Origin of the sequence: Streptomyces collinus Tu 365 (genome assembly GCF_000444875.1) — a bacterium.
Lineage (GTDB): Bacteria > Actinomycetota > Actinomycetes > Streptomycetales > Streptomycetaceae > Streptomyces > Streptomyces collinus_A.
Window position 1 is genome coordinate 3,084,025 of record NC_021985.1, and the last position, 56,523, is coordinate 3,140,547.

Sequence of the window (56,523 nt, forward strand, 5' to 3'; positions counted from 1 at the left end):
GCTCACGCTCGCGGGTGCCCGATGAGCGAGGCGGCGGACGTCGAGGAGATCGAGTCGGACGTCTGCGTCGTCGGCGCCGGGCCGGCCGGGCTCACCCTGGCGCTGCTGCTGCTCCGGTCGGGGCTGCGGGTCAGCGTGGTGGAGCGTTCGCGGTCGCACCAGCGGGAGTTCCGCGGGGAGATCCTGCAGCCCGGCGCGATGCGGATCCTGGACCAGCTGGGCGTGCTGGAGAACGCGCGGGCGCGCGGCTGCCACGAGCACTCCCGGTTCCGGCTCCTGGAGCGGGACCGGGTGCTGCTCGACATCGACTACCGGTCGCTGCCCGCCCCGTACGACCATCTGCTGTCCCTCCCCCAGGCCCATCTGCTGACCGAACTCCTGCTTCACTGCGCCCGGTTCACCGGCTTCCGGTACGTCGACGGCTGCCGGGTCGGCGGGCTGCTGCGCGACGACGGGGGGCGGGTGACCGGGGTGACCGGTGACGGGCACGTCTTCCGCGCGAAGGTGGTGGTCGGCGCCGACGGGCGGTTCTCCAAGGTGCGGCGGCTCGCCGGGATCGAGGCGGGCCGGACCGAGGCGTTCGACCAGGACGTGCTCTGGTTCAAGCTGCGCGGCGCGCGGCGCGAGGACGGGCACGACGTGCGGGTGTTCCGCGGCGCGGGCACCAGCCCGGTCCTGGTGTACGGGTCGTGGCCGGACAACGTGCAGGTCGGCTGGACGCTGCCGCACAAGGGGTACCAGGAGGTCGCCCGGGGCGGGCTCGGGCACATCAAGGCCCAGCTGGCGCGGGCGGTGCCGGCGTACGCGGAGCTGATCGACGACCAGATCACCTCGCTGCGCGACCTGAGCCTGCTCGACGTCTTCTCCGGGCGTGCCGAGCGCTGGGCCGTGGACGGTCTGGTGCTGATCGGCGACGCCGCGCACACCCACAGCCCGATCGGCGCGCAGGGCATCAACCTGGCCGTGCAGGACGCCGTGGTGCTCCATCCGGTGCTGGTCGATGCGGTGCGCCGGGAGGACACCGGTGCGGAGTCCCTGTCCCGGTTCGAGCGGCTGCGGGCCCCCGACATCGCGGCCACGATGCGGCTGCAGGGCGTCCAGAGCAAGGCGATGCTGTCGACGGGCACGTTCGCCACCCGGGTGCGGCCCCGCCTGGCCGCGGTGGTCCGGCACACCCCGCTGTACCGGAAGATCCTGCGCACCGTCGCGTACGGCAACCCGTCCGTCCGGGTCGCCGAGGAGCTGTTCGCGCTGTAGCCGGACACACGAAGAGGGGGCCGGGTCCATGGGACCCGGCCCCCTCTTCGTGCGCCTCACACGGCCGGCACCCGCTCCCGGGCCGTGTCCACGGCGACGGCGTAGAGGCCGCCCCGCACCTCGGCGTGCGCGGCCATGCGCTGCGCGTCGGCGGCCATCTCGGGGCTGTGCAGGACCGGCGCGTAGGCCTGCGGCCCGGTCCACCAGCCGATGTTGACGTAGGACCCGCTCTCGCGGTCGGAGTGGACCAGCTGGTGGGCGAGGAAGCCGTCGTTGGCCTTCACGAAGGAGACGTGGCCGAGGAAGGCCTCCTCGAAGGCCCGCTGGTCGGCGCCCTCGCGCAGGGTGAACGTGGTCAGCGCGACGGCGGCGTCGGCCGCCGGGGCCTCGGCCTCGCCCACGCCGTCCGCGGCCTTCTCGCCGGCCAGCACGGGACCGTGCACGCTGGTGATCGAGGCCAGGTAGACGAACCGGCTGCTGACGGCGGTGAAGAACTGCCAGTCGCCGACGACCGTGCGGTGCGCCTCGGCGTCCCGCCACCAGGTGAGGATGACGAAGGAGTCGGGCGCGGAGATGCCCCGCAGCAGGGCGGTGCGCAGCAGGCCGTCACGCTGCGAGACGGCCTCCTTGTAGCTCTGGTACGCCTTCTCGAACTCGGCGCCCTTCTGCTTGTGCTTGTCCTTGAGCACGAAGTGGGCGACGGCGACGACAGGGGCGTTGGCGGTCATGTCTCGGTGCCTTTCGGTGGATGAGTGGGGCGGGACGGGGTGGGGCGAGGAGGGGTGACGGTCGCTCAGGCGGGCTGCGGCACGTACGCGTGGACGTACTTGTCGAGCACGGACCGGTAGTAGTCGGGGCCGAAGCCGAGGCCGTACACGGTCGGCACGAGCCGGCAGAGCTTGTCGATGGAGACGGGCTGGGCGCCGGAGGCCTCCACATAGGTCTTCTCGGCGCCGGTGCCGAGCAGGCCCTCCATGTGGGCGATGACGTCCTCGATGCGGGGGGCCTGCCCGGAGGCGACGTTGACGACGTCGCGGGTGCGGCCGTCGACCAGCAGCGTGTGCACGATCTTGACGACGTCCTCGACGTCGATCAGGTCGCGCTGGGCGCCGCGGTGCACATGGATCCGGCCGCTCGACAGCTGCCGCACGAGGGCGGGCAGCAGCTGGTGCGCGGGCTGGTTGAAGCCCACCACGTGGGACAGGCGCAGGATCAGGTACTCGACGTCGGAGGACCTGACCACGGCCTCCAGGGAGAGCTTGTGGCGGCCGTACGGAGTGGCCGGGTAGACCGGCCCGTCCTCCCGGCCCGGCGAGGCGTCGGGCACCGAGTACATCCCGGCGGACGCCGTGGAGAAGAACACCAGCCGCTTGCCGTGCTTCTCGCAGTACCGAAGCGTCTCGTAGAGCCGGGCCGACTCCCTCGTGTACTGCTCGGGCGGGATGTCCCCGGCGGCCGAGACCCCGGCGGCGAGCGCCACCACGTCGGGGTGGTGGTCGCTGATGCCCGCCAGATGCCCGGCCAGGAATCCCCTGCCGACGATCTCCATGGGATGTGCCAACTCCTCGTGGTCGATGGGTGGTTCACCGGCGGGGCGAGGTGGCCCAGTCGGGGACGGCGGTGATCTCCAGGACGGCGGTGGTGATCGTGTATCCCGCGCCGCCGCCGTAGAGCATCACGTGGTCGCCCGGGCTCAACGCGCCCGTGCACAGCAGGTGTTCGAGCCCCGCGGCCCAGTCGCCGGCGCCGACGTGCCCGCTGCGGCGGGCGAACTCCCAGGTGGTCCGCTCCTCCTCGACCCCGAGCAGGTGGTGGATCTGGAAGGGCCCCTGGATCCGCCCGGTGGACGGGATCACGACGTACGCGAGGTCGGCGGTCTCCAGGCCCGCGTCGTCCAGGACGGCCTGCTTGGCCTCCTGCATGACCTTGCCGAAGCGGATGTTGGTGAACGTCTCGTCACTGACGGCCCGGTGGGCGTCGCCACGCGCGGTGAGGTCGATCTGCCGTTCGGCGGCGCGTGAGACGGGGGCGAACTCCTCGTCGCCGCGGGCCATCGGTTCGAGGGTGTTGTCGGCGACGGTGGCGGTCGCCACCAGCCGGGCGAAGCCGCCCCCGGTGGACAGCACGGTGGCCGTGGCGCCGTCGGCGTAGGCGTTGCCGTGCCTCAGGCGCCAGCGGTCGGCGCCGGGGCCGCCGAAGCGGTCGGCGGTGGTGAGCATGACCGCGCTGCCGAGACCGGCCGTCAGATGGGCGGCGGCCAGCTCCAGGCCGCTGATGCCGACGTTGCAGCGCTGCTGCACGTCGAGGCCCGGCACGGTGGAGCCGACGGTGCGCTTGGCCACGTAGGAGGCGGCCGGCCAGATGTCCAGCCCCTGGAACCAGGTGCTGCCGTGCAGCAGCAGGGAGTACGCCGACTTCGGCAGGCCGGAGCGCTCGTGGGCGCTGCGGCCCGCGGCGACGGCCATGTCCGGCGGGGCGGTCCATGCCTCGCCGGCCGCCTCGCGGGCGATCCGGACGGACTCGTACCCGAAGTCGTCGATCCACTCCTGGCCGCACTCCCCGGCCGCGACGCACTCCGCGACCGGCACCGGTTCGGGCAGCCAGCTGCCGAGTCCGGCGACATAGACATCTTTCCAGCGCATCCAGCTACTCCTCCGGCTCGGAACTCGGGCGGTTCGGCATGCGCCCACGGTCCGCGCACGCTCTCGAACGGCGCTGGAGTCCGGGAGGGGAACGGACGCGGGCGCGGACTCCAGCGCCGCTCGAGCGGGACCCGAGCGGCGGCCGAGCCGCTGCCGCCACGCTCTGCTGCACGACCGGAGGGTGGGCGTGCCGCGCCCGCCGCCCCGACACGACCCCCCACCGACTCCTCGGAGATCCGCCGTGCGCATCCTCTTCACCGCCCATGCGGGCAAGTCGCATCTGCGGCTGCTGATCCCCCTGGCCCAGGCGGCGGTCCGGGCCGGGCACACCGTGGCCGTCGCCGACGACGAGTCGATGCGGGGGGAGAGCGAGACCTACGGCCTCGCCTTCTTCCCGGCGGGCGTCGACTGGGCCCTCGACCCGGACTGCGTCGCCGCGATCGCGCCCGGTCTGTGGTCGGGGGACCAGGAGGCGTACGAGGACGGGCTCGTCGACTGCATCCTGGGCGCGCCCGCCCTGCGCGCGGCCCGCGACATCATCGCCGCCGCCCGGGAGTGGAAGCCCGACCTGATCGTCCGCGAGGGCGAGGAGATGGGCGGTTACCTCGCCGCGGAGGCCCTGGGCATCCCGCACGTCGCGGTGGCCGGCGGCTCCACGCATCTGCTGACGCCCGCCGTCACCCACGACCGGCTCAACGCGCTGCGCGCCGAACTCGGCCTGCCCGGCGACCCGGACGACAACACCGCCTACCGCCACCTCCTGGTGAGCTGGCTGCCGGCGAGCTGGACCGGGGACGGGCTCGACGGCCGCACCCTGCGCCACTACCGCCAGACCACGCCGTTCCGCGGTGACGACCCGGTGCTGCCCTGGCTCGCCGGACTGCCCGACGACAAGCCGGTGGTCTACGCGTCGATCGGCACCATCGCCCCGTCGCTGCCGGGGAAGTCGGACGGCGTGCTGGGCGCGGTGATCGAGGCCCTGTCCGGCATCGACTGCACCGCCGTCGTCTCGGTCGGCGTCGGCCGCGACCCCGAGGACTTCGGGCCGGTGCCCGGGCACGTCCGGCTGGTCACCGAGTGGGTGCCGCAGGACGTCCTGCTGGAGGCCGCCGACGTGTTCATCACCCACGGCGGCCACAGCGGCATCCGCGAGGGACTGCGCTCGGGCACGCCGATGCTCGTCACCCCCATGTACGACGACCAGCCGCACTCGGCGGAGCGCTGTGCCGCGCTCGGCTGCGCCATCGACCTGCCCGCCCCCTTCGCGGACGCGGAGGCGGTCACCGCGGCCGTCACCGCCCTGCTCACCGACCCGGCCTACCGGCGCCGCGCCGCCGCCGTCCGGCGGGAGATCCTCGCCTGCCCGCCGGTGGAGCGGCTGGTGGCGGACCTGGAGGAGCTGGTGGCGGCCACCCGTACATCCGCCGAGGAGGCGTCATGCGTGTCCTGATCACCGCGCTCGTCCCGAGCCATCTCGTCCCGATGGTGCCGCTGACCTGGGCGCTGCGCGCCGCCGGGCACGAGGTGCTGGTGACCGGGGACGCCGAACTGGTGCGGTTCGCGGCCGCCGCGGGCCTCGACACCCGCCCGGTCGGCGGCGGCGAACTGCGCCAGCGGCTGACCCGGCCCGGCGCGGTCCGCATGCCCGACCGGGCCGGGATGGACCGCCGCGCGGCGTCCGAGTGGGACGAGGCCGGCGAACGCTGGCGCACCCGGCTGGGCGGCTACATCGACGAGCTCGTCGGACTCGGCCGGGACTGGGCGGCGGACCTGGTGGTGACCGACCCCGTCGAGTTCGGCGGGCTGATCACCGCCGCCGCGCTCGGCGTGCCCGGGGTCGTCCACCGCTGGGGTCCCGACGACTTCACCAGCCCGCTGCTGCGCCAGGCCGAGGTCCAGCTCGACGGCCTGAGCCGGGAGTTCGGCGCCGACGGCTTCCCGGACCCGGCCCTGATCATCGACCCGAGCCCGGCCTCGCTGCTGCCCGGCGGTGACAACGTCCCCGGGCTGCTGACCCGCTACGTCCCCTACTGCGGCACCGCCGAACTGCCTGACTGGGCGGTGCGGCGGCCCGAGCGGCCGCGTGCCCTGCTCTGCCTCGGCATGTGGCACGGCCGGCTGCTCGCCGAGACCGGCGAGCTTCCGCCCGGCTTCCGGCACGCGCTGTCCGCCTGCGCCGAACTGGGCGTGGACGTGCTGTTCCCGATCGACGCCCAGTACCACCCGCTGCTCGGCGACGTGCCGGACACGCTGCGGGTGGTGGACCGGTTCCCGATCGGTCCGCTGATGCGGCACACCGCGCTGACGGTGCACCACGGCGGCAGCGGCACGAGCATGACGTCCTTCGCCTCCGGTGTGCCGCAGCTGGTCCTGCCCGGCGGCAAGCCGTTCCTGCAGACCACGGGACGGCTCGTGGAGGCGTCCGGCGCCGGGCGCAACCTCGCGGGCGAGCAGGAGCAGCGGGACGCCGGGCTGGTCCGGGCCGCGGTGGCCGCACTGCTCACCGAGGAGCACTACCGCAAGGCCGCACGCGCGGTCGGCGAGGAGATCGCGGGCCTCCCCGGCCCCGCCGAACTGGTCCGCACCCTGGAGGGGCTGATCTGACATGCGTCCGCTCACACAGCACGTACAGGAAAGGGAACAGGTGCCACCCCCCATGGCAGAACAGCACGGACCGCCCGCGGTCGTCTTCGAGGGCGTCGTCAAGGCGTACGGCGACGTCCGCGCCGTCGACGGGATCGACCTGACGATCCACCGCGGCGAGACGGTCGCCCTCCTCGGCCCGAACGGAGCGGGCAAGTCCACCACCATCGGCATGCTCCTCGGCCTCTTCCCGCCGGACGAGGGAACCGTCGAGGTGTTCGGCAAGAAGCCCGAACTCGCGATGCGCGCCGGCCACCTGGGCGCGATGCTGCAGGAGGGGAAGATGATTCCCCGGGTGTCGGTCCGTGAGCTGGTCGACTTCGTACGCGGGACGTACCGCGACCCGCTGCCGCTCCAGGAGGTCCTGGAACTGGCCGAACTCACCGCGATCGCCGACCGGAAGGTGGACCGGCTCTCCGGGGGCCAGGCCCAGCGGGTCCGCTTCGCGCTCGCCCTGGCCGGCGACCCCGACCTGGTGGTCCTGGACGAGCCGACGGCCGCCCTCGACGTGGAGTCGCGGCGCGAGCTGTGGGCCGCGATGCAGCGCTACGCCCGGCGCGGCAACACGGTGCTGTTCTCGACGCACTACCTCGAGGAGGCCGACGACAGCGCCGACCGGGTGATCGTGATCGCCGCCGGCCGGGTGGTCGCCGACGGCACGACCTCCCAGATCAAGAGCATGGTCGAGGGACGCACGGTCAGCTTCGCGCCGCGCGGCGGCCCGAGCGACGGCTACGACCTGCTGCCCGGCGTCACCGCGGTGGAGTTCCACGGCGGCCGGGTGCACCTGCGCACCACCGACTCCGACCGGACCGTCCACGCGCTGGCCCGGGCGGACGCCTTCACCGACCTCGAGGTGTCGGGCGTCGGCCTGGAGGAGGCCTTCATCGCACTGACCCACCGCGCTCGCCACCGCGAAGCCGCCCCGGAAGGACGGAGCCTGTGATGCTCGGCTACATCCGACTCGAGATCCTGCGGCTCGTCCGCAACGGCGGCTACCTGATGATGAGTCTCGTCATGCCGGTCGGCATGTACGTGACCTTCGCGGGCGGCGGCCCGGACCAGCGGTCCCTCGCCCAGGCCATGGTCGGCGCGGCGGCCTTCGGCGCCCTCGGCGTGGTGATCACCAACGGCACCGGGATCGCCGAGGACCGGGCGCTGGGCTGGCTGCGCCAGCTGCGGCTGACCCCGCTGTCCCCGGTGCAGGTGGTGGTGGCGCGGGGCGCGGTCGCGACCTGCCTGGCCATCCTGCCGATCACGGTGATCTCGCTGATCGGCGTCTTCTACCGGGGCGTCCACCTCGGCTTCGGCACCTGGCTCGCGGTGTTCTTCCTCCTGTGGTTCGGCATCGCCCCGCTCGCGATGCTCGGCATCGGCATCGGCTACCTGTTCAAGGCCCAGCTCGCGCAGATCGCCGGCACCGTCTCCTACCTGTCGCTGACGCTGCTCGGCGGCCTGCTGCTCCCGATCGACAACTTCCCGCACTGGGCGCAGCAGCTGTCCCGGGCCACCCCGGTCTTCCGGTACGCCCAGTTGTCCTGGAACGCCGCCGACAGCGCGGCTCCCACCCTCGCCGGAGTGGGCGTCCTCGCGGCCTGGACGGTTCTGCTGGCCGGTTTCGCGGCCTTCGCCTACCGCAGGGGCGGCCGCCGCGCCTGAGCGCGCCCGGCCCGCAGTGCCCGCAAGGGGGCCACCCCTTGCGGGCGCTTTCGCGTTCCTACGGCGCGCGAGCCGCATTCGAGTGACCCGCCGCACCCTTGCCCTGCCACTGACGGACGCGATGGAGTGAGGCAACTGGATGCGCGTGTTGTTCGTGGGTCACGGCCCGGCCCACATCCCCTGGATCATCCCGCTCGCCTGGGCCTCCCGGCTCGCCGGGCACGACGTACGGGTGGCGGTGCGGCCGCAGTGCGTGGCACCGGTCACCCGGGCCGGGCTGGTCGCCGTGCCCGTCGGGGACGAGGCCGCGGCCGGCGCCGTGGCCGCGCGCCGGCTGCCCCTGGGCCCGGGCCGGCTGCGGCCGGCCGACCGGGCGGCCGGTGCCCTGGACGCCGACGTCGCCGACACCCTCGTCGAGAAGATGATCGCGGTCGCCGACACGCTCACCGACGACCTGGTCGCCTTCGCCCGCTTCTGGCAGCCCGACATCGTCGTCCACGACACCGCCGCCGCCGCGGGCCTGGTGGCCGCCGCGGCCGTCAAGGTCCCGGCCGTCGGCCACACCTGGGGCGTCTCGCTCGGCGTGCACTGCGAGGACGACGCCGACCTGCGGCCCTCGTACGCGCGGCTCTTCGAGCGGTTCGGCGTCGACCCGGTGGTCGGCCCGTCCGTCTGGATCGACCCGTGCCCGCCGGGCCTGCGCCCGCCGCACCCCGTGCGCCGGGCCGACATGCGCTACGTGCCGTTCGCCGGGCCGGCCGCGCTCCCGCCGTGGCTGCGCACGGGGCGGGACTCCGACCGGCCGCTGGTGTGCGTCACCGGCGGGGTCACCACCACCGCTCTCGACGAGGTCCGCGACCATGTCGTCGCCGGGCTGCGCGAGCTGGGCGCGGACGTGGTCCTCGCCGTCACCGCGGCCCAGGCGGAGAGCCTGCCCGAACTCCCGGACGGCGTGCGGGCCGTCGAGTCCTTCCCGCTGGACGTGCTGCTCGCCCACTGCGACGCGCTGGTGCACCACGGCGGTGTCGGCAGCGGGCTGATCGCCGTCACGCACGGCCTGCCGCAGCTGCTGCTCCCGCGGAACGCCTTCCAGGAGCACTGGTCCCATCTCGTCAGCGCCGCGGGCGCCGGGACCGCGCTGCCCGCCGACGCGGGCGAGGGCGCGGTCGGCACGGCCCTGCGGGACCTGCTGGCCCGCCCCTCCTACCGGCAGCGGGCCCACGCGCTGCGGGCCGAGATCGACGCGATGCCCACCCCCGACCGGCTCGTGGGCTTCCTCGAGGAGTGCGCGAGAGCCGGTCACACCGACGTCCCCACTCCCGCGGAGGCAGGAAGACGATGACCGTGCAACTCCTCGCGCCCGCCGTGCAGGCCGAGGCGCCCAGGTTCACACGGGGCGCGACCATGCACGCCCTGTTCCAGGACGCGGCCCGTCGCTTCCCGGAGGCGACCGCGCTCGTCCACGGCCCGGCCCGGGTGTCGTACCGCGAACTGGACGCGGCCTCGGACACCCTGGCGGCGCTCCTGCAGGAACAAGGGGTGCGGCCCGGCGACCTGGTGCCGGTGCTGCTGGAGCGCGGCACCCGGCTGATCGCGGTCCTGGTCGCGCTGTTCAAGTGCGGGGCCGCCTACTCCGTCCTGGACCCGCGCTGGCCGGCCGAGCGCCTGCGCACGCAGATCGCCCAGCTCGACGCGCCGCTGCTCGTCACGGCCTCGACCGGTGCCTGGCCGGTGCCGGCGTGGGCGCCGCCCGCCGAGGACCTGACGGTCACCGCGGCGCGCGGGCTGCGTCCGGCGCCGGTGGCGGTGAGCGGCGGCGACCCGTGCGCGGTGTTCTTCACCTCGGGCACGAGCGGCGCGCCCAAGGGCGTGGTCTCCCTCCACGAGAACGCGGTGCGCCTCTTCGACGAGCACACCTTCGCCGAGCTGGGCCCCGGCACCGTGATGCCGCAGACCGCGCCGCCGACCTGGGACGGCTTCACCCTGGACTGCTGGAGCATGCTGCTCACCGGCGGCACGACGGTGCTGCTCGACGAGCCGGTGCTGGTGCCGCGCGCCCTGCGCGCGCTCATCGCCGAGGACGGCGTGAACGCGGCGTTCATGACGACCCAGCTGTTCAACATGCTGGTCACCACCGACGTGGGCGCGTTCGCGGGCATGAAGTGGCTGGCCGTCGGCGGCGAACGGGCCGCCCCCACCCGCATCCGCCGCTTCCTGGCCGAGCACCCCGGCATCCGGCTGCTCAACGTGTACGGTCCCGTCGAGTGCGGGGCGATCGTCACCGCGCACGACATCCGCCCCGAGGACTGCGACGACCCCGCCGGGATCCCGCTGGGCCGCGAACTCGCCCACACCGACGTGGTGGTGCTCGACGGCGACCGGGTCTGCGCCTCCGGGGAGACGGGCGAGCTGTGCCTCGGCGGTCCCGGCCTGGCCCGCGGCTACCTCGGCCGGCCGGAGCTGACCGAGGCGGTCTTCGCCACCGTCGGGGGCCGGCGCGTCTACCGCACGGGCGACCTGGGCCACCGCACCGCCGGGGGCGTCCTGCACTACACCGGGCGCGGCGACCGGCAGATCAAGGTCCGCGGGCACCGGATCGAACCCGCCGAGGTCGAGCGGACCGTCGAGCGGGTCCCCACGGTCACCGGCGCGGCGGTCGTGCCGCTGCCGAAGCCGGACGGCTCGTACCACGGCCTCGCCCTCTTCTACACGCGCGCCGACGACCGCGGCACCGGCCCCGAGGAGCTGCGCGAGCGGCTCGCCTCGCTGCTCCCGGAGTACCTGGTCCCCCGCCATGTCCACCTGCTGGACCGCTTCCCGCTGCTCGCCAACGGCAAGCTCGACCGGCGCGAACTCGCCGCACGGGCCCGCACGGAGCAGCCGGCCGGACCGGGCTCCGGCGGGCCGGCGCTCGACGGTACGGCGCTCGACGGTACGGCGGGCGCGGTCGCCGAGGCGTTCCGGACGGTGCTGGGCACCGGTCCCGTGCCGGAGCACGCGTCGTTCTTCGAACTGGGCGGCAGCTCGCTGGACGCGGCCCGGCTGTGCCAGCACCTGGACGACACGCTGGGCGCGGCCGTGCAGCTCTCGCAGCTCTTCCGCACGCCGACGGTGCGGGGCCTCGCCGACTGGCTGGACTCCGCCCCGCGGGCGGGCGAACCGTCGGGCACCGGCCCCGAGGGGACTCCGGGCGAGGTCGTCCTGCCACCGCAGCAGGCCGGCTTCCTGTGGGCCGGCGCCCACGACAGCACCGGTATCGGCGGGCTGTGCCGGCTGACCTGGTGGCTGTCGGGCCCGGTCGACCTCGCCGCCCTGGAACTGGCCGCCGGCGACGTGCAGCTGCGCCACCAGTCGCTGCACGCCCGGTACGTGCTGCGCGAGCAGACGGCGCTGGCCGTGCTGCCCGAACGGCCCGCGCCGGCCGAGTTCCTGCGCCTGCCGGACGCCGACGACGAGACGGCGGCGGTCGAGCACTGGCTGGCCGCGGTGTTCACCCCGCTGGCCGTGGACGAGGGCCGGGTGTGGCGGTGCGCGGCACTGCGCAGCCGGGACACCGGCCGCACCCTCTTCGGCCTGGTCGCCCACCACGTCGCCTTCGACGGGGCCTCCGAGACGGTCCTCGCCGCCGACCTCGCGTTCGCCTACACGGCGCGCGCCGAGGGCCGCGCGCCCCGCTTCCCGGCCCCCGCGGCGAGCCTGGCCCAGGTGGCCGCCGACCACCGGCGCGCCCTGTCCCGTGCCGATCTGACCGCCCAGCGCGCCTTCTGGGAGGAGCTGCTGGACGATCCGGAACCGCTGCGGCTGCCCGGCCGGACCGGGAGCACCCGGTCGGCGGGTCCCAAACACGGCCGCTCCGTGCGCCTGCCGGGCGAGGAGCTCGCCCGCTGGGACGCCCGGGCCCGGGCGCTGGGCACCACCCGTTTCGCCCTGCTCGCGTCGTTGTTCGGCGTCGTGCTGCGCGAGCTGGGCGGGCAGCGCGACATCCTGGTCAAGGTCCCCGTGGCCCGGCGCGGCAGCGGTGTGCTCGCGACGGCGGTGACCTGCCGCGTCGACCTGGTGTACCTGCGCTTCCGGCCGCCGGGCACGCAGGACACGGCGGCGCACGCGGACGCCCTGGCGAGCGCCGTGGCGAGCACCGACGCGTCGCTGGCCGCCATGGAGCTCGGCGGAGCGGCCCTGGACCACATCCTGGTGTGGTCCGGCGGCAGCGAGGCACTGCCCTCCATCCCCACCTTCCTGATGCAGGACGACCCGGCCCCGGTGCTCGAACTTCCGCACTGCACGGCCGAGTTGCTGCGCATCGACAGTCCCGTCATGTCCACCGAGCTGGAGCTCGACGTGCGCCTGCGCGGCAGCGGCGCGGACGTGACCGCCACGGTCCGCACCGACCGGCTGCCCGCGGAGCTCGCGGACGCCGTCGTGACCGCCTACGCCGAGGCGGTACGGCGCGGACCGGCCGAGCTGCCCGCCGACCCCGAGGACCCCTCATGCGCGTACTGATCCTGAGCACCCCCGAATCCACCCACTTCACGACGATGGTCCCGCTGGCCTGGGCGCTGCGCGGGGCCGGGCACGAGGTGCTCGTCGCCGGCCAGCCGGACATCGTCCCGGCGGCCCGGTCGGCCGGCCTGTCCACGGTCACCGTCGGCCGCGCGTTCCACGCCAAGGACCTGCTGAGCCCGCCGCTGCCGCCGGACCGGCGCCCCATCGAGGTGGCGGGTCCGACGACGCCGAAGATGATCGCCATCGGCTCCAAGGTGTGGGTGCTGCACGCCCGTTACCTGTTCCCGCGCTACCTGGAGGTGGCCCGGCAGTTCCGGCCCGACCTGGTGGTGTCGGAGCAGATGGACTACGCGGCCCTGCTGGTGGGCGGAGTCCTGCGGATCCCGGTCGTCTCGCACCGCTGGGGCGTCGACCCGCTGAGCCCGCTGATGCGTCAGACCGCGGTCGACTTCCTGCAGGGCACCTGCGACCGCAACGGCATCGAGGGCGGGCTCCCGCTGCCGGACGTCGTCCTCGACCCGGCGCCGCCGGAGCTGCTCTACCCGGGCACCCCGGCGGCGACCCCGATCCGGCACATCCCGTTCAACGGCACCGGGGCCGTCCCCGCGTGGCTGCGGCGGCCCGGCGACAAGCCGCGGGTCGTCGTCTCCATGGGCCGGCAGACGATCGCGCTCGGCGGGATCCCGCTGTTCCGCACGGTGATCGAGGCGTTCGGCCGGCTCCCGCACCTCGAGGGCGTCTTCACCGTCCAGGACGAGTACCTGGACGCGCTGGGCCCGACCCCCGCCAACGTGCGGCTGATCTCACCGGCGCCGCTGAGCGGGTTCCTCGGCGCTTGCGCGGCGATCGTGCACCACGGCGGCGCCAACACCCTGATGACGGCCACCGGGGCCGGTCTCCCGCAGCTGGTGCTGCCGCAGCTCGCCGACCAGTTCGCCGGCGGCGAGCTGCTCGCCGCCACCGACGCCGCCATCTCGCTCGGCACCGCCGACGAGCAGAACGACCCGGCGACCGTCGCCGAAGCCCTCGACCACCTCCTCGGCGCCGAGCGCCACGCGAAGGGCGCCGCCGGACTCGCGCGCTCCGTCGCCGCCATGCCGAGCCCCGCCGCCGTCGTCCGCGACCTGGAGAACCTGCGATGCGCGTCCTAGTCATCAGCACCCCCGTCGACACCCACTTCCTGCCGATGCTGCCCCTGATCAGGGCGCTCGCCGACGCCGGGCACGAGATCCTGGTGACCGGCCAGCCCGACGTCACCGACGCCGCCGCGGCGGCAGGGCTGGCCACGATCACCTTCGGGGAGGCCTTCCACTCCGAGGACCTGCGCGGCGGCAGGCGGCCCGCCGACCGGCGCCCCATCGAGGTGTCCGGGCGCCCGGACCGGCAGCAGATCGGCGGGGTCGCCCAGGTGTGGCGCAACCACGTCCCGTACTTCCTGCCGGACTACCTGGAGGTGGCCCGCGAGTGGCGGGCCGACCTGGTGCTGTCCGAGCACATGGAGTTCGCCGGGTCGATCATCGGCGCGCTCCTCGGCATCCCCAGCGTGCAGCACCGCTGGGGCGTCAACCCGACCTCCCCGGCCATGCTCGGCTTCGTCCGCCTCTACCAGGAACCGGTCTGCGCGCGGGTCGGCCTGGACTCCGTGCCGGTGCCCGACCTGCTGCTCGACCCGGCGCCGCCGTCCCTCGCCGACCGCGAGGCCCCGGCCGCCGAGCCGATCCGCCCCGTCCCCCACACGGAGCCGGGCGGCCCCTGGACGTACCGCACCCCGCCGGGCCGCCGGGTGGCCGTCGCGCTGGGCGGGCACACCCTGGACCTCGGCGGCGCCGGCCTGCTGCGGCGGGTGGTGGACGTGCTGGGCCGGGTGGACGGCGTCGAGGCGGTGGTGTCCGCGGCGCCCCGGCACCGCGAGGCGGTCGGCGCCCTGCCGGACGGCATGACGTACACCGCGCTGACCGCGCCCGGCTCGCTGTTCGCGGAGGCCGACCTGGTGGTGCACCACGGTGGCGCCGGCTCCACGCTGGGCGCCGCCGCCCTCGGTGTCCCGCAGCTGGTGCTCCCGCAGCTCGGCGACGCCTTCGTGGCCGGCGACCGGATCGCGGGCGCGGGCGCCGGTCTGACGCTGGACTCGGCGGAGCTCCAGAACGACCCGGCCCGGCTGACCGACGCCGTACGGGCGCTGCTCGAGGAGCCCGCCCACCGCACGGCCGCGGCCGCCGTGCGCGCCGAGACCGACGCGATGCCGGCACCTGCCGACATCGCCGTACGGCTGGAGCGGCTGGCGGCCCGGCAGGGGGTGCCGGCATGACCGTGGAGGCGCCCGTGGCGCGGCCGGACAAGCCGGAGAAGCCGGCGAAGGAGCCCAACCCGCACGGCATGACCGACGTCCAGGTGCTGGTGTTCATCGTGTGCGCGATGGCGACCATGACGCTGGCCCTGCTCGACGGCTCCATCGTCTCCTCCGCCGTCCTGCCGATCGTGCGCGACCTCGACCCGGCCCACGGCATCGACCGCTTCCCCTGGCTGATCACGTCCTATCTGCTCGCCGCGACCGCCGCCCAGCCGCTGTACGGCAGGCTGAGCGACAGCTACGGGCCGCGCCGGATCTACCTCACCGCGCTGGCCACGTTCCTGGCCGGTTCCGCGCTGTGCGCGAGTGCGCAGTCGCTGACCCAGCTGATCTTCTTCCGTGCCGTGCAGGGGCTCGGCGGCGGCGGCCTGATGAGCATGACGCTGATCGTGATCGCCACGCTGTACCCGCCCAAGTCCCGCGCGGGCCGCTCGAACACGGGCGGCGCGCTCATCGCGGCGGGCATCGTCGCGGGCCCGGCGATCGGCGGCCCGCTCAGCCAGGAGCTGTCCTGGCGGTGGATCTTCCTGCTCAACGTGCCGCTCGCCGGGCTCGCGCTCGCCGGCATCACCTGGGCGCTGCGGCTGAACGTGCGCGGGACCCGGCAGCCGGTCGACTTCTTCGGCTCGGTCCTAGTCGCCTCCGCCACCTGCGCCCTGCTGCTCGGCGTCAAGACCTACGGCGAGCAGCACTCGTTCTCGGGCTCGGTGGTGCCGTACTTCTACGGCGGCCTGATGATGTTCGTGTTCTTCGCGGTCCGCCAGCTGAAGGCGGCGGACCCGCTGATGCCGCTGACCCTGTTCCGGGACCGGGTGTTCCGGCCCGCCGCGATCCTGCAGTTCGTGGGCGGGTTCGCGCTGCTGTCCCTGCCGGTGTTCCTCATCAACTACCTGAACATCGTGCGCGGGGTGGACCTCGACGCCGTCGGGCTTCACCTGATCCCGCTCGCCGTCGGCGTGGTCCTGGTCTTCGTCGTCTGGGGCCGGGTCATCGCCCGCACCGGACGCTGCCGGCCGGTCCTGATCGGCACCACGGCGACGGCGGTCGCCGCGACCGCCGGGCTCGCCCTGACCGTGGCCGACGCTCCCCTGTGGCAGCTGGACGTGCTGCTGGTGCTGCTCGGCGCCGGCCTCGGCGGGGTCACCCAGATCGCCCTGTTCATGACCCAGTCGGCGGCCGACCCCGAGCAGCTCGGCGTGGTCACCACCACCTCGCGGTTCGCCACCATGCTGGGGACCACGATCGGCGGCAGCGTGCTCGGCGCGGTCCTGAGCGCCCGGTTCGCCTCGTCCGCCAAGGCGTCCGGGATCACCGACCCCGATGCCGCCGCGGCCCGCCTCGCCGGACTCCCGCCCGCCGTCCGGCACCTGGTGCGGGGCGCCTTCGCCCACGCCACCGGCACGGTCCTGCTGACCGCCGCCGGACTGCTGCTGCTCGCCCTGATCACCGCACTGCTGATGGGCGAGGTCCATGTCGACGAACTCAACGAAGCCGCCGAGGAGGCGCGAGAAGATGCGCGTACTGATGCTGAGCACCCCCTTTCCGACCCACTTCACCCCGCTGGTCCCGCTGGCCTGGGCGCTGAAGGGGGCGGGCCACGAGGTGACGGTGGCCGCCCAGCCTGACGTCACCGACGCGGCCCGCGCGGCGGGGATCACGGCCGTCGACATCGGCGACCGGTTCCACGGCCTGGACGTCCTCCAGCGCCATCTGCCGCCGGGGGTCCGCCCGCTGGAGCTGATGGGGCCGACCCCGCCGGAGAAGATGGCGGGCACCACCAAGCTGTGGGAGACCCACGCCCGGTACCTGCTGGGCTCCTACCTGGAGTTCGCCCGTGAATGGCGTCCCGACCTCGTCGTCTCCGAGCAGCTGGAGCTGGCGGGGCCGGTCGTCGCCGCGGTGCTCGGGGTGCCGTCGGTGCAGGTGCGCTGGGGCGTCGACCCGCTCAGCGGCCCGTCCCGCGCCTCCGCCCGCAACTTCCTGCACGGCACCTGCGTCCGGCTCGGCCTCGACGGTCTGCCCGACCCCGACCTGCTCCTCGACCCGTGCCCGCCGGCCCTGCGCCATCCCACCGCCCCGCCGGGCAGCCCCCTCGGCCACGTCCCCTACAACGGCGTGGGCACCGTGCCCGAGTGGCTGCGCGTCCCGGCGCCCCAGGGCGTGCGCCGGGTGGCGGTCTGCCTGGGCAACCAGACGCTGGTGCTCAACGGCAGCGGGTTGTTCCGCACGATCATCGAGTCGTTCGAGGGGCTCACGGACGTGCAGGCGGTCGTCACCGCCGCCCCCGAGTACCACGAGGGCTTCGGCCGGCTCCCGGACAACGTGCGGGTGGTCGAGCCGGTGCCGCTCAACCTCTTCCTGCGGGACTGCGACGCGCTGATCCACCACGGCGGCGCCAACACCACCATGACCGGCTGCCACTTCGGACTGCCGCAGGTCGTCCTGCCGCAGCTCGTCGACCAGTTCGCGTCGGCCGAGCTGCTCGCCGCGGCGGGCGCCGCCCGGGTGCTCGGCGAGGCGGCGCCGCAGAACGACGCGGCGCTGGTCCGGGCCGCCGTCACGGAGGTCCTCACCGACGACCGGTACCGCAAGAGCGCGCGGGAGCTGCGCGACGACATGGCCGCGATGCCGAGCCCGGCGGAGATCGTGGCCGACCTGGAGCGGCTGGCCGCCGGCGCCTGACCGGCCCGACGGGAAGGGCCCCGACCGGATCTTCCGGTCGGGGCCCTTTCGGTTCGGTCGGGGATCAGCCGCGGTTCTTCTTCAGGGCGTCACTCACGAACTTGGCGGCGAGGATCAGCGCGACGGTGACACCGAGGCCGATGAAGAGGTGCGTCATGGTGTTTCTCCTTGTGTGAGGGGTTGGGATGTGACGGGTCGGGATGTGACGGGCCGTGAGGCCGGGAGACGGGACGTCGTCCGGTCGGGCGGTTCAGCGGGCGACGGCGGCACGCTGGGCGCGGAGCACGCCCCACAGGGCCGCCGGGGTGGCGAAGGTCGCGGCGGTGAGGGTCTCCTCCGGGAACTCCACGCCGTAGGTGTCCTCCAGGCGGACCAGGAGCTCGATGGTCGCCATCGAGTCGAGACCGGCCTCCTTGAGGTCGCGGGCCGGGTCGACCGGGTCCTGGCCGGCCAGCCGCGGCAGCACGGAGCGCAGCAGCTGCTCGAAGTCGTGGTCCGGGATCGTCGTCATGATGTCTGCTCCTTGGAGGCGTGGGCGTGCTGCTCGCGGCGCAGCCGCTGCTTGTCGGTCTTGCCGTTCGGGGTGAGGGGCAGCTCGTCGACCGGGTGGCAGGCGGCGGGGACCTTGGCGGCCTCCAGCCGCTCGCCGAGGTGCGCGAGCACGGCGTCGGGGGTCAGCTCCGTGACGGCGTACAGGGTGAGGTCGTGGCCGTCGGCCGGGGCGAGTGCCGCGGCGGCGGTGACGCCGGGGATGTCCAGGGCGGCCGTCTCGATCTCGAGGGTGCCCATGCGGACGCCCTTGCGCTTGAACAGGTCGTCCCGGCGGCCCTCGAAGTAGAGGTGGCCGTCCGCGTCCAGGTGGCCGTAGTCGCCGGTGTGCAGGGTGATCCCGCCGGTGACCGGGTCGGGGCGGAAGCGCAGCGCGGTCTGCTCGGGAGCGCGCCAGTAGCCGGCCATGACGTGCGGGCCGCGTACGGCGATCTCGCCGACCGTGCCGGGCGGCAGCGGGGTGCCGTCGTCGGCGAGGACCAGCACCTCGGTGCCGTCCAGGGCGCGGCCGACCGAGCCGGGCCTGGCCAGGTCGCCGTCCGGTTCGAGGACGGTGATCCGCTTGCACTCGGTGGTGCCGAACATCGGCGACACCCGGGCGTGCGGGAAGGCGGCGCGCAGCCGGGCGATGACCGGCGCGGTCAGGGCCGCGCCGGTGTTGGTGAACAGCCGCACCGGGGGCGCCGCCCGGCGGTCGCGGCGGGAGAGGGTCAGCAGCATCTCGGCGAGCGACGGCACGAGCGGTACGACGGTCACACCGTGCTCGTGCAGGGTGCCCAGCAGCCGTACGTGGCGGTCGGGTTCGGTCAGCACCAGCTGGGCGCCGGCGAGCACCGAGAGGAAGATCTGGTAGAGCCCGTAGTCGAACGACAGCGGCACGGCGGCGAGGACGACGTCGTCCTCCCGGTAGTCCAGCCGGGCCTGGATGGCGCGGGCCGCGAAGACGATCGGGGCGTGCGGGCTCGCCACGGCCTTGGGGGCCGAGGTGGAGCCGGAGGTGTAGATCAGCAGACCGAGGTCGTCGGGGCGCACGGGGGCGGTGTCCTCGGCGGCGCGGGCGCCGGCGCGCAGCCGCTCCTCGGCGCCGGCCCGGGCCTCGGCGAGCGACACGACCGGGCGGTCCGTCAGCTCCCGCAGGACGGAGGCGTCGTCGCCCTCCTGCGCCACCAGCAGGACGGGGTCGCAGTCCGGCACCACGGTGTTCAGGTGGAAGCGCTTCATCGCCGGGTTGACCGGGACGAAGACGATCCCGCGGCGCAGCGCGCCGAAGAGCAGGGCGGTGAACTCGCGGACGTTGCCGACCCGGGCCAGCACCCGGTCACCGCGGCGCACGCCCCGGTCCTCGGTGAGCCAGTCGGCGTACGCCCGTGACCAGGCGTCGAGTTCGGCGTAGGTCCACGCCCCCGAGGCGTCCCGCACGGCGGGGGCGTCGGGCCGGGCGGCGACCGCCGCGGCGAGCAGGCCGTCGACGGTGTCGGCGGCCACCAGTGTCTGAGTCGTCATTCGGCAACCTCTTGGGGCGATCGGGTCCGTCGGAGCGGAAGTCGGTCCCGGCCAGCGTCACCGCCCCCGCTCGACCTGTGGTGGAGCCGCTCTCGCACCGCGGCGGCCTGCCCGCGCTCAAGTCCGCTGCGAGGAGCCGGTCCGATGGTGACCGCGGCAGCAAGCCCCATGAAGACGACGACCCCGCCGCGACGACGTCCGACGGGGAAGGAGGCAGCACAGGATGAACGCGCAATCCCGGCAGTCCGGCGGCTCCGGCGGCGCAGCACCCGGCGGTCGCCCGCTGGACCTCGGCGTCTTCTTCTTCGCCGCGGTCGGCGACCGGTCCGAGGACACCTACCGGCTGATGCTGGACGCGGCGCGCCGCGCCGACGAACTCGGCTTCGGCTTCGTGTCGACGCCCGAGCGCCATTTCCACCGCTTCGGCGGCGCCTTCCCGAACCCGGCCGTCACCTCGGCCGCCATCGCCGCCACGACCCGGCGGATCCACATCCGGGCGGGCAGCGTGGTCACCCCGCTGCACCCGGCGTCGCGGATCGTCGAGGACTTCGCCGTGGTGGACGGCATCTCCGGCGGCCGGGTGGGAATCTCGGTGGGGTCCGGCTGGAACGTCAACGACTTCGTCATCGCGCCCGGGAAGTACGAGACGCGGCGCGAGCAGATGGCCAAGGACGTGACGGACATCCGCGAGGCCTGGCGCACCGGTCGCTGGAGCGGCACCACCCCGCTCGGCGACGAGGTCTCGCTGCCGCTGTACCCCCGCCCGGTGCAGCGGGAACTGCCGGTGTGGGTCACCGCGTCGCGCAGCGAGGGCACCTTCGTCCAGGCGGGCCGGCTCGGCTGCAACATCCTCACCCACCTGGAGAACCAGGACGTCGAGTCGCTGGCCGACAAGGTCGCCCTGTACCGCGCGGCCCGCGCCGAGGCCGGTCTCCCGGGACCCGGCACGGTCACCGTGATGATGCACACCTACGTGGCCGAGACGTCCGGGCAGGCCCGTGAGATCGGCGGCGGGGCCCTGCGCGACTACCTGCTGTCCGCCATCGACCTGGAGGCCGGCGCCGTCCGGGCGGGCGGCCGGATGAGCGGCGACAAGGCGGGCCGGGACGTGCTGTCCGCGGCCCGCGCCCAGCGGAAGCTGGCCGAGCTGGGCGTCAACCGCTACCTGTCCGGCAACTCCCTGATCGGTTCGGTCGAGGAGTGCACCGAGACGGCCCGCCGGGTGCGCGCCGCCGGCGTCGACGAGATCGCCTGCCTGGTGGACTTCGTGCCGGACGCGCAGCAGGTGCTCGGCTCGCTGGAGCTGCTCGACGCCGTACGCCGTGACGCCGCGCGGGCCGCCGAGCTCGTGGCGGCCCGCTGACCTCAGGAGGTCCCCCCGTGCCGACGATCCTCGCCGTCTCCGGCAGCCCGTCGCCCGTCTCGCTCACCCACCGGGTGCTCACCCGCGCCGCCGAACGGCTCGGCGCACGCGGTCACCTGGTCGACGTGCTCGCCGTACGCACCCTGCCGGCCGCCGAACTGCTGGCCGCCGACACCTCTCACCCGGGCGTCGCCGCCGCCGCGCGGCGGTTCGCCGAGGCCGACGCGGTGGTCCTCGCGACCCCCGTGTACAAGGCCGGGTACTCCGGCCTGCTGAAGGCCTACCTGGACCTGCTGCCCCAGTTCGCGCTGGACGGCAAGGTCGTTCTGCCGCTGGCCACCGGCGGCTCCCTCGCCCACGTACTCGCCCTCGACTACGGCCTGCGCCCCGTCCTGATGTCGATGAAGCCGGCCGCCGTCGCCGAGAGCTTCTTCGTGCACGCCGAGCGGGCCGAGGCCATGGGTGACCTGCTCGACTCCGCCACCGACCGGTTCGCGGAACTCGTGGAAGCCCTGCACCGGCCCGCCCGCCGTCTGGCGCCGGCGGCCGCCTGACCCATGACTGACACACCGAACTCCACGGAAGAGGCCCCCATGAAGGCTCTTGTGCTGGCCGGCGGAACGGGATCCCGGCTGCGCCCGTTCAGCTACTCCATGCCCAAACAGCTCATCCCGATCGCCAACAAGCCGGTCCTGGAGCACGTCCTGGACAACATCCGCGACATCGGCGTCACCGAGATCGGCATCATCGTCGGCAACCACGCCACCGAGATCGCGGACGCGCTCGGCGACGGCTCCCGCCTGGGTGTGCGCATCACGTACATCCCGCAGGACCGCCCGGCCGGTCTCGCGCAGACCGTGCAGCTGGCCCGCGGGTTCCTCGGCGACGACGACTTCGTGATGTACCTCGGCGACAACATGCTGCCCGAGGGCATCGAGGAGGCGGCCGCCGAGTTCCGCGCCCTGCGCCCCGCCGCCCAGGTCCTGGTCGCGCAGGTCGAGGACCCGCGCGCCTTCGGGGTCGCGGAGGTCGACGCGGACGGCGTGGTGGAGCGGCTGGTGGAGAAGCCCCCGGTCCCGCGCTCCAACCTGGCGCTGATCGGCGTGTACTTCTTCACCCCGGCCGTGCACGAGGCCGTCGACTCGATCGAGCCGAGCGCCCGGGGCGAGCTGGAGATCACCGACGCCATCCAGTGGCTGGTGACCGGCGGCCGGACCGTGCGGGCCCAGGAGTACGCCGGCTACTGGAAGGACACCGGCCGGGTCGAGGACGTCCTGGAGTGCAACCGGATGCTCCTGGACGGCGTGACGCGCCGGGTCGAGGGCGAGACCGACGAGGACACGGTGCTGATCGGCAACGTCGTCCTGGAGGCCGGGGCCCGGGTCGTCCGCTCGTTCGTGGTGGGCCCGGTGGTGATCGGCGCGGGCACCCTGCTGGAGGACAGCCACGTCGGCCCGTACACCTCGATCGGCCGGGACTGCGTCCTGACCGACGCCCATCTGGACCACTCCATCGCGCTGGACGGCGCCTCGGTCTCCGGCGTGCGCGGGCTGCGCGGCTCGCTGCTGGGCCGGTCCGCCGCCGTCACCGGCGCCCAACTGGAAGAGCGCCACCACCGCCTGGTGGTCGGCGACCACACCCGCGTGGAGGTCGCGGCATGAGCAAGAGGATCCTGGTCACCGGCGGTGCGGGCTTCATCGGTTCGCACTACGTCCGCACACTCCTGGACGGCGGCTACGAGGGCTACGAGGACGCCGAGGTCACCGTCCTCGACAAGCTGACCTACGCCGGCAACCGTGACAACCTGCCCGCCGCCCACCCGCGGCTGACGTTCGTCGAGGGCGACATCTGCGACCTGCCGGCGTTGCTGGACCTGTTCGCGGGCCACGACGCGGTGGTGCACTTCGCGGCCGAGTCGCACGTGGACCGCTCGCTGGAGTCGGCCGCGGAGTTCGTCGCCACCAACGTGGGCGGCACGCAGAACGTCATGGAGGCGGCCCTGCGCACGGGCGTGGAGCGGGTCGTGCACGTCTCCACCGACGAGGTGTACGGCACCATCGACGAGGGCTCCTGGACGGAGGAGTGGCCGCTGCTGCCCAACTCCCCCTACGCGGCGTCCAAGGCCGGCTCCGACCTGATCGCCCGCGCCTACTGGCGCACCCACGGCCTGAACGTCTCGGTCACCCGCTGCTCCAACAACTACGGGCCGTACCAGCACCCGGAGAAGCTGATCCCGCGCTTCGTCACCAACCTGCTGGAGGGCGAGACGGTCCCGCTGTACGGCGAGGGCGCCAACATCCGCGAGTGGCTGCACGTCGACGACCACTGCCGGGCGATCCAGCTGGTGCTGACCCGGGGCCGGGCCGGCGAGATCTACAACGTGGGCGGCGGCAACGAGCAGACGAACCGGCAGATCACCGAGCGGCTGCTCGAACTGACGGGCAACGACTGGTCCCGGGTGGTGCGGGTCGCCGACCGCAAGGGCCACGACCTGCGCTACTCGCTCGACGAGTCCAAGATCCGCGAGGAGCTGGGCTACACGCCCCGCGTCACCTTCGAGGAGGGCCTCGCCGCCACGGTCGACTGGTACCGGGACAACCCCGGCTGGTGGAAGGCGGTCAAGCACGGCGCCGGGGAGGACCGGCGATGACGGGGACCGCCCCCGAGGTGCTCGTGGTCGGTGCCGGCCCGGTCGGGCTGAGCGCCGCCCACGAGCTGGCCCGGCAGGGGGTGTGGGTCCGCCTGGTGGACGCCGCGCCCGGCCCGGCCACCACCAGCAGGGCGCTGGCCACGCACGCCCGCACCCTGGAGACGTACGACCAGATGGGCGTCCTGGACGACCTGCTGCCGCGTGGCCAGCGCGTCGAGCACTTCACGCTGCACCAGAACGGCCGCCGGCTGATCCGCTTCGACACGGACTACAGCCGGCTGCCGACCCGCTTCCCGTTCACGCTCATGGTCGACCAGGTGATCACCGAGGAGGTGCTGCGCGACGCGGCGGCCCGGCACGGTGTCACCGTCGAGTGGGGGGTGCGGCTCGACCGCTTCGAGGATCTGGGGGAGGACGGCGTCCGCGCCCACCTCACCGGCCCCGACGGCCGCGCCGAGACCGTCACCGCCGGCTGGCTGGTCGGCGCCGACGGCGGCCACAGCACCGTCCGCAAGCAGCTCGGCCTGAAGCTGGCGGGCGAGTCGAGCGAGACCTGGCTGATCGCGGACGCGGTCGTCGACTGCGACCTGCCGAGGGACAGCATCCACTGGATGCGCACCCCTCGGGGCACGGTGATGATGGTGCCGTTCCCCGACGAGGGCAAGTGGCGCCTGCTCGACACCGCGGAGACGTCGTACGGCGGGGACGACCGGATGGTCGCGGACCGCTTCGCCGCGAAGATCAGCGCCGGCACCGGGAAACCCGCCCGGGTCGAACTGCCCGGCTGGGTTTCGGTCTTCACGATCCAGCAGCGCATGATCCCGCAGATGCGCGAGGGCCGGGTGCTGCTCGCGGGCGACGCCGCGCACGTCCACAGCCCCGCCTCCGGGCAGGGGATGAACACCGGGGTCCAGGACGCGGTGAACCTCTCCTGGAAGCTGGCGGCGGTCCTGCGCGGCGAGGCGAGCGACTCGCTCCTCGACTCCTACGGCGCCGAACGGGTGCCGGTCGGGGCGGAGCTGCTGCGCACCACCAAGGTCGCCACCCTGCTGGTCCAGCTGCGCAGCCGCAGGGCGGCCGCGTTCCTGCGCACCGCCTTCACCGTGCTGCGCAACATCCCGCCCCTCAAGGGCCGCGTCCAGCGCAAGATCATGGGCGGCATGTCGGCCCTCGGCCTCGGCTACGGCGCCGGTCCCCTCACCCTCGAAGACCCGTCCGCCCGGCCGGTCCGGCCCGGCGACCGGCTCGCCCGGGTCGACGCGGCCCGCGCCGGCGGCTCGCCGGAGTGGCAGCGGGTGCTGGCCGAACTGCGCCGTCCGGAATGGCTGCTGCTCACCCACGGCCCCGCGGCGGAGGGGCAGCCGCGCACGCTGTCCCTGTCCGACCCGTCGGTCGCCGCCGACCTCGGTCTGCGCGCGGGCGACTGGCTGCTGGTCCGCCCCGACGGCTACGTGGCCGCCCGCGGGAGCGCCGGGCAGTCCCCGTCGGCGGCCCTGGCGTCGCTGGGCATCCGGCTGGAGACGTTCACCCGGGCCGCCTGACCGGCGCACACAGGGCCGAGGCCCGCCCCGACGCGTCGGGGCGGGCCTCGGCCCTGTGCGGTCAATGCGGGAGCGCGCGGGGCGCACGGCGCCCTACGCGGCCCGCCGTCCCCGCTTCCCGTACAGCTCCAGGCACTGCTCGTACGACGGCAGCATGCCGAGCGCCGCGGCCTCGGCGACGGTCACCGCGTTCGCGTCCTTCTCCGAGAGCAGCGGCTCCCCGGTGAGCCACTTGGCCCACGGCAGGCCCAGCTCCGGGTCGAGCGCCCGCAGGTCGAGCTGCGTGCCCGGCACGTACTCCGTGGAGCAGAGGTAGCTGATGCAGGTGTCGTCGGTGAGCGCGACGAAGCCGTGCGCCAGGCCCTCCGCCACGAACACCGCCCGCCCGCTGCGGGCGTCCAGCACGGTGCAGTCGTACGTCCCGAAGGTGGGCGAGCCCACCCGCACGTCGACCACCACGTCGAGCAGCACCCCGCGCACGCAGCTGACCAGCTTGGCCTGCCCCGGCGGGATGGCCACGCCGTGCAGCCCGCGGATCGTGTTGCGGGCCGACGCCGAGTAGTTGACCTGCCGGGGCAGGAAGGAGTGTCCGGTCTCGGCTTCGAGCCGGTCGTACCGGTAGGACTCGTGGAAGCTGCCGCGCGGGTCCGGCAGCAGCCTCGGCATGATGCGGTACGCGTCCGGCACAGCGGTCTCTTCGATCCTCATGCCGCGGCACGGTAGGGGCCCCTACTCGATTCTCGGTGGCGCCGGGGGCGACGGGTCCAGCCGTGCCCTAGCGGGACCCGCCACAGTGCCGCCCTCCACTGACGACTGGGAAGGCGGGGACGGTGTCGGCGATCGATCGACGGTCACAGGACGGGCGCGCGGTACTGGTGCTGGGCGCCTCGGGGTTCGTGGGCGGGCACGTGTGCCGCGCCTTCGCGGCGGCGGGCTGGCGGGTGGCGGGCGTGGCCCGTACGGCCCGGTCCGCGGCCCTCCCGTACGAGATCCACGAGCTCGACCTGGTGCGGGCCGAACCCGCCCGTATCGCGGAGCTGGTCCGGCGCCACCACGCCGACGTGGTCGTGAACGCGGCCGGCGCGGTCTGGGGCGTCACCGAGGACGAGATGGACCTGGGCAACCGGGACCTGGTGCGGCGCCTGGTGGAGGCCGGGCCGCCTCGGCTGATCCAGCTGGGCTCGGTGCACGAGTACGGTCCGGTGTCGCGCACCGCGATCACCGAGACCACCCCGACGGCGCCCGTCACCCCCTACGGCCGGTCGAAACTGGCCGGGGCGCGGGCCCTGCTCGACTCCGGCGCCGACGGGCTCGTCCTGCGCGTGTCGAACGTGTCGGGCCCCGGTACCTCCCCGCTCAGCCTGCTGGGCATGGTCGCCGCGCACCTGGCGTCCGGGTCCGCCGAGCCCCTGCGGCTCGCGCCGCTGCTCGCCCACCGGGACTTCGTGGACGTGCGGGACGTCGCCGACGCGGTGGTGCGCGCCGCGGCCTCCGGGGCGACCGGACGGGTCGTCAACATCGGCGGCGGCGCGGCGGTATCGGTGCGTGACCTGGTCGGCCGCATGGCCTCGGCGGACGGTCGCGGCGTCCGGATCGTGGAGGCTCCCGTCGCGGGCGGCCGGCCCCCGGAGGCCGAGTGGCAGCGCATGGACGTCACCCTCGCCCGCACCCTGCTCGGCTGGCAGCCCCGCACCGGCCTCGACGAGTCGCTGCACGACCTGTTGTCCAGTGCCGTTCGAGCAGCGGCGCCCACGATGTCCGCATCGGCCCACCGCTGACGGCCACGTGCCGGACTCTCCAGGGAGGCAGGACCAAGATGAGTGACACGAAGGCACGGATACTGAGTCAGGTGCGCGACTACCACCTGGAGAAGGAGTCGTCGCAGGTCTTCCGTCCCGGCGTCGACGAGATCTGGCCGTCCGGCGCGGTGCTCGGCCCCGAGGACCGGGCCGCCCTCGTGGAGGCGGCCCTCGACATGAAGATCGCGGCCGGCACCCACTCCCGCCGGTTCGAGTCGCGCTTCGCCCGCTACATGAAGCACCGCAAGGCGCATCTGGTGAACTCCGGCTCGTCGGCGAACCTGCTCGCCCTGTCGGCCCTCACCTCACCGCATCTGGAGGACCGCCGGCTCCGGCCCGGCGACGAGGTCGTCACGGTCGCCGCCGGCTTCCCCACGACCGTCAACCCGATCATCCAGAACGGCCTCGTGCCCGTCTTCGTCGACGTCGAGCTGAAGACGTACAACACCACGGCCGAGCGCATCAAGGCCGCGGTCGGCCCGAAGACCCGCGCCATCATGATCGCGCACGCGCTCGGCAACCCCTTCGAGGTCGCCGACGTCGCGCGCATCGCCGAGGAGAACGGCCTCTTCCTCATCGAGGACAACTGCGACGCCGTCGGCTCCCTGCACGACGGCCGGCTCACCGGCACCTTCGGTGACCTGACGACCGTCAGCTTCTACCCGGCGCACCACCTCACCATGGGCGAGGGCGGCTGCGTGCTCACCTCGAACCTCGCGCTCGCCCGGATCGTCGAGTCGATGCGGGACTGGGGCCGCGACTGCTGGTGCGAGCCCGGCGAGAACAACCGCTGCTTCAAGCGGTTCGAGTACCAGCTGGGCAGCCTGCCGGCCGGGTACGACCACAAGTACATCTACTCGCACGTGGGCTACAACCTGAAGGCCACCGACCTGCAGGCCGCACTCGGGCTGACCCAGCTGGCCAAGGTCGACGCGTTCACCGCCGCCCGCCGTCACAACTGGAGCCGGCTGCGCGAGGGCCTGGACGGCGCCCCGCACCTGATCCTGCCGGAGGCCACGCTGAACAGCGAGCCCAGCTGGTTCGGGTTCGTGATCACGGTCGCCCCCGACGCGCCGTTCACCCGCAAGGAGCTGGTGGACTTCCTGGAGGCCCGCAAGATCGGCACCCGCAACCTGTTCGCGGGCAACCTCACCCGGCAGCCCGCCTACCAGGACGTGCCGCACCGGGTGGTCGGCGACCTCACCAACTCGGACATCATCACCGAGCAGACCTTCTGGATCGGCGTCTATCCCGGCCTCACCGACGAGATGACCGACTACATGGTCGCGTCCGTCCGTGAGTTCCTCGCCGGCCGGTGACACCCGGAGCCGTCCGCTCCCGCACCCGCCGCTCCTCCGCGTTGCACAGCCCCTCACGTCCTTGACAAGGAGAGACCCCATGTCGTCGATACTCATGGAGTTGACGCGCCCGCCGTCCGTGGTCCAGCCTCGCGAGCCGGCCTCGGTGGCCGACCGGATAGCGGCGTCCGCGGCGGCCACGGCGGGACGCATGACCACCGGCGCCTTCCACGACTGGTTCGCCGGCCGCGGGAAGGCGGGCCGCTTCAGCGTCGAGCGCATCCCCTTCTCGAAGCTGCGCGGCTGGTCCTTCGAGCCGGACACCGGCAACCTGGTGCACGCGAGCGGCCGCTTCTTCAGCGTCGAGGGCCTGCACGTCACCGCCGACGACGGCCCGCACCGGGAGTGGTACCAGCCGATCATCAAGCAGCCCGAGGTCGGCATCCTGGGCATCCTGGTCAAGGAGTTCGACGGCGTCCTGCACTTCCTGATGCAGGCCAAGATGGAGCCGGGCAACCGCAACCTGCTCCAGCTCTCCCCCACCGTGCAGGCCACCCGCAGCAACTACACCAAGGTCCACAAGGGCACGGACGTCAAGTACATCCAGTACTTCACCGGTCCCGAGCGCGGCCGGGTCCTCGCCGACGTGCTGCAGTCCGAGCACGGCTCGTGGTTCTTCCACAAGAGCAACCGCAACATGATCGTCGAGGTGGACGGCGACGTCCCGCTCGACGAGGACTTCTGCTGGCTCACCCTCGGCCAGCTCAACGAGCTGCTGCACCACGACAACCTGGTCAACATGGACTCGCGGACGGTGCTGGCCTGCCTGCCGGCGTACCGTCCCGAGCCGCCCGCCGGGGACGGCTTCGCGCACGCCCTCGCCCGCTCCCGCGACCCGCAGGCCGGCGCGCTGCTCACCGACGTGGACCTGCTGTCCTGGTTCACCTCCGAGCGTTCCCGCTACGACGTCCGGGCCGAGCGCATCCCGCTCGCGGAGGTGCCCGGCTGGACCCGCGACGAGGCCCGGATCGGCAAGGACGACGGCCGCTGGTTCGACGTCGTCGCCGTCGAGGTGCAGGCCGGCAACCGCGAGGTCACCAGCTGGACCCAGCCGCTGATCGAGCCGTCCAGCCGGGGCATCGCGGCCTTCCTCACCCGCTCCTTCGGCGGCGTCCTGCACGTCCTGGCCAACGCGAAGGTCGAGGGCGGCTTCCTCGACACCGTGGAGCTCGCGCCGACCGTGCAGGCCTCGCCGGACAACTTCGCGGGGATCCCGGTCCGGCCGCCCTTCCTCGACCTGGTGCTCTCCGCCGCCCCGGACCGCATCCGCTACGACGCCGTCCACTCCGAGGAGGGCGGCCGCTTCCTCTACGCCGAGAACCGCTACCTGGTCATCGAGGCGGACGAGTCCGAGGCGCCGATGCTGCCGCCCGCCGGCTACCAGTGGGTGACGGTCGGCCAGCTCTCCGAACTGGTCAAGCACGGCCACTACGTCAACGTGCAGGCCAGGACCCTGCTCGCCTGCCTGAACGCGATGTCCCCGACCACGGACGCCGCCGGACCCGACTCCCTGGGAACCCGATCACATGACTGAACGTCCGCTGCGCGTCGCCGTCCTCGGCACCGCGGACATCGCCCGCCGCCGTGTCCTGCCCGCCCTCTCGGCGGATCCGGACGTGGAGCTGACCGCCGTGGCGAGCCGGAGCGGCGAGCGGGCGCGGGAGGTGGCGGGCCCCTACGGCTGCGCGGCGGTCACGTCGTACGAGGCGGTCCTGGACCGGCCCGACGTGGACGCCGTCTACGTCCCGCTGCCCGTCTCCCTGCACGCCGAGTGGGCGCGCCGCGCGCTCGCCGCGGGCAAGCACGTCCTCGCGGAGAAGCCGCTCACCGCGCACGCGCACACCACCGCCGAACTCCTCGGGCTGGCCCGCGCGGCGGGGCTGGCCCTGATGGAGAACGTCATGTTCGTCCACCATCCGCAGCACGCGGTGGTGCGCGAACTCGTCGCCGCCGGGACGATCGGCGAACTGCGCGCGTTCAGCGCGGTGTTCGCCGTTCCGCCGCTGCCGGCCGGCAACATCCGCCACCGGCCCGAACTCGGCGGCGGCGCCCTGCTCGACATCGGCTACTACCCGGTCCGGGCGGCCCTGCACTTCCTCGGCTCCGGCCTCGACGTGGTCGGTGCGGCCCTGGAGCACTCGGCCGGCTCGGCGGTGGAGACGTCCGGCGCGGTCCTCGTGCGGACCCCGAAGGGCGTGCTCGGACAGCTCGCCTTCGGCATGGAGCACGCGTACCGGTCGGCGTACGAACTCTGGGGCAGCGAAGGCCGGATCCGCGTCGAGAGCGCGTTCACCCCGCCCGCCGGCCACAGCCCGACGGTGTGGGTGACGGACGGCGCCGGATCGCGCGAGCTGTCCCTCGCGCCGCACGACCAGGTGGCCGCGACCGTGCGGGCGTTCGTCGAGGCCGCCCGCTCCGGCGGGGTCGGCGACGCCGCCGCGGCGGAGTGCCTGGAACAGGCCACGCTCCTGGACGCGGTACGGACGCGGGCGGCACGGCAATGACCTGGTTCGCGGCCTCGGCCCAGGCGGACCCAGGAGGGACGGAGGAACGATGAGTACGACGGCGACCACCGCCGCGAGGGTGGCCGAGCTGCACGGGATCCGTGCGCAGGCTCTGGCGGGCCCCGGCGGGAAGGCGACCGAGGCGCAGCACGCCAAGGGCAAGCTGACGGCTCGGGAGCGCATCGAGCTGCTCCTGGACCCGGGCTCCTTCCAGGAGGTCGAGCAGCTGCGCCGGCACCGGGCGACCGGGTTCGGCCTGGAGGCGAAGAAGCCGTACACCGATGGTGTGATCACCGGCTGGGGCACGGTCGAGGGCCGCACGGTCTTCGTGTACGCGCACGACTTCCGGATCTTCGGTGGCGCGCTGGGCGAGGCCCACGCCACCAAGATCCACAAGATCATGGACATGGCCATCGCGGCCGGTGCCCCGCTGGTCTCCCTCAACGACGGCGCCGGCGCCCGCATCCAGGAGGGCGTCTCCGCCCTCGCCGGCTACGGCGGCATCTTCCAGCGCAACACGAAGGCCTCGGGTGTCATCCCGCAGATCTCCGTGATGCTCGGCCCGTGCGCCGGCGGCGCGGCCTACAGCCCGGCGCTGACCGACTTCGTGTTCATGGTCCGCGAGACCTCGCAGATGTTCATCACCGGCCCCGACGTCGTCAAGGCCGTCACCGGCGAGGAGATCACCCAGAACGGCCTGGGCGGCGCCGACGTCCACGCCGAGACCTCCGGCGTGTGCCACTTCGCCTACGACGACGAGGAGACCTGCATCGCCGAGGTGCGCTACCTCCTCTCGCTGCTGCCCCAGAACAACCGCGAGGCCCCTCCGGTCGGAGCGACCGGCGATCCGGCCGAACGGCGCACCGAGGCCCTGCTCGACCTGGTCCCGGCGGACGGCAACCGGCCCTACGACATGCGCCGTGTGATCGAGGAGATCGTCGACAACGGCGAGTACCTGGAGATCCACGAGCGGTGGTCGGCCAACGTGCTGTGCGCACTGGCCCGCCTCGACGGCCATGTCGTCGGCCTGGTCGCGAACCAGCCCCAGTCCCTCGCCGGAGTGCTGGACATCGGGGCGAGCGAGAAGGCGGCCCGCTTCGTGCAGTTCTGCGACGCCTTCAACATCCCGCTGATCACGCTGGTCGACGTCCCGGGCTTCCTCCCCGGCGTGGACCAGGAGCACGGCGGCATCATCCGGCACGGCGCCAAGCTCCTCTACGCCTACTGCAACGCGACCGTGCCCCGCATCTCGCTGATCCTGCGCAAGGCCTATGGCGGTGCCTACATCGTCATGGACTCCCAGTCGATCGGCGCCGACCTGACGCTGGCGTGGCCGACGAACGAGATCGCGGTCATGGGCGCGGAGGGCGCGGCCAACGTGATCTTCCGCCGCGACATCGCCGCCTCGGCCACCCCGGAAGCGGTCCGCGAACAGAAGATCAAGGAGTACCGCTCGGAGCTGATGCACCCGTACTACGCGGCCGAACGCGGTCTGGTCGACGACGTCGTCGACCCCGCCGAGACCCGTGCGGTGCTCTCCTCCGCCCTGGCGATGCTCCGCACCAAACACGCCGACCTGCCCGCCCGCAAGCACGGCAACCAGCCTCAGTGAGGCACACCCCGCAGCCCCTCGCGAAGGAGACCGTATGTCACCCACCCCGTCCGGCGAACCACTGTTCCGCGTGGTCCGCGGCACCGCCGACGAGTCCGAACTCGCCGCCCTCGCCGTCGTCCTCCTCGCCCTGAACTCCCCCGAGCCGATGCCCGCCCCGGTCACGCCGCTCGCGGCCTGGCGCCGCCCGGCCTACACCCATCCGACCAGCTGGCGGGAAGCCGCCTGACCCGTCCGGCCGGTCCGGCACGGGCCCTCCCGGGCCGCGTGCCGGACCGGCCGGGCTCACGTGGTCCGCGCCCCGGCCTGATCGCGGCTCCGCACGGCCGGGACCCCGTCGAGCTCGATCCCGAACCGGTCCCGGTACACCGTGAGCACCTCCTCGTCCGTGCCCAGCTCCCGCGCCTCCTTCCGGCCGCCGGGCGCCGTCGTCGTCAGCGTCCGCCCGGCGAGGGTGATCCGCCCGCCGTCCTCCGTCACCCGCGAGCAGACCAGCGAGCGGGTGAAGTGGGACCGCGGCGAGGTGCTGTGCCACCAGGCGCCCGCCGCGAAGTCCCCGAGAGCGCGCGGCCGCGTCTCCAGCCGGTACTGCGGCCTGCCGTCCCGCTCGACGTCCAGGTCCGCGCCGTCGGCCGGGTCCCCCTCCCCGCCGCCGACCACCCCGGCGTCGTCGGGACCGGCCTGCGCCACCCGGAACACCCCGCCGGGGTCCGGCTGCTCCCCGCGCTCCGCGAAGGCCAGCGGCCAGTGACTGTGCGCCCCGAACCCGACGTCGGCCAGCCAGTCACCGCCGTCCGCCGTCCGCACCCGCAGCGCGAGGTGGTCGTAGGGGATGCCGAGCCGCCCTCCGTCCCCGTGGACCCGCGCCGCGAGCAGCCGGACCTCGTAGCCGAGGGAGGTCAGCAACGCCCCGAACGCGCCGTTGAGTTCGTAGCAGAAACCGCCCCGCCGCCCCTCGACCACCTTGTCCAGCAGCCGCTTTTCCTCCAGCACGATCTCCTCTCCGAGGTGGATGGACAGGTTCTCGAAGGGCACGGTCAGCAGATGGCGCAGGTGCAGGTCGCGCAGGGGCTCGGTGGTGGGGCGCTGCGGGCGGGTGGCACCGAGCCGGCGGAGATAGGCGTCTGCCTGTGCTGAGTTCATGCTCCCAGTCTCGGCGAACGCTCGGCGCGTCGGTGGCACTCGTGGCACTGGGTGGTCCCGGGTGCGGCCCCGGGCTCGGGGCCGGCCGCGGGCTCGGGGCCGGCCGCGGGCTCACGAGCGGTCTCTCGTCACCCGCACCTCCCGGGCCGCCTCACCGCTGCCGCCGCCGCGTCCGTCCCCGCCTCCTCCGCCGCCGACCGCGAGCGCTCCGTCCCGGTCGGTGCGCAGGACCGTCGCCCCGCCCGCCCGCAGCGCGGCCACGGTCGCCGGTGCCGGGTGCCCGTAGGGGTTGTCCGCGCCGCAAGAAATGAGCGCCACCCGGGGAGCGGCCAGCCGTATCAGGTCCGGGTCCTGGTAGGCGGAGCCGTGGTGGGCCACCTTCAGCACGTCCACCCCCGCCAGCCCGGCCGCGGCCGGTGAGTGTGCCAGGGCCTGCTGGGACGGTGGTTCGAGGTCCCCGAGCAGCAGCAGCCGCAGTCCGCCGGTCCGCACCAGCAGGGCCACGCTGGCGTCGTTCGGTCCGTCCGGTTCCACCGCCGGGACCTGCCCCGGCGCGGGAGCGGCCGGCGGCCACAGCACCCGCCAGGTCACCGGTCCGGCGCGCCGCTCCTCCCCCGCCGCGGCCCGGGTGAGCGGGATGTGCCGCTCTGCCGCCTCCTGCCGGACGAACGCGACCTGGTCGGCCGGTTCCTCGAAGTCCGTCGTCTCGATCGCGGCCACCGAGCGGCCGCGCAGGACACCGGGCAGCCCCGCGACGTGGTCGGCGTGGAAGTGGGTCAGGACGACCAGGGGGACACGGGTGACGCCCAGCTTCCGCAGACAGCGGTCGACCCGTCCGGGGTCGGGACCGGTGTCCACGACCACCCCGGCCCCGTCACCGGCCGCCAGCACGGTCGCGTCGCCCTGTCCGACGTCGCACATCGCGTACCGCCAGCCCGGCGGCGGCCAGCCGGTGACCACCCGGGCCAGCGGCGCCGGCCGCACCACCACCAGCAGGAGCAGCACCCCCAGCGCGCCGCACCACCAGGGGTGCCGCGACAGCCGCCGGCCGGCCAGGACGACGGCCCCGGTGAGCGCGGCGAGGAGCAGGGCCCCGGCCCAGTTCCCCGGCCAGTCCACTCCCCCGCCCGGCAACGCGGCCCCGGTCCGGGCCACCCGCACGATCCAGCCGGCCGGCCAGCCGGCGCACCAGGCCAGCCCCTTGGCCACCGGCATCGCCACCGGTGCCGTGGCCAGCGCCGCGAACCCCAGCACCGTGGCGGGCGCCACGGCCACTTCCGCCAGCAGGTTGCACGGCACCGCCACCAGGCTCACGCGTGCCGACAGCACCGCCACGACCGGTGCGCACACGGCCTGCGCGGCGGCGGCCGCGGCCAGCGCCTCGGCGAGCCGTGCGGGCACCCCGCGCCGCCGCAGCGCCTCGCTCCAGCCCGGTGCCGTCAGGAGCAGCGCGCCGGTGGCCAGCACGGAGAGCAGGAAGCCGTAACCGCGGGCCAGCCAGGGGTCGTGGAGCACCAGCAGGAGCACGGCCGCGGCCAGCGCCGGGACGAGCGATCCGCGCCGCCCGGTCGCCAGGGCGAGCAGGGCCACGGAGCCGCAGGCCGCGGCCCGCAGCACGCTCGGGTCGGGCCGGCAGAGGACGACGAACGCGAGGGTGAGGGCACCGGCCACGAGCGCGGTGGTCCGCAGCGGCAGTCCCAGGCGCGGGGCGAGGCCGCGGCGCTCGGCGCGCTGGGCGAGACCGGGCGGCCCGACGAGCAGGGCGAGCAGGATGGTGAGGTTGCTGCCGGACACGGCGAGGGTGTGCGCGAGGTCCGTCTCCTTGAACGCCTCGTCCAGCTCGGGTGTGATCCGCGAGGTGTCGCCGACGACCAGTCCCGGGAGCAGCGCCCGGGCGTCCGCCGGCAGCCCCTCGGTGGCGTCCCGCAGCCCGGCTCTGAGCGCGCCGGCCAGCCGCTGCGGCCCGCTCGGTCCCGCGACCACCTCGGGCCGGGGCTCCGCGCGCACCCGCAGCACGGCCGCGCTCCGGTCGCCGCCGCTCAGAGCGGGCGCCAGCCGGGCGACGACCCGCAACCGGGTGGTGGGCAGCAGCCCGAGCCAGGCACGGCGCGCGGCACCGGCCGCGGCCGGTACGCCGGGCTCGCCGGGGGCGACGGGCTCGTCGGGGGCGACGGCCACGTTCGGGGGGCCGGCTACGTCCGGGGCGCCGGCCACGTCCGGGGCGCCGGCCACGTCCGGGGCGCCGGCCACGTCCGGGGCCACCGTCGCTCGGGGGGCGGCCATCGCGTCGGGTGCCGCCGCCGGAGTGCCGGGCGGCGCTCCGGTGGCGGGTGCCCGGGGTGCCGGGACGTCCGCGTCGATGACCAGCAGGACGGGGGTGCGTGTCCCGACCGCCGCTCCGTCCCTTCCCTCCCTCCCCGCCCTCCCCTCCGCCTCCTCCACCTTCTCCACGCGGCGCACCTCCGCCCGGGCCAGGACCGCCACCGGCGCCGCGTGGTCGCCGCGCACCCGGGGCCGGCTCGGCCAGGGGTCACCGGTCAGCTCGACCTCGGCGGTCATGGTCGCGAACCGCCGCGCCGCCTCCGGCACCGGCCCGCGCCGCAGGTCCGCGCCGTGCAGCCCGGCCGATGCGGCCGCCGCCGCCACGCACAGCAGCACGGCGGCGAGCGGAGCCCGGACCCAGCCGGACCGGGAGGGCGTCCGGGCCGGCCCGCCCCACCGGCGGACCCCCAGCAGAACGACACCGGTGATCAGGCTGACGACCGCGACTGTCGCGCTCCAGTGCGGTGGGGCGTCGACGACCAGGGCGGCCGTCGCCCAGGCGGCCAGCGCGGGAGGCACCAGGCGCAGGTCGGCCGCGGCCGCGGCGGGTGCGCTGTGCCCGGGGGCGGTGCTCATGGCCGCACCATGGTCCGCAGATCGCCGTAGCGACGGGCGCCGATGCCGTTGACCTGCCGCAGTTCGTCCACCGAGCGGAAGCCGCCGTGGCGGGTGCGGTAGTCGATGATGTGCTGGGCCAGCACGGGGCCGACCCCGGGCAGGGTGTCGAGCTGCTCGGCGGTCGCCGTGTTGAGGGAGACCGGGGCCGCGGGGGCCGGGCCCGCCGGTCCTGAGCCGGAGCCCGCGCCGCCGCCCGGCCCCGGCGGGGCCGCCGCCCCTGCGGTGGCACCGACCAGGACCTGCTCGCCGTCCACCAGGAAGCGGGCCCGGTTGAGGCCGTCGGTGCTCACGCCCGGCCGTACTCCGCCCGCCGCCCGCAGCGCGTCGGCCACCCGCGAGCCGGACGGCAGCCGCCGGATGCCGGGCCTGCGGACCTTGCCGCCCACGTCGACGACGATCTCCCCGCCCGGCGTGGCCGAAGCACCCGGCGCCCGGGCGGTCGTGGCGCCCGCACCTCCGCCCCCGTCCCCGGCCGCCTCCCGTTCGGTGAACGGTGTCTGCGCCCGCACCACTTGGGGAGCGCTCACGGTCTGCGTCCGGCCGGTCCAGAAGTGCTGGACGGCGAGCACGGCCGCCACCATGAGCACCACGGCGAGCGCGACCACGCCCCGCCGTTCCATCCCGCAGCGCGCCTGCACCCACACCGGCAGCCGCTCGCGCAGGGCGAGCCCGGCCCGGTCGCGCAGGCTCGGCACGGGCCCGAGGGGGTCGGCCGCCTCCGGCTGGTCCTCCTCCGGGTGGTCCTCCTCCGGGTGCGACCCGGCCCGGAGCCGACCGGGCGTCGCCGCCAAGGCCGTTGTCGCGTCCGGTCCGGGAGTCATCTCTCCGGCGGCCCTCGCCCGCGTCCAGGCCACCGGGCGCGGCACAGCCCCGAACCCCCTCACGGTGCCGGTCCCTGCCACGGTCGCCACACCCACGGCCGTCCGCCCGTCCGGTGGCGCCTCCGACCGCCTGACCGATGGTGCGTCCGGTGGCGCCTTGCCCGACTCCCCCCATTCCACGGTGCGTTCGGTGCGTTCGCCGAAGAGGAGTTCCGCTCGGCGGCGCAGTTCGTCCGCCGGGGCGGGGCCGCGGTGCCGGGCGCGGTGGCGGTCGGGCGGGCGGCGGCGGAAGCGGCCGTCGGAGGCCGGGCCGCGGCCGGGTCCGCTGGTCGGGAGGGCGGTGCGGGAGCGTGATCGAAGTGCCATGCGACGAGGATGGGGCATCCCGCCGATCAGCGATGATCTTGGTCGATTCCCGTGGACACCGGGCGACTTGTGGACAACTTCGTCACTCGCGCGAGTGCGGGACGGCAGCCCGGAAAGTGGGGGTCAGCGAGGTGAGACGACCACGCCCAGCAGTCCGGGGCCGGTGTGGGCGCCGATCACCGCTCCGACCTCGCTGACATGGAGGTCGGCCAGGGCGGGGACCCTCGCCCGCAGCCGGTCGGCCAGGGCGGAGGCCCGGTCGGGGGCGGCGAGGTGGTGGACGGCGATGTCGACGTCGGCGCCGCCCGCCCGGTCGGCGGCGATCTCCTCGAGGCGGGCGATCGCCTTGGACGCCGTGCGGACCTTCTCGAGGAGTTCGATGCGGCCGCGGTCGAGCTGGAGCAGCGGCTTGACCGCGAGGGCGGAGCCGAGCAGGGCCTGTGCGGCGCCGATCCGGCCGCCGCGGCGCAGATAGTCGAGGGTGTCGACGTAGAAGTAGGCGGTGGTGCCCGCGGCCCGCTTCTCGGCGGCCGTCACGGCCTCGTCCACGGTGCCGCCGGCCTCCGCCGCCTCGGCCGCGGCAAGCGCGCAGAAGCCCAGGGCCATGGCGACCATCCCGGTGTCCACCACCCGTACCGGCACCGGTGCCTCACGGGCCGCCAGGACGGCCGCGTCGTGGGTGCCGGACAGTTCGGCGGACAGGTGCAGGGAGACGATGCCGCTCGCCCCGGACTCGGCGACCTGACGGTACGTCTCCGCGAAGACCTGGGGGCTGGGGCGGGAGGTGGTGACCGGGCGGCGCTTCTGCAACGCCTGGGCCAGCGAACGGGTCGAGATCTCGGTGCCCTCTTCGAGCGCCTGGTTCCCGAGGACCACGGTCAGGGGCACCGCGGTGATGCCGTGGCGCTCCATCGTCCGCGGCGGCAGGTAGGCCGTTGAATCGGTGACGATCGCGACATGGCGGGACATGAGCTGGAGGTTACCTGCCGTGGTCGCCGTGCGGCAGCCCGGCCCCTGCCCGCCGGACCGGGAACGGGTCCGTCATGTGGTGCTCTCGGGGCGCGGTTTCTTCTGCCAGGAGGGGGTGGGACGCTGCGCGGGCGGGGTGATCGCGGGCGCCGGCCGCTCCGCGTCGGTGGCGGACGCCGGGGTGTCGGACCACGGCGAGGACGCGGGTTCCGGCCCGGTCCAGTGCCGCAGGGCGCCCGCCTCGACGTCGATCTGGGTGCTCAGCGAGTCCAGGTCGTCGTCGGAGAAGCGGCGGGCCCGGTCACGGGCGGCCCAGCGCAGGGAGTCGGCGGACTTGGTGATGCGCTCGGTGCGGCGGCGCAGCTCGGGCAGCAGTGCGGCGAGGGCGGCCCGGTCCGGCTCGGACTCCAGCCGCCGTAGGTCGGCGTCCAGTTCGCGTCCGTGCGCGCTGAGCCGCTCGAAGAGGCCGAGGGACTCCTTCAGCGACTCGTCCTCCACCGCGCCCGCGGCCAGCGCGTCCTGGGTGGCCCGCATCGAGGTGCGCAGGGTGAGCCGGAGCTGGGCGATCTCCCCGGCCGGGCCGATCTGGGCGAAGGACCTGGCACGCAGGGTGTGGTCCTCGACCGTGCGCCTGGCCTGCGCGATCGTGCGGTCCACTCCGCGTTTGGCGGCGCCGACGGCCTTGATCGTGACGTAGGTGCCCACGCCGATGAACGCAAGGAGGATCAGAACGAACACGGTGATCACTGCTTCCATGACGCTCCTCCTCCGACCGGCACGGCACGAGCGGCCGCCTCTCCACGGTAAACGCAGCGGGCAGGCCCCGGGTTCCGGAAGAACCCCGAACCTGCCCGTAGGGGACTACCCCGACGCCCGGCACACCTGGTCACCCCTGTGTGCCGGGACCGTCCCGCGGGGACGCGCGGTCAGCCGGTGACGATGTTCACCAGCTTCGGAGCCCGCACGATGACCTTGCGGACGGCCGCGCCGCCCAGTGCCAGGACGACCTTCTCGTCGGCCAGGGCGGCCTTCTCCAGCTCCTCGTCGGAGATGCCCGGCGGCACCTCCAGGCGGGCCTTGACCTTGCCCTTGACCTGCACGACACAGGTCACGGTCTCGTCCACCACGTAGCGCGGGTCGGCGACCGGGAAGTCCTGGTGGACGACCGATTCGGTGTGGCCCAGCCTGCGCCACAGCTCCTCGGCGATGTGCGGGGCCAGCGGGGCGATCATCAGCACCAGCGGCTCGGCGACCTGGCGCGGCACCGCGGTGCCGGCCTTGGTCAGGTGGTTGTTCAGCTCGGTGACCTTGGCGATGGCGGTGTTGAAGCGCAGGCCCTCCAGGTCCTGGCGCACGCCGTCGATCGCCTTGTGCAGGGCGCGCAGGGTGTCCTCGTCGGGCTCGGCGCCGGTGACGGTCGTCTCGCCGGAGTCCTCGTCGACGACGTTGCGCCACAGCCGCTGCAGCAGCCGGAACTGGCCGACGACCGCGCGTGTGTCCCAGGGCCGGGAGACGTCCAGCGGGCCCATGGCCATCTCGTACAGGCGCAGGGTGTCGGCGCCGTACTCGGCGGCGATCTCGTCCGGGGTCACCGCGTTCTTCAGCGACTTGCCCATCTTGCCCAGCAGGCGGCTGACCTTCTCGCCCTGGTAGTAGTAGTCGCCGTCGCGCTCCTCCACCTCGGCGGCCGGCACCGCGATGCCCCGGCTGTCGCGGTAGACGTAGGCCTGGATCATGCCCTGGTTGAACAGCTTGTGGAACGGCTCGGCCGAGGAGACGTGCCCCAGGTCGTACAGGACCTTGGACCAGAAGCGGGCGTACAGCAGGTGCAGCACGGCGTGCTCGGCGCCGCCGACGTACAGGTCGACGCCGCCGTGCGGCAGGCCCTCGCGCGGACCCATCCAGTACCGCTCGATCTCGGGGTCGACCAGCTTCTGGTCGTTGTGCGGGTCCAGGTAACGGAACTCGTACCAGCAGGAACCGGCCCAGTTGGGCATGGTGTTGGTCTCGCGGCGGTACTTGCGGGGTCCGTCGCCCAGGTCCAGCGTGACGTTGACCCAGTCCTCGTTGCGCGACAGCGGCGTCTCGGGCTGGGTGTCGGCGTCGTCCGGGTCGAACGTGCGCGGGCTGTAGTCCTCGACCTCGGGCAGTTCCAGCGGCAGCATCGACTCGGGCAGCGCGTGGGCGATGCCGTCCTCGTCGTAGACGATCGGGAAGGGCTCGCCCCAGTAGCGCTGGCGGCTGAACAGCCAGTCGCGCAGGCGGAAGTTGACGGTGCCCTCGCCGACGCCGCGGCTCTGCATCCACTCGGTGATGCGCGCCTTGGCCTCGGCGACGCCCAGGCCGTCCAGCGTGACCTCGTCGTTGGACGAGTTGATGATCTTCGCGTCGTAGGAGGCGAAGGCGTTCTCCCACGTGGCGGTGTCGGTGCCGCGGCCGTCGGTCGGCTCGACGATGCAGTGGATCGGCAGCTCGAAGGCGCGCGCGAACTCGAAGTCGCGCTGGTCGCCCGCCGGGACGGCCATGATCGCGCCGGTGCCGTAGCCCATCAGCACGTAGTCGGCGATGAAGACCGGCACCCGCTCGCCGTTGACCGGGTTGGTGGCGTAGGCGCCGATGAAGACGCCGGTCTTGTCCTTGGCCTCGGCCTGCCGCTCCACGTCGGACTTGGCGGCGGCCTGCGCGCGGTAGGCGGCGACGGCCTCGGACGGGGTGGCGTGGCCGCCGGTCCACACGTCGTGGGTGCCCTCGGGCCACGCCTCGGGGGTGAACTTCTCGACCAGCGGGTGCTCGGGGGCCAGCACCATGTAGGTGGCGCCGAACAGGGTGTCCGGGCGGGTCGTGAAGACCGTGATGTTCTCGCCGTCGATCGGGAAGTCGACGCGGGCGCCCTCGCTGCGGCCGATCCAGTTGCGCTGCTGCAGCTTGATGGCCTCGGGCCAGTCCAGCTCCTCCAGGTCCTCCAGCAGGCGGTCGGCGTAGGCGGTGATGCGCATGTTCCACTGGCGCAGCTTGGCCTTGAAGACCGGGAAGTTGCCGCGCTCGGACCGGCCGTCGGCGGTGACCTCCTCGTTGGCCAGCACGGTGCCCAGGCCGGGGCACCAGTTGACCGGCGCGTCGGAGGCGTAGGCCAGGCGGTACTCGCCCAGGACGTCGGCGCGCTCGCCCTCGCTCAGCTCGCTCCACGCGCGCGTGGTGCCCGGGACCGGCCGCTCACCGGACTCGAACGCGGCGATCAGCTCGGCGATCGGGCGGGCCCTGCCGGCCTCTGCGTCGTACCAGGAGTTGAAGATCTGCAGGAAGATCCACTGGGTCCACTTGTAGTAGTCCGGGTCGATCGTGGCGAACGAGCGGCGCTTGTCGTGGCCCAGGCCCAGCCGGCGCAGCTGGGCCTTCATGTTCTCGATGTTGGCCTCGGTGGACACGCGCGGGTGCGTGCCGGTCTGCACCGCGTACTGCTCGGCGGGCAGGCCGAAGGCGTCGAAGCCGAGGGTGTGCAGGACGTTGTGGCCGGTCATGCGCTGGAACCGGGCGTAGACGTCGGTGGCGATGTAGCCCAGGGGGTGACCCACGTGCAGACCCGCGCCCGAGGGGTACGGGAACATGTCCATGATGAACTTCTTGGGCTTCGCGACCAGCTCCGGATCGCCCGCCAGGTCGCCCGTGGGGTTGGGCGCGGCGTAGGTGCCGTCGGCGTCCCAGAAGTCCTGCCAGCGCGCCTCGATGTCGGCGGCCAGGGCGGCCGTGTAGCGGTGCGGCGCGGCCTCCGCCGACGCCGCAGCGGTGGCAGCGGGGTTCGTCTCGCTCATGATCCTCAAAGCTCCATCGATCGTCTCTGCCTGCGGCTGCGTCATCCGAAAACGAAAAAGCCCCTCACACAGGAGGGGACGCCGCGCCGATGCCGACCTCTCGGTTCGACCGGGGGTCGGTACTGATCAGCGCGGCCCGCTAAGCAGAAGGCGTACGGCACGCATGGCGCTAGGGTACCGCAGGCCTTGAGTAAGCCGCGACGCGCTTCCGTATGCCTTGTGGACATGCCAGGAACCCGACCAGAACTGAACGAAGGTCAAGGATTACTTCGCGTAACAGCTACTAAGGGACATCGACACAGTCGCATTGTCCTTTGATAACAACGCAATAACTCAAACCTCGTACTGATCGGTATGGCTCCACTTAGAGTTCGGCAGCGGGACCGCTTTCCCGAAACTGCTCGGAGTTGCCCCCATGAACACTCGTCGTAGTAACAGCTCGCTCCCCAAACCCGGCCGGTCGGCCTACGGGGTGGCGTCCGCTGTCGTCCTGCTGCTCATACCCGCGATCGTGCTGGTCGGAGGCAGCCAGTTCCGCGAGTTCCTGAACTTCGGCGCGGGCGTGCTGTCCCTCGTCTCACTCAGCTGCTCGGTGATCTGGGGCCTGTTCGCCCAGGACCGGATCTTCCTGAACACGCGCCAGCGGATCGTCGGCCAGGCGGTGCACCGGACGACCGCGGTCGCCTCGATCGCGTTCCTGCTGCTGCACATCACCACCAAGATCGCACTCGGTCACACCCAGCTGATCGCCGCGATCATCCCGTTCTCCCTGGGCGTCACCGGGATCGGCGGCCTCATCGGCCTGGGCTCGCTCGCGGGCCTGCTGATGATCTTCGTCGGCGTCACCGGTGCCCTGCGCAGCAACTTCGCCACCCCGGCCCCCGTCGCCGCCCGCTGGCGGGCGATGCACATGCTCGCCTACCCGGCCTGGTGCGCCGCGCTGGTCCACGGCCTCTACGCGGGCCGCCAGGCCAAGCCCATCTTCACGATCCTCTACAGCCTCGCCCTGCTGGGCGTCATGGGCGCCCTCGCGCTGCGGTCCGCCCCGCGCCCCGTCAAGCGCAAGGTCGCCGACCGGCTCGTCGCCCTCCTGGGCAGCTCCGAGCGGCCCGGCATCGACGACCTGGAGGCGAGCCGCTCGCGGGTCGCCGAGTCCGGCCCCCAGGGCTTCGAGGGCCGGCGCGAGGGCCGGCGCGAGCCGCGGCGCCCCGCCGAGGCCCCGGCCCCCGCCGCCGCGCCGCTGTACCAGACCCCGATGGCCCCGGCCGGCGAGCCCGCCTCCGGGTTCGCCGCCGCCTACCGGGCGGTGCAGATGCCCGGCTCCCAGCAGCCGTTCGCGCCCGGCCCGACGACGCGCATGGACCTGCCGCTGGATCTGCAGGCCACCGAGGCGATGCCGCGCGTGGACGGCCCGTCCAGCACCTCGGGAAGCTGGCCGATCCCCTCGCCGCCGCCGGTCGGCGAGGCCCCGCCGTCGGCGTACGACCCGCTCCAGGACACCGGATACAACATCCCGGCTTATGGCAATCCGGGCACCGCCGGCTACGGCCGGAGTGACGTGTACGACACCGGTGAGACGAACAACCGCTTCGGGACGTACAACTCGAACGACACGTTCAACGGCGGTCCCGCCACCGAGACAAACCCCGGCGCCTCGTACGACGCACCGGGTTCGGGCGAACCCTGGAACACGCCTTCCGGAGGCTATAGGTGAACGAGGCCCTGCCCGACGTACCCGAAGTCCGCGTGGTCGGTCTTCCCGTGCTCACGTCGGGCTTCGACCTTGTGGAGCGGCTCGATCTGCCCATGCACCTCAAGGTGCACGGGCCGCTCGACCCGCTCGGCGGCGAGCAGCTCGCGCAGCTCGCCGAGCGCATCAACCTCAAGGGGCGCGGCGGCGCGGGCTTCCCCTTCCACAAGAAGCTGCGCACGGTCGCCGAGGCGGCGATCAAGCGGGGCGTGCGGCCGGTCGTCGTCGTCAACGGCAGTGAGGACGAACCGGCCTGCCGCAAGGACACGGTGCTCATCAACCGCGCCCCGCACCTCATCCTGGACGGCGCCCTGCTGTGCGCGGAGGCGCTCGGCGCCCGCACGCTCGTGATCGGGGTCACCCGGGAGTCCACGCAGCGCTCCATGGAGGCCGCGCTCGCCGAGCGCGGCCTGAGCAACAGCCGCCGGTCGGCCCTGCGCGCGTGGGTGCAGCGCAACCCGGTGCGCATGGTCACCGGCGCCGCCGCGTCGCTGATCCGCTCGGTCGACGGCGGTCCGGCGATCCCGCCCGGCCGCAAGATCAGCGCCTCGCAGAGCGGTGTCGGCGGGGCGCCCACACTGCTGTCCAACGCGGAGACGTTCGCCCAGCTCGCCATCGCCGCCCGGATCGGCCCCGAGCGCTACGGCAACACCGGCCTGTACGACGAGCCGGGCACCGTCATGCTGACGGTCTCCGGCGCGGTCGCCCGGCCGATGGTGATCGAGGTGCCCACGGGCGTGCCGCTGCGCTACGTGCTCCAGCTCGCCGGCGCCCCGCCGGTGCCGCAGGGCGTGCTCACCGGCGGCTACCACGGCAAGTGGATCGACGCGGCCACGGTCAACGAGGCCATCGTCTCGCGCAACTCCCTGGACGCGGTGGGCGGAGCCCTGGGCGCCGGCGCGATCCTGCCGATCACTCAGGACACCTGCCCGCTGGGCGAGTCGCTGCGGGTGGCCCAGTGGCTGGCCGAGGAGAGCGCCGGCCAGTGCGGTCCCTGCTACCTCGGACTGCCCGCGGCGGCGCGCGGCCTGGAGGACATCCTCAACGGCGGCGGGCCCGCCGCCCTGGAGGCGCTGAAGCAGGTCGCCAAGAACGTCAAGCGGCGCGGGGCGTGTTCGCACCCGGACGGCTCGGCGATGTTCCTGGAGTCGACCATCAAGGCGTTCACCGACGACCTGGCCGCCCACGTCCTCGGCAACGGCTGCGGGCGGCCCGTGGAGGGCGTCCTGCCGCTCTTCGAGGGCGGCAGGGCCCCGACGGGCATCCCGGGCGGCGCAGAGGCCGAGGAGACCGGCACCAGCCGCCAGAAGATCTACGTCGACTGGACGCTGTGCCGGGGCCACGGACTGTGCGCGGACATCCTGCCCGAGGTCTTCGAACTGGGCGCGGACGGGTTCCCGACCGTGGCGCAGGCGCAGGTGCCGCGCTACGCGGAGGCGAAGGCGCTGCGCGCGGTGCGCCGCTGCCCGGCGCTGGCGCTGCGCATCGAGGAGGACACGCGCGGGCAGGCGCCGGCACGCAACCTTCCCGTCCTGTCCCAGGGCCGCGGCCGCCGCGCCCTCGGACGCTGAGCCAACCGACGGCGGGTCACCCCACCCCGGGTGACCCGCCGTCGCGCCACCCATCGGACGGAGGCCGGCCGGGCGCCGGGACCGGGTGGGGTGAAACACGCCGAAGGCGGACCATCCGTCAGGATGATCCGCCTTCGATTTCTGTGGAGCTAAGGAGAATTGAACTCCTGACCTCCTGCATGCCATGCAGGCGCTCTACCAACTGAGCTATAGCCCCTTGCGGTGTTCCGCCCGGTTTCCCCGGCGGCGATGCCAACATTACACGGTCCCCGGGGTGCTTCACCAAATCGGTTTCCGGTCCGCCGCGGTACAGGCGCTAATGTCCCCTTTCGTGACCGTGATCGCGTTCTCCGGAGACCGGCGCCGGCTGCCGGTGGCCGTGGGCGCGTGCCTGCTGTCCTTCGCGGCGTTCTGGCTGGCCCAGCGGGCCGCGCACGTGACGATGGTCGACCTGATGGTCTACCGGGCCGAGGGCGCCGCCGTCCGCGCGGGCGGTGACCTGTACGCCCTGCGGGCGACCGCGGCCCACCTGCCTCCCACCTATCCGCCGTTCGCGGCGCTGCTGTTCACGGCTCTGACGCTGCCGGACACGACGCTCCTGCGCACGCTGGCCACGGCCGGGAACCTCGCGCTGCTGGTGGTCTTCGTACGCCTGTCGCTGCGACTCGTCGGCCACGCGCGCGTGGAGAGCGTCTGGTGGGTGGCCGCGGCGGCCGTGTGGTGCGAGCCGGTGTGGACGACCGTGCGCTACGGCCAGGTCAACCTGCTGCTGGCCGTCCTGGTGCTGTGGGACCTCGCCCGCCACCCGGCCGGCCGGTGCGGCCGCTGGGCCGGGGCGGGACTCGGGATCGCCGCCGCGATCAAGCTGACGCCCGCGCTGTTCCCCGCGTTCCTGCTCGCCACGGGCGTCACGGCCCGCCTGGGCGGCGAGCACGGGGGGCCGTGGCTGCGGCACGCGCGCGGGGCGGCCGCCGCGTTCGCCGGGGCGACGCTGCTCGCGGCGGCGGCGCTGCCGTACGACTCGTGGCGGTACTGGACGGACGTCGCGTTCCGCCCGGACCGGGCCGGGCATCCGGAGGCGACCGCCAACCAGGCCCTGCGCGGCGTCCTGGCGCGTCTGACACACCACCCGGATCCCGGGACGCCCTGGCTCGCCGTCGCGGCCGTGGTGGCGGTCCTGGGCCTGGCCGTGGCGGTCTCGGCGGAGTCGCGGGGCGCGCGGGCCTGGGCGGTGTGCGCCTGCGCGGTCACGGCGCTGCTGATCAGCCCGGTGTCGTGGACGCACCACTGGGTGTGGTGCGTGCCCGTCGTGCCGCTGCTGTGGACCCGGGGCCACCGGGTGGCCGCCGTGGGCACGGCGCTGGTCTTCTGCTCGTACGTCCCCTGGTGGGTGCCGCACGGCACGGGGCGGCCCGAACTGCACCTGACCGCTCCGCAGTTGGCCCTGTCGGCGCTCTACGCGGGGGCCGGTGCGCTGTTCCTCGTCCTCACCCGGACCTCGCTCCCGGTGTCCCGGCCGCGCTCCCCCGCGCGTCAGGCCGTGACGAAGGAGTAGAACCTCTTGAGCGTGCAGTGCTCCTCGAGCAGCCGGCCGTAGATCGGCTCGCCCTCCAGCTCACGGTAGGTCTCGATCGGGTCGCCTTTTATGATCAGCGCCCGCGCGCATTCCTCGCACCAGTACTGGTAGTCGGGGTTGATCGGCTCCATGTCCCGGACGATGGGTGTACCGCTCCCGCACCAGTCGCACTTCCGCCTGTGTGCACCCATCGATCAGCTCCAGCTGTGGCCGCAGGCCGTGCACACGTAGGAGATCCCGCCGTTGTCCCCGAGGACCTGCGCCACGTGTGCGGAACCGCAGGAAGGGCAGCTGAGCCGGGTGGTCGTGTCCCGTATCAACGCCGCACCGAGGAGGTGGCCGACCTCCTCAAGGATGCTCGCAGGCATCGCTACTCCCTCCCGTCGGGCCGCGCCCCCTTCCGGCCGTTTGATTCTGCCACGGCCGGGCCAATACGGTCAGCGACGCCTCAGTACCAGTCCGGACACAGCCCCCGCGACGGCCGTCGCGGCCGGGGCCGCACGCTCGCCGGGAACGCCTCCACAGAGCTATACGCCGGTGGGGCCCGGGCGACTCAAGAGAGGGCCGAGATCATCCACCGGCGGAACGCAGAAGATCCCGTCCCCCTGGAGGGACGGGATCCTCTTCACCGATCTTCTGCCACTCGGGAGTGACGATCAGTGGAGCTAAGGAGAATTGAACTCCTGACCTCCTGCATGCCATGCAGGCGCTCTACCAACTGAGCTATAGCCCCGGGTGTTCTTCCCGCTCGGCGGGGCGAACAAGAAGAACTTTAGCCTGCGACCTGCCGGAAAGTGAAATCCGGACCCCCGGGCCCGCGGCGGCGGGCTTCCGGGAGGTTCAGTCGTCGTCGCCGAGGACGGGCTCCGGCAGGGTGCCCGCGTTGTGCTCCAGCAGACGCCAGCCGCGGGCGCCCTCGCCGAGCACGGACCAGCAGCAGTTCGACAGACCGCCGAGGCTCTCCCAGTCCCGGGACTCGAGACCGAGCAGCCGGCCGATGGTGGTGCGGATGGTGCCGCCGTGGCTGACCACCACGAGGGTGCCGTCCTCGGGCAGCTTGTCGGCGTGCCGCAGGACGACCGGAGCGGCCCGGTCGGCGACCTCGGTCTCCAGCTCGCCGCCGCCGCGGCGGACCGCCTCGCCGCGCTTCCAGGCGGTGTACTCCTCGCCGTGCCTGGCGAGGATCTCCTCGTGCGTCAGCCCCTGCCAGACACCCGCGTAGGTCTCGCGCAGACCCTCGTCGCGGGTGACGGGCAGACCGGTGAGGGCGGCCAGCTCGGCGGCCGTGTCCGCGGCGCGCCGCAGGTCCGAGGAGACGATCGCGTCGGGCCCCAGGGAGGCGAGCAGCCGGGCGGCCCGGCGGGCCTGCCCGATGCCGGTCTCGGTCAGCTCGACGTCCGTGGTGCCCTGGAAGCGGCGCTCCACGTTCCACGCGGTCTGGCCGTGCCGCCACAGGATGATGCGGCGGCCACGGCCCTTGCGGTCGCCCACCTCGCCGGTGGAGCTCATCACCACTCCCCGCCCGGTTCCTCGGCGGCCTCGGCGTCCCGCAGCCGCTGGTGCTCCTCGGCCTTGCCGCGGGTGGCCTCGGCGTCGGCGGGCAGCTTCAGCTCGGGGCAGTCCTTCCACAGCCGCTCCAGGGCGTAGAAGACACGCTCCTCGCTGTGCTGGACGTGCACGACGATGTCGACGTAGTCGAGGAGGATCCAGCGGGACTCGCGGTCGCCCTCACGGCGTACCGGCTTGGCGCCCAGCTCCTTCAGCAGGCGCTCCTCGATCTCGTCGACGATCGCCCTGACCTGGCGGTCGTTCGGGGCCGAGGCCAGCAGGAATGCGTCCGTGATGGACAGCACGTCGCTGACGTCGTAGGCGATGACGTCGTGGGCGAGCTTGTCGGCCGCCGCCTGGGCGGCGGTGTTGATGAGCTCAAGGGAACGGTCGGTGGCGGTCACTACACGGCTTTCCGTCAAGGGGTCACTTGACATCAAGGGTCTCACGGACCGCCTGGGGCACCCCACGTGATTACCGCATCACCTGGGGTGCCCCGGCCGCTGTCAGGAGGCGGACGGCTTGTAGTCGCCGCCGAGGACGACCGAGACGTCGGCGCCGGAGGAGACGGTTCCCTTGGCCACGGCGGACGCGGGCAGCCCCAGCGTCTTGGCGACCTCGGCGGCGTTCGCCTTGCCGGCCGCGTCGGCGTAGAGCACCTTGGACGCGGTCTGCGTGCCGGCGGCGGTGCCGCCCTCGAGGAAGGTGAAGCCGCCGTTGAGGAGGACCACGCGGGCCTTCTCGGTGTCGTCCTTCACACCGGTGGCGTTCTGGACGGAGACCCGGACCGCGGAGCCCGCGTCGGGGCTCTTGGCGGTGCCGCCGAGGATGTCCTTCACCACGCTGTCGCTGGTCCGGGCGGTCAGCGTGCCGTCGGGCTGCACGGGCAGCAGGGCGGTGCGGTAGTCGCCGCCCTTGGCGAGGTCGGCGAGCCGGGCGAGGAAGGTGCCGAGGTCCTTGTCGGTCAGCGGCGGGTCGAGGATCTGCGCGAGGGTCTGCACGGTGGTCGTGGCGGCCGACGGATCGGACGAGAGCTTGCGCAGCACGCCCTGCATGACCTGCCCGAACCGCTCGAGCTGGGCGTTCTGGGCCTCGCCGGGGGCGCGGTAGGTGGCGTAGGCGACGGCCATCTTGCCGCTGAGGGTCTGGGCCTTGCCCTGGTGGACGAGCGGCGCGGTGCCCTTCTTCTTGGCGGACGGGTCGGGCACGTCGGCGTTGGTGTCCAGGTCGATGTTGCCGACCAGGTCGACGAGGTTCTGCAGGTAGGGGGTGTCCAGCCGCCAGCTGCCCTGGATGTCGGTGCCGAGGACGGTGTCGAGCTGGTCGCGGGTGCCGGAGGCGCCGTCGTCGTCGACCGACTTGGCGAGGGTCGTGGCGGTGCCGTCGTCGCCGGACACGGCCAGGGAGTTGGGCAGCAGGACGGTGGTGCCCTGCTTGGTGGTGGTGTTGTCCACCAGCAGGGCCGTGGAGGTGCCGCCCTTGCCGGTGTTGTGCAGGTGGACGACGATCACGTCGCGTTTCTGGGCGCTCACCGGTGTCGACCCCGCGCCCGTCCCCGAGCCGGAGGAGGACAGACCGGGCAGCTTCCCGGCGTACCAGAGCCAGCCGATCCCCCCGACGGCGACGAGGGCCAGGACGACGACCAGGGCGAGTACCCGCGCGCGGGCGCGGCGGCGGGCCTCCTCGCGGCGCTCGGTGCGGTTCTCGGTGAACTTCAGCCAGTCGATGACGTCCTCGGAGTCACCGTCCGGGTCCTCCACGAACGCGAACTGTTCGGTGCGGTAGTCCCGGTCACCGTCCCCCGGGTCCCCCGGGTCCCCCGGTCCGGCCGGTCCCACGGGCTCCTCGGGCCCCGCGTGGTCGCCCTCGTGGCCGCCCGGGTGCCGCGCCCGGTCGCCGGGGCCGGCCTGCTGCGGGATGTACGCGGTCTGCTCGGCGCCCCGGGGCTGCCGGCGGCCGTCCGGGGCCGTCTGACCGTAGGGGTCGTAGGGGGCCGCGGTGGGGTGCGAGCCGGTGCCGTAGGGGTCGTAGGGGTTGCCGGCGCCGTAGGGGTCGTAGCCGGGCGCCGCGGCCGGCTGCTGACCGGTGTCGTACGGGTCGTAGGCCGGGCTCTGCTGCTGTCCGCCGCCCGTGGCGTACGGGTCGTAGCCGTAGCCCTGCCGGCCGTACGGGTCGTAGGGCTGCTCGTGCTGCGGCGCCTGCTGTGCCGGGATCTGGCGGTACACGGGCTGGCCGTGCTCGTCGTAGCCGACGAGTTCGTACGGTGCGGCGCCGTAGCCGGCGTCACCCGTGTCGTATCGGTCGTTCACCGGTGCCCCTCTCGGCTCACTCGCCGCGGTACAGCTCGCGCTTGTCGATGTAACGCACGACCCCGTCCGGCACCATGTACCAGATGGGGTCCCCCTTGGCGACTCTCGCACGGCAGTCCGTGGAGGAGATGGCCAGCGCCGGGACCTCGACGAGCGAGACGCCGCCCTCCGGCAGGCCCGGGTTCGTCAGCTGGTGTCCGGGCCGGGTGACGCCGATGAAGTGCGCGAGGGAGAACAGCTCCTCGGAGTCCCGCCAGGTCAGCAGCTGGGCGAGGGCGTCGGCGCCGGTGATGAAGAAGAGGTCGGTGTCGGGGTTGAGGGCCCGCAGGTCGCGCAGGGTGTCCACGGTGTAGGTGGGGCCGCCGCGGTCGATGTCGATGCGGCTGACGGAGAACTGCGGGTTCTCGGCGGTGGCGATGACCGTCATCAGGTAGCGGTCCTCGGCCGGGGACACGCTGCGGTGGGACTTCTGCCACGGCTGGCCGGTGGGGACGAACACCACCTCGTCCAGCCGGAACCGGGCCGCGACCTCGCTGGCCGCCACGAGGTGCCCGTGGTGGATCGGGTCGAACGTTCCGCCCATGACGCCGAGGCGGCGCCTGCCCGTGTGGGCGGGGCCGTCGCCCGGCCCGTACGCCGGGTTCTTCGCCGTGCGGGCCTCCGGATCGGCGGCGCCGACGGCGGTGCCGGCCGCGCGCGCGGCCGTCTCGTACGCCGGACCGGTAGGCATGTCCTGCTCTCCCATGCGTGCAGACCCTACCGGCCCGGCCCGAGGGCCCTGGCCGGGGACGGTGTCCCGGGTCAGCGGTCGCGGTTGAAGCGGGTGGTGATCCACAGGAGCAGCAGCAGGATGACCAGGGCGCCCCCGCCGGTGATGGCCGGGTTGAGGCTGTCGTGGTTGCCGCCGTGCTCCTCGGCGATGGTGACCAACTGGGCGGCGGCGCGGTGGAAGCTCATCTTCGGCAGGACCAATCGCGTGTGGGCGGGATAAAGATGTCGCCTCATCGTATGCGGCCGGTCCGCCGGCGATCACCCCGACTCCGCCACCGGTGCGCGGCGCGGGCCCGCCGGGTCGCCCCCGGGGAACCTTCGGCGCCGCTCAGTCGTCCTTCTGCTTGTACCCGCGCAGCAGGAACCAGGCGGTCAGTACGCACCCGAGGATCATCACCACGATGACGATCCGGAGCAGATTCCCCGACCCGTGCTGTTGGACGGCGGCGGCGGCCTCGGTCAGCCGGGCGGCTGCGGGGTGGTGCTCCATGATGTGGACTCCTTCGGCTGTACTGCCCGTCCACGGTATCTCCGCCTAGGCTGGCACCTGCCTCGGGGGCACGGACGGCGGGCACTCACACACGCACATGGGGGAAGACATGTCGGACGACGGCCGCGAGCGGACCGGACACGAGCGCGTGCCGAGCAGGCAGCGCAGGCGCTTCCCGGGGATCTCCTCGCGCGCGTACGAGCACCCGGCCGACCGGTCGGCGCTGGTGGCGCTGCGCAGGCTCAGTGGCTTCGACACGGTGTTCAAGGCGCTCAGCGGGCTGCTGCCGGAGCGCAGCCTGCGACTGCTGTTCCTGTCCGACTCGGTGCGGGTCTCGGAGCGGCAGTTCTCCCACCTGCACACCATGCTGCTGGACGCCTGCTACATCCTGGACCTGGAGAAGGTCCCGCCGATGTACGTCACGCAGGACCCGCAGCCGAACGCGATGTGCATCGGGCTCGACGAGCCGATCATCGTGGTCACCACGGGGCTGGTCGAACTGCTCGACGAGGAGGAGATGCGGGCGGTCGTCGGGCACGAGGTGGGGCACGCCCTGTCCGGGCACTCGGTGTACCGCACGGTGCTGCTGTTCCTGACGACGCTGGCGCTGAAGGTCGCCTGGATCCCGCTGGGGAACCTGGCGGTCATGGCGATCGTGACGGCGCTGCGGGAGTGGTTCCGCAAGTCGGAGCTGTCCGCCGACCGGGCGGGGCTGCTGGTGGGGCAGGACCTGCGGGCCTCGATGCGCGGCCTGATGAAGATGGCGGGCGGCAACCACCTGCACGAGATGAACGTGGACGCCTTCCTGGAGCAGGCCGAGGAGTACGAGGCCGGCGGCGATCTGCGCGACTCCGTGCTGAAGATCCTGAACGTGCTGCCCCGCTCGCACCCCTTCGCCACCGTCCGGGCGGCCGAGCTGAAGAAGTGGGCCGAGTCGCGGGACCACCAGCGGATCATGGACGGGCACTACCCGCGGCGCAGCGAGGACAAGGACACCTCGGTGGGTGACTCCTTCCGCGAGTCCGCGGCGAGCTACGCCGGGGATGTGAAGGACTCCAAGGACCCGCTGATGAAGCTGGTGACGGATCTCGCGGGCGGCGCGGGTGACCTGGGCGGCCGGGTCCGGCGCGGCTTCGACGGCTTCCGCGGCGCCCCGCCGTCCAAGGACGACCCGCGGGGCGGGCAGGACCAGCGGGACGGGGAGAGCCCGCGGGACACGCCGCCCGCCTCCTGACGGCGCTCAGACCTTCGGCTGGGCCTCGGCGGCCAGCGTGCCGCACAGAGCGGTGGTGCTGTCGGCCGCGAAGGGGTCGGTGGCCGCCGGGCCGCCCGCCCTTGCGGTCTGCCCGGAGAGCAGGGGGCGCAGATAGGAGGTGGCGTCCTCGGCGCAGGACATCGGTCCGGCCTGGGCGGAGGAGGCGACCACCTGGAGCGTGCCCAGGCGCAGGTCGTCGCGGTCGAAGCGGAAGGTCAGGTCGCGGCGGACGGTGAACAGGGACGCGGAGGCCGTCGCGGCGGCGCCCGCCGGGCGCAGGGCGTAGACGAAGATCGTGCGGGCGCCGACCTCCAGGGTGGAGGAGTCGGCCTCGGTCGCCTCCAGGGTGCCCTGGACGCGGATCCTGTCGTCGGCCAGCCGCACGCGGGAGGGGTCGAGGCGGACCAGCCAGCCGGTGGGCGCGTGCCGCCCGTCCGCCGCCGGGTGGTCGAAGCTTCGGTCGAACTGGTCGAGCTGGTCGGAGTCGAGCAGCGACCGGGCCGGGCGGACCTGGCGGCCGGTGAGCACGCCGGGGTCGAGCGAGGTCCGCACGAGGTAGTCGCGGGCGGTGCTCAGGGCGGCCGTGACCTGGCTGTCGGAGAAGTGCGCGGTGCTGCGGGTGGCGGGCAGCGGGATCCCGGTGGCGCCCACCTCGAACGGTGCGGCGGGGCTGTGCGCGTACAGGTACTCGGCGTCGGCCGCGCCGGGCACCTTGCCCCGCGGGACGAGCGGGATGACGGTCATCCGCAGGGCCTCGACGGGGCGCCGGGTCCCCGGGGAGCTGTACGGGTGGCGGACGCCCATGTATATCGCGGTGCCGAAGGCGACGGCGATCAGTACGGCGAGGATCAGGATCTGCCGGGTCAGCCCCCGGCGCAGGTGCGTGCGGCGGCGCACGGCGGGCGTGTGGTCGGCCATGCGCTCGTGGGCCGAGTACTCCTGTATACGGGCAGCGCGGACGAACGACTCGTCGAAGACGACGGATCGGTATTCGTCCTCCGCACCGCCGGGGCCGCCCTCGGGTGTCCCCTCCGGTGGGTCTCCAGGCCCGCCCATACTTTCAGGGTAGGTCTCACGAGCCCCGGGTAAACGCCCGGCCGCACGACAACTTCTGACAGGTTCTCACCCCGTCCGTGTGCGCCTGTTCAGGGTGATCGCGGGACCGCGGACACCGCCGGCCGCGCGGTGTCGGCGGCGGCGGAGGGGGGTGAGGCCGCGCCCTGTTCCAGGCCGGACGAGGCGGGCGAGGGCACCCGGTCGCGGGTGCTGGAGGAGGCGCCGCGGTAGACCGCGGCGAAGGCCAGCGCGACCATGCCGACGCCCATCACGAGGGCGAGCACCCAGGCGACGGCCCGGTGCCAGCGGACCTGCCGGCCGTGGGGTCCGAAGGCGCCGCGGCGGTCGTCGTCGAGGAAGTAGGTGTCGTCGAGCTCGTCGCCCCGATCATGACCGAAGTCGGCCGTCTCGGAGCCGTACCCGTCGTCGTAGCGCTCGCCTCGGGCGTGGGCGCGGCGGGCTTCGGCCTCGGAGGCCTCGGCTCTGGCCTGCGCGGCGGCCAGGAGGCGTTCGACGGCGGTCGGCTCGTGCACCACGGCCGCCCGTACGAAGGCCTCGTCGAAGACCACGGAGGCGAACTCTTCGTCCGACACCCCGTGGTCGTGGTCGTCGTCGGGGTCCCAGCCGTCGGGAAACGGCGTGCCCCCCACGTCCTCCGGCACGGGTCCAGAGTAGACCTGGGGGGTCAATTTGGGCAGACGGTATGGAGATTCGTCCGGCTGCCGAGACGGCTTCGCGCCGGTCCGTCAGCGGCGCACGTGACCGTCGCCGGTGACGATGTACTTGGTGCTGGTCAGCTCCGGAAGGCCCATGGGGCCGCGGGCGTGCAGCTTCTGGGTGGAGATGCCGATCTCGGCGCCGAAGCCGAACTGGCCGCCGTCGGTGAAGCGGGTGGAGGCGTTCACGGCGACGGTGGTGGAGTCGACCAGCTGGGTGAAGCGGCGGGCCGCCTGCTGGGAGGTGGTGACGATGGCCTCGGTGTGGCCGGAGGTCCACAGCCGGATGTGCTCGACGGCCTTGTCGAGGGAGTCCACGACGGCGGCGGCGATGTCGTACGAGAGGTACTCCGTCTCCCAGTCCTCGGGGGTGGCCTCGACGACGGTGGCCTTGGAGCCCTCGGCGAGGGCGAGCACCCGCTCGTCGGCGTGGACGGTGACCCCGGCCTCGGCGAGGGCGTCGAGGGCGCGCGGCAGGAACGCGGGGGCGATGTCCTGGTGGACCAGGAGGGTCTCGGCGGCGTTGCAGACGCTGACCCGGTGGGCCTTGGAGTTGATCAGGATGTCGATCGCCATGTCGATGTCGGCCTGGGCGTCGACGTAGACGTGGCAGTTGCCGGTGCCGGTCTCGATGACGGGGACGGTGGACTCGCTGACCACGGTCCGGATCAGGGAGGCGCCGCCGCGCGGGATCAGCACGTCGACGAGCCCGCGGGCGCGCATCAGTTCGCGCACGGATTCGCGGCTCTCGCCGGGCACGAGCTGGACGGCGTCGGCGGGCAGTCCGGCGCCGCCGACGGCGTCCCGGACGACCCGGA

Annotated in this window: 50 protein-coding genes and 2 tRNA genes (2 of these 52 cut by a window edge); 27 read left to right on the top strand and 25 right to left on the bottom strand. The window is 73.6% G+C overall.

Translation table 11 applies throughout. The annotated features are described in order from the left end of the window. Nucleotides 1-25, top strand: partial view of an SRPBCC family protein gene (locus B446_RS36080; protein ID WP_020939965.1) — the final stretch only. 803 nt of this gene lie to the left of the window's left edge; the window shows 25 of its 828 coding nt (coding positions 804-828); its start codon lies beyond the left edge, outside the window; its stop codon occupies nt 23-25. After that, nucleotides 22-1,257 (top strand): FAD-dependent monooxygenase, encoded by a 1,236-nt coding sequence (locus B446_RS13325; RefSeq protein WP_020939966.1) that lies wholly within the window; start codon nt 22-24, stop codon nt 1,255-1,257. The genes B446_RS36080 and B446_RS13325 overlap by 4 nt, the downstream gene beginning before the upstream one ends. 56 nt (nt 1,258-1,313) lie before the next feature. Here B446_RS13325 and B446_RS13330 read toward each other — a convergent pair whose 3' ends face one another. From B446_RS13330 to B446_RS13340, 3 genes are all read right to left on the bottom strand, one after another. Then, a complete protein-coding gene (locus B446_RS13330; protein WP_020939967.1) occupies nt 1,314-1,985 on the bottom strand; it encodes an antibiotic biosynthesis monooxygenase in 672 nt (223 codons plus the stop codon). A gap of 65 nt (nt 1,986-2,050) precedes the next feature. Then, on the bottom strand, nt 2,051-2,806 hold the full coding sequence (locus B446_RS13335) for an NAD-dependent epimerase/dehydratase family protein (RefSeq protein WP_020939968.1): 756 nt from the start codon (nt 2,804-2,806) through the stop codon (nt 2,051-2,053). 34 nt (nt 2,807-2,840) lie between these two features. After that, on the bottom strand, nt 2,841-3,899 hold the full coding sequence (locus B446_RS13340) for a ketoacyl-ACP synthase III family protein (RefSeq protein ID WP_020939969.1): 1,059 nt from the start codon (nt 3,897-3,899) through the stop codon (nt 2,841-2,843). 241 nt (nt 3,900-4,140) lie between these two features. Between B446_RS13340 and B446_RS13345 the strand changes: the two genes are divergently transcribed. From B446_RS13345 to B446_RS13390, 10 genes are all read left to right on the top strand, one after another. After that, entirely contained in the window at nt 4,141-5,349 is a 1,209-nt protein-coding gene (locus B446_RS13345; protein ID WP_020939970.1) for a glycosyltransferase, read from the top strand. Continuing rightward, on the top strand, nt 5,337-6,503 hold the full coding sequence (locus B446_RS13350; protein WP_020939971.1) for a nucleotide disphospho-sugar-binding domain-containing protein: 1,167 nt from the start codon (nt 5,337-5,339) through the stop codon (nt 6,501-6,503). The genes B446_RS13345 and B446_RS13350 overlap by 13 nt, the downstream gene beginning before the upstream one ends. Nucleotides 6,504-6,555: 52 nt before the next feature. Further along, nucleotides 6,556-7,488, top strand: coding sequence for an ABC transporter ATP-binding protein (locus B446_RS13355; protein WP_020939972.1), 933 nt, complete (start codon nt 6,556-6,558; stop codon nt 7,486-7,488). Further along, nucleotides 7,488-8,201 (top strand): ABC transporter permease, encoded by a 714-nt coding sequence (locus B446_RS13360; RefSeq protein WP_020939973.1) that lies wholly within the window; start codon nt 7,488-7,490, stop codon nt 8,199-8,201. The genes B446_RS13355 and B446_RS13360 overlap by 1 nt, the downstream gene beginning before the upstream one ends. 139 nt (nt 8,202-8,340) lie before the next feature. After that, nucleotides 8,341-9,543, top strand: coding sequence for a nucleotide disphospho-sugar-binding domain-containing protein (locus tag B446_RS13365; RefSeq protein WP_020939974.1), 1,203 nt, complete (start codon nt 8,341-8,343; stop codon nt 9,541-9,543). Continuing rightward, nucleotides 9,540-12,701, top strand: a complete 3,162-nt coding sequence (locus tag B446_RS13370; RefSeq protein ID WP_020939975.1) for a non-ribosomal peptide synthetase — start codon at nt 9,540-9,542, stop codon at nt 12,699-12,701. Before B446_RS13365 ends, B446_RS13370 begins: the two co-directional genes overlap by 4 nt. After that, nucleotides 12,689-13,855: a nucleotide disphospho-sugar-binding domain-containing protein gene (locus B446_RS13375; RefSeq protein ID WP_020939976.1), complete on the top strand. Its 1,167-nt coding sequence runs from the start codon at nt 12,689-12,691 to the stop codon at nt 13,853-13,855. Before B446_RS13370 ends, B446_RS13375 begins: the two co-directional genes overlap by 13 nt. Continuing rightward, a complete protein-coding gene (locus tag B446_RS13380; RefSeq protein ID WP_020939977.1) occupies nt 13,843-15,012 on the top strand; it encodes a nucleotide disphospho-sugar-binding domain-containing protein in 1,170 nt (389 codons plus the stop codon). The genes B446_RS13375 and B446_RS13380 overlap by 13 nt, the downstream gene beginning before the upstream one ends. Next, nucleotides 15,009-16,679, top strand: coding sequence for an MFS transporter (locus tag B446_RS36440; protein WP_020939978.1), 1,671 nt, complete (start codon nt 15,009-15,011; stop codon nt 16,677-16,679). Before B446_RS13380 ends, B446_RS36440 begins: the two co-directional genes overlap by 4 nt. Then, complete coding sequence (locus tag B446_RS13390) at nt 16,567-17,736, top strand: nucleotide disphospho-sugar-binding domain-containing protein (RefSeq protein ID WP_052352151.1); 1,170 nt, start codon at nt 16,567-16,569, stop codon at nt 17,734-17,736. Before B446_RS36440 ends, B446_RS13390 begins: the two co-directional genes overlap by 113 nt. A gap of 250 nt (nt 17,737-17,986) precedes the next feature. On the opposite strand, the gene B446_RS13395 is transcribed toward B446_RS13390, so the two are convergent. Then, the gene (locus B446_RS13395) at nt 17,987-18,247 is read right to left on the bottom strand and encodes a phosphopantetheine-binding protein (protein WP_020939980.1); all 261 of its coding nucleotides are present in this window, start codon (nt 18,245-18,247) and stop codon (nt 17,987-17,989) included. Continuing rightward, complete coding sequence (locus B446_RS13400) at nt 18,244-19,788, bottom strand: AMP-binding protein (RefSeq protein WP_020939981.1); 1,545 nt, start codon at nt 19,786-19,788, stop codon at nt 18,244-18,246. The genes B446_RS13395 and B446_RS13400 overlap by 4 nt, the downstream gene beginning before the upstream one ends. A 223-nt stretch (nt 19,789-20,011) precedes the next feature. On the opposite strand from B446_RS13400, the gene B446_RS13405 reads away from it, so the two are divergent. Genes B446_RS13405 through B446_RS13425 form a run of 5 tightly spaced genes read left to right on the top strand, consistent with a single transcriptional unit; the run spans nt 20,012 to nt 25,342 of the window. Continuing rightward, a complete protein-coding gene (locus tag B446_RS13405) occupies nt 20,012-21,151 on the top strand; it encodes a MupA/Atu3671 family FMN-dependent luciferase-like monooxygenase (RefSeq protein WP_020939982.1) in 1,140 nt (379 codons plus the stop codon). A gap of 17 nt (nt 21,152-21,168) precedes the next feature. Further along, complete coding sequence (gene ssuE / locus B446_RS13410; protein ID WP_020939983.1) at nt 21,169-21,705, top strand: NADPH-dependent FMN reductase; 537 nt, start codon at nt 21,169-21,171, stop codon at nt 21,703-21,705. 39 nt (nt 21,706-21,744) lie between these two features. Next, nucleotides 21,745-22,812 carry a glucose-1-phosphate thymidylyltransferase gene (locus tag B446_RS13415; protein ID WP_043475520.1) on the top strand — a complete coding sequence of 356 codons (1,068 nt, stop codon included), beginning with the start codon at nt 21,745-21,747 and terminating at the stop codon, nt 22,810-22,812. Continuing rightward, entirely contained in the window at nt 22,809-23,801 is a 993-nt protein-coding gene (gene rfbB, locus B446_RS13420; protein WP_020939985.1) for a dTDP-glucose 4,6-dehydratase, read from the top strand. Before B446_RS13415 ends, rfbB begins: the two co-directional genes overlap by 4 nt. Continuing rightward, entirely contained in the window at nt 23,798-25,342 is a 1,545-nt protein-coding gene (locus B446_RS13425; RefSeq protein ID WP_020939986.1) for an FAD-dependent oxidoreductase, read from the top strand. Before rfbB ends, B446_RS13425 begins: the two co-directional genes overlap by 4 nt. A 93-nt stretch (nt 25,343-25,435) precedes the next feature. Here the strand turns inward: B446_RS13425 and B446_RS13430 are convergent, their stop codons facing one another. Continuing rightward, nucleotides 25,436-26,050 (bottom strand): dTDP-4-dehydrorhamnose 3,5-epimerase family protein, encoded by a 615-nt coding sequence (locus B446_RS13430; protein ID WP_043475523.1) that lies wholly within the window; start codon nt 26,048-26,050, stop codon nt 25,436-25,438. A gap of 122 nt (nt 26,051-26,172) precedes the next feature. Here B446_RS13430 and B446_RS13435 point away from each other — a divergent pair, with 122 nt between their 5' ends. The 6 genes from B446_RS13435 (at nt 26,173) to B446_RS13460 (ending at nt 32,844) form a co-directional block, all read left to right on the top strand. Continuing rightward, a complete protein-coding gene (locus tag B446_RS13435; protein ID WP_158506753.1) occupies nt 26,173-27,120 on the top strand; it encodes an NAD-dependent epimerase/dehydratase family protein in 948 nt (315 codons plus the stop codon). A gap of 38 nt (nt 27,121-27,158) precedes the next feature. Next, nucleotides 27,159-28,460, top strand: coding sequence for a lipopolysaccharide biosynthesis protein RfbH (gene rfbH, locus B446_RS13440; RefSeq protein WP_020939989.1), 1,302 nt, complete (start codon nt 27,159-27,161; stop codon nt 28,458-28,460). A gap of 79 nt (nt 28,461-28,539) precedes the next feature. Continuing rightward, nucleotides 28,540-30,033 (top strand): NDP-hexose 2,3-dehydratase family protein, encoded by a 1,494-nt coding sequence (locus B446_RS13445; RefSeq protein ID WP_020939990.1) that lies wholly within the window; start codon nt 28,540-28,542, stop codon nt 30,031-30,033. After that, nucleotides 30,026-31,003, top strand: a complete 978-nt coding sequence (locus tag B446_RS13450; protein WP_020939991.1) for a Gfo/Idh/MocA family protein — start codon at nt 30,026-30,028, stop codon at nt 31,001-31,003. Before B446_RS13445 ends, B446_RS13450 begins: the two co-directional genes overlap by 8 nt. A gap of 49 nt (nt 31,004-31,052) precedes the next feature. After that, nucleotides 31,053-32,615, top strand: coding sequence for an acyl-CoA carboxylase subunit beta (locus B446_RS13455; protein WP_020939992.1), 1,563 nt, complete (start codon nt 31,053-31,055; stop codon nt 32,613-32,615). A 34-nt stretch (nt 32,616-32,649) separates the two neighbouring features. Continuing rightward, entirely contained in the window at nt 32,650-32,844 is a 195-nt protein-coding gene (locus B446_RS13460) for an acyl-CoA carboxylase epsilon subunit (protein ID WP_020939993.1), read from the top strand. Between the two features lie 56 nt (nt 32,845-32,900). On the opposite strand, the gene B446_RS13465 is transcribed toward B446_RS13460, so the two are convergent. From B446_RS13465 to leuS, 6 genes are all read right to left on the bottom strand, one after another. Further along, nucleotides 32,901-33,758 carry an arylamine N-acetyltransferase family protein gene (locus B446_RS13465; RefSeq protein WP_020939994.1) on the bottom strand — a complete coding sequence of 286 codons (858 nt, stop codon included), beginning with the start codon at nt 33,756-33,758 and terminating at the stop codon, nt 32,901-32,903. Nucleotides 33,759-33,869: 111 nt separating this feature from the next. Then, complete coding sequence (locus tag B446_RS13470) at nt 33,870-36,656, bottom strand: ComEC/Rec2 family competence protein (protein WP_020939995.1); 2,787 nt, start codon at nt 36,654-36,656, stop codon at nt 33,870-33,872. Then, nucleotides 36,653-37,885, bottom strand: a complete 1,233-nt coding sequence (locus B446_RS36445; RefSeq protein WP_020939996.1) for a ComEA family DNA-binding protein — start codon at nt 37,883-37,885, stop codon at nt 36,653-36,655. The genes B446_RS13470 and B446_RS36445 overlap by 4 nt, the downstream gene beginning before the upstream one ends. 123 nt (nt 37,886-38,008) lie before the next feature. Beyond that, a complete protein-coding gene (locus B446_RS13480; RefSeq protein WP_020939997.1) occupies nt 38,009-38,854 on the bottom strand; it encodes a DegV family protein in 846 nt (281 codons plus the stop codon). Nucleotides 38,855-38,926: 72 nt separating this feature from the next. Beyond that, nucleotides 38,927-39,610, bottom strand: a complete 684-nt coding sequence (locus tag B446_RS13485; RefSeq protein ID WP_043475525.1) for a hypothetical protein — start codon at nt 39,608-39,610, stop codon at nt 38,927-38,929. Between the two features lie 170 nt (nt 39,611-39,780). Beyond that, nucleotides 39,781-42,663, bottom strand: a complete 2,883-nt coding sequence (leuS, locus tag B446_RS13490) for a leucine--tRNA ligase (protein WP_020939999.1) — start codon at nt 42,661-42,663, stop codon at nt 39,781-39,783. A gap of 415 nt (nt 42,664-43,078) precedes the next feature. On the opposite strand from leuS, the gene B446_RS13495 reads away from it, so the two are divergent. After that, nucleotides 43,079-44,377, top strand: a complete 1,299-nt coding sequence (locus tag B446_RS13495; protein WP_193384457.1) for a cytochrome b/b6 domain-containing protein — start codon at nt 43,079-43,081, stop codon at nt 44,375-44,377. Then, nucleotides 44,374-45,984, top strand: coding sequence for an NADH-quinone oxidoreductase subunit NuoF family protein (locus B446_RS13500; RefSeq protein ID WP_020940001.1), 1,611 nt, complete (start codon nt 44,374-44,376; stop codon nt 45,982-45,984). The genes B446_RS13495 and B446_RS13500 overlap by 4 nt, the downstream gene beginning before the upstream one ends. A 144-nt stretch (nt 45,985-46,128) precedes the next feature. Here the strand turns inward: B446_RS13500 and B446_RS13505 are convergent. Further along, nucleotides 46,129-46,201: transfer RNA gene (locus B446_RS13505), tRNA-Ala, on the bottom strand. 114 nt (nt 46,202-46,315) lie between these two features. On the opposite strand from B446_RS13505, the gene B446_RS13510 reads away from it, so the two are divergent. After that, a complete protein-coding gene (locus B446_RS13510; RefSeq protein ID WP_234967488.1) occupies nt 46,316-47,539 on the top strand; it encodes a glycosyltransferase 87 family protein in 1,224 nt (407 codons plus the stop codon). Here B446_RS13510 and B446_RS13515 read toward each other — a convergent pair. From B446_RS13515 to B446_RS39645, 9 genes are all read right to left on the bottom strand, one after another. After that, nucleotides 47,518-47,751, bottom strand: a complete 234-nt coding sequence (locus tag B446_RS13515) for a hypothetical protein (RefSeq protein WP_006136074.1) — start codon at nt 47,749-47,751, stop codon at nt 47,518-47,520. The two genes, B446_RS13510 and B446_RS13515, sit on opposite strands and share 22 nt — an antisense overlap. Before the next feature lie 3 nt (nt 47,752-47,754). Next, nucleotides 47,755-47,928 (bottom strand): hypothetical protein, encoded by a 174-nt coding sequence (locus tag B446_RS39635; protein ID WP_014672673.1) that lies wholly within the window; start codon nt 47,926-47,928, stop codon nt 47,755-47,757. Between the two features lie 292 nt (nt 47,929-48,220). Then, a tRNA-Ala gene (locus B446_RS13520) sits at nt 48,221-48,293 on the bottom strand. Nucleotides 48,294-48,400: 107 nt separating this feature from the next. Next, nucleotides 48,401-49,069: a histidine phosphatase family protein gene (locus B446_RS13525; protein ID WP_043478213.1), complete on the bottom strand. Its 669-nt coding sequence runs from the start codon at nt 49,067-49,069 to the stop codon at nt 48,401-48,403. Next, nucleotides 49,069-49,512 (bottom strand): ribosome silencing factor, encoded by a 444-nt coding sequence (gene rsfS, locus B446_RS13530; RefSeq protein WP_020940004.1) that lies wholly within the window; start codon nt 49,510-49,512, stop codon nt 49,069-49,071. Before rsfS ends, B446_RS13525 begins: the two co-directional genes overlap by 1 nt. Before the next feature lie 102 nt (nt 49,513-49,614). Continuing rightward, entirely contained in the window at nt 49,615-51,417 is a 1,803-nt protein-coding gene (locus B446_RS13535) for an LCP family protein (RefSeq protein WP_020940005.1), read from the bottom strand. 16 nt (nt 51,418-51,433) lie between these two features. Then, nucleotides 51,434-52,162: a nicotinate-nucleotide adenylyltransferase gene (nadD, locus tag B446_RS13540; protein ID WP_043475527.1), complete on the bottom strand. Its 729-nt coding sequence runs from the start codon at nt 52,160-52,162 to the stop codon at nt 51,434-51,436. A gap of 56 nt (nt 52,163-52,218) precedes the next feature. Then, nucleotides 52,219-52,374: a hypothetical protein gene (locus B446_RS39640; protein ID WP_020940007.1), complete on the bottom strand. Its 156-nt coding sequence runs from the start codon at nt 52,372-52,374 to the stop codon at nt 52,219-52,221. Nucleotides 52,375-52,516: 142 nt separating this feature from the next. After that, nucleotides 52,517-52,678: a hypothetical protein gene (locus B446_RS39645; protein WP_020940008.1), complete on the bottom strand. Its 162-nt coding sequence runs from the start codon at nt 52,676-52,678 to the stop codon at nt 52,517-52,519. Between the two features lie 109 nt (nt 52,679-52,787). On the opposite strand from B446_RS39645, the gene B446_RS13555 reads away from it, so the two are divergent. After that, nucleotides 52,788-53,912 carry a M48 family metallopeptidase gene (locus B446_RS13555; RefSeq protein ID WP_020940009.1) on the top strand — a complete coding sequence of 375 codons (1,125 nt, stop codon included), beginning with the start codon at nt 52,788-52,790 and terminating at the stop codon, nt 53,910-53,912. A gap of 6 nt (nt 53,913-53,918) precedes the next feature. On the opposite strand, the gene B446_RS13560 is transcribed toward B446_RS13555, so the two are convergent. The 3 genes from B446_RS13560 to B446_RS13570 form a co-directional block, all read right to left on the bottom strand. Beyond that, the gene (locus B446_RS13560; RefSeq protein WP_043475529.1) at nt 53,919-54,989 is read right to left on the bottom strand and encodes a hypothetical protein; all 1,071 of its coding nucleotides are present in this window, start codon (nt 54,987-54,989) and stop codon (nt 53,919-53,921) included. An 89-nt stretch (nt 54,990-55,078) separates the two neighbouring features. Then, nucleotides 55,079-55,678, bottom strand: coding sequence for a hypothetical protein (locus B446_RS13565; protein WP_193384458.1), 600 nt, complete (start codon nt 55,676-55,678; stop codon nt 55,079-55,081). Between the two features lie 57 nt (nt 55,679-55,735). Continuing rightward, nucleotides 55,736-56,523 carry the 3' portion of a glutamate-5-semialdehyde dehydrogenase gene (locus B446_RS13570; RefSeq protein WP_020940012.1) on the bottom strand. 499 nt of this gene lie beyond the right edge of the window, so only the last 788 of its 1,287 coding nucleotides appear in the window; its start codon lies off the right edge, out of view; its stop codon occupies nt 55,736-55,738.

Bases quoted from the DNA above. Each gene is read 5' to 3' on its own strand.
- B446_RS13335 (WP_020939968.1), bottom strand. From the start codon at position 2,806: ATGGAGATCGTCGGCAGGGGATTCCTGGCCGGGCATCTGGCGGGCATC.
- B446_RS13495 (WP_193384457.1), top strand. From the start codon at position 43,079: ATGAACACTCGTCGTAGTAACAGCTCGCTCCCCAAACCCGGCCGGTCG.
- B446_RS39640 (WP_020940007.1), bottom strand. From the start codon at position 52,374: ATGAGCTTCCACCGCGCCGCCGCCCAGTTGGTCACCATCGCCGAGGAG.
- B446_RS13400 (WP_020939981.1), bottom strand. From the start codon at position 19,788: ATGACGACTCAGACACTGGTGGCCGCCGACACCGTCGACGGCCTGCTC.
- B446_RS13395 (WP_020939980.1), bottom strand. From the start codon at position 18,247: ATGACGACGATCCCGGACCACGACTTCGAGCAGCTGCTGCGCTCCGTG.
- rfbB (WP_020939985.1), top strand. From the start codon at position 22,809: ATGAGCAAGAGGATCCTGGTCACCGGCGGTGCGGGCTTCATCGGTTCG.
- B446_RS13390 (WP_052352151.1), top strand. From the start codon at position 16,567: ATGCGCGTACTGATGCTGAGCACCCCCTTTCCGACCCACTTCACCCCG.
- B446_RS13355 (WP_020939972.1), top strand. From the start codon at position 6,556: ATGGCAGAACAGCACGGACCGCCCGCGGTCGTCTTCGAGGGCGTCGTC.
- B446_RS13455 (WP_020939992.1), top strand. From the start codon at position 31,053: ATGAGTACGACGGCGACCACCGCCGCGAGGGTGGCCGAGCTGCACGGG.
- B446_RS13425 (WP_020939986.1), top strand. From the start codon at position 23,798: ATGACGGGGACCGCCCCCGAGGTGCTCGTGGTCGGTGCCGGCCCGGTC.
- B446_RS13485 (WP_043475525.1), bottom strand. From the start codon at position 39,610: ATGGAAGCAGTGATCACCGTGTTCGTTCTGATCCTCCTTGCGTTCATC.
- B446_RS13325 (WP_020939966.1), top strand. From the start codon at position 22: ATGAGCGAGGCGGCGGACGTCGAGGAGATCGAGTCGGACGTCTGCGTC.
- rfbH (WP_020939989.1), top strand. From the start codon at position 27,159: ATGAGTGACACGAAGGCACGGATACTGAGTCAGGTGCGCGACTACCAC.
- B446_RS36445 (WP_020939996.1), bottom strand. From the start codon at position 37,885: ATGGCACTTCGATCACGCTCCCGCACCGCCCTCCCGACCAGCGGACCC.
- B446_RS13430 (WP_043475523.1), bottom strand. From the start codon at position 26,050: ATGAGGATCGAAGAGACCGCTGTGCCGGACGCGTACCGCATCATGCCG.
- B446_RS13555 (WP_020940009.1), top strand. From the start codon at position 52,788: ATGTCGGACGACGGCCGCGAGCGGACCGGACACGAGCGCGTGCCGAGC.
- B446_RS36440 (WP_020939978.1), top strand. From the start codon at position 15,009: ATGACCGTGGAGGCGCCCGTGGCGCGGCCGGACAAGCCGGAGAAGCCG.
- nadD (WP_043475527.1), bottom strand. From the start codon at position 52,162: ATGGGAGAGCAGGACATGCCTACCGGTCCGGCGTACGAGACGGCCGCG.
- B446_RS13360 (WP_020939973.1), top strand. From the start codon at position 7,488: ATGCTCGGCTACATCCGACTCGAGATCCTGCGGCTCGTCCGCAACGGC.
- leuS (WP_020939999.1), bottom strand. From the start codon at position 42,663: ATGAGCGAGACGAACCCCGCTGCCACCGCTGCGGCGTCGGCGGAGGCC.
- B446_RS13350 (WP_020939971.1), top strand. From the start codon at position 5,337: ATGCGTGTCCTGATCACCGCGCTCGTCCCGAGCCATCTCGTCCCGATG.
- B446_RS13480 (WP_020939997.1), bottom strand. From the start codon at position 38,854: ATGTCCCGCCATGTCGCGATCGTCACCGATTCAACGGCCTACCTGCCG.
- B446_RS13515 (WP_006136074.1), bottom strand. From the start codon at position 47,751: ATGGGTGCACACAGGCGGAAGTGCGACTGGTGCGGGAGCGGTACACCC.
- B446_RS13340 (WP_020939969.1), bottom strand. From the start codon at position 3,899: ATGCGCTGGAAAGATGTCTATGTCGCCGGACTCGGCAGCTGGCTGCCC.
- B446_RS39635 (WP_014672673.1), bottom strand. From the start codon at position 47,928: ATGCCTGCGAGCATCCTTGAGGAGGTCGGCCACCTCCTCGGTGCGGCG.
- B446_RS39645 (WP_020940008.1), bottom strand. From the start codon at position 52,678: ATGGAGCACCACCCCGCAGCCGCCCGGCTGACCGAGGCCGCCGCCGCC.
- B446_RS13365 (WP_020939974.1), top strand. From the start codon at position 8,341: ATGCGCGTGTTGTTCGTGGGTCACGGCCCGGCCCACATCCCCTGGATC.
- B446_RS13465 (WP_020939994.1), bottom strand. From the start codon at position 33,758: ATGAACTCAGCACAGGCAGACGCCTATCTCCGCCGGCTCGGTGCCACC.
- B446_RS13450 (WP_020939991.1), top strand. From the start codon at position 30,026: ATGACTGAACGTCCGCTGCGCGTCGCCGTCCTCGGCACCGCGGACATC.
- B446_RS13525 (WP_043478213.1), bottom strand. From the start codon at position 49,069: ATGAGCTCCACCGGCGAGGTGGGCGACCGCAAGGGCCGTGGCCGCCGC.
- B446_RS13415 (WP_043475520.1), top strand. From the start codon at position 21,745: ATGAAGGCTCTTGTGCTGGCCGGCGGAACGGGATCCCGGCTGCGCCCG.
- B446_RS13460 (WP_020939993.1), top strand. From the start codon at position 32,650: ATGTCACCCACCCCGTCCGGCGAACCACTGTTCCGCGTGGTCCGCGGC.
- B446_RS13445 (WP_020939990.1), top strand. From the start codon at position 28,540: ATGTCGTCGATACTCATGGAGTTGACGCGCCCGCCGTCCGTGGTCCAG.
- B446_RS13370 (WP_020939975.1), top strand. From the start codon at position 9,540: ATGACCGTGCAACTCCTCGCGCCCGCCGTGCAGGCCGAGGCGCCCAGG.
- B446_RS13560 (WP_043475529.1), bottom strand. From the start codon at position 54,989: ATGGGCGGGCCTGGAGACCCACCGGAGGGGACACCCGAGGGCGGCCCC.
- B446_RS13375 (WP_020939976.1), top strand. From the start codon at position 12,689: ATGCGCGTACTGATCCTGAGCACCCCCGAATCCACCCACTTCACGACG.
- B446_RS13330 (WP_020939967.1), bottom strand. From the start codon at position 1,985: ATGACCGCCAACGCCCCTGTCGTCGCCGTCGCCCACTTCGTGCTCAAG.
- B446_RS13380 (WP_020939977.1), top strand. From the start codon at position 13,843: ATGCGCGTCCTAGTCATCAGCACCCCCGTCGACACCCACTTCCTGCCG.
- B446_RS13405 (WP_020939982.1), top strand. From the start codon at position 20,012: ATGAACGCGCAATCCCGGCAGTCCGGCGGCTCCGGCGGCGCAGCACCC.
- B446_RS13470 (WP_020939995.1), bottom strand. From the start codon at position 36,656: ATGAGCACCGCCCCCGGGCACAGCGCACCCGCCGCGGCCGCGGCCGAC.